At 62.6% G+C, this 57,092-nt stretch carries 51 protein-coding genes, 3 pseudogenes and 1 CRISPR repeat array (2 of these 55 cut by a window edge); of the genes and pseudogenes, 38 read left to right on the top strand and 16 right to left on the bottom strand.

Annotated elements, in window-relative coordinates:
* A protein-coding gene (locus AWB77_RS13520) for a LysR substrate-binding domain-containing protein (protein ID WP_061135130.1) crosses the window boundary here: on the top strand, positions 1-595 show its 3' portion. It extends 305 nt beyond the left edge of the window; the window shows 595 of its 900 coding nt (coding positions 306-900); its start codon lies off the left edge, out of view; it ends in the stop codon at positions 593-595.
* Positions 596-605: 10 nt separating this feature from the next.
* On the opposite strand, the gene AWB77_RS13515 is transcribed toward AWB77_RS13520, so the two are convergent.
* On the bottom strand, positions 606-1,076 hold the full coding sequence (locus AWB77_RS13515) for a hypothetical protein (RefSeq protein ID WP_374728694.1): 471 nt from the start codon (positions 1,074-1,076) through the stop codon (positions 606-608).
* Between the two features lie 229 nt (positions 1,077-1,305).
* On the opposite strand from AWB77_RS13515, the gene AWB77_RS13510 reads away from it, so the two are divergent.
* Complete coding sequence (locus tag AWB77_RS13510; RefSeq protein ID WP_061134950.1) at positions 1,306-1,944, top strand: YceI family protein; 639 nt, start codon at positions 1,306-1,308, stop codon at positions 1,942-1,944.
* Between the two features lie 7 nt (positions 1,945-1,951).
* On the opposite strand, the gene tdh is transcribed toward AWB77_RS13510, so the two are convergent.
* Together tdh and AWB77_RS13500 are read right to left on the bottom strand one after the other, a co-directional pair.
* Entirely contained in the window at positions 1,952-2,989 is a 1,038-nt protein-coding gene (gene tdh / locus AWB77_RS13505; protein ID WP_061134949.1) for an L-threonine 3-dehydrogenase, read from the bottom strand.
* Between the two features lie 90 nt (positions 2,990-3,079).
* Positions 3,080-4,282 (bottom strand): glycine C-acetyltransferase, encoded by a 1,203-nt coding sequence (locus tag AWB77_RS13500; RefSeq protein ID WP_061134948.1) that lies wholly within the window; start codon positions 4,280-4,282, stop codon positions 3,080-3,082.
* Positions 4,283-4,437: 155 nt separating this feature from the next.
* Here AWB77_RS13500 and AWB77_RS13495 point away from each other — a divergent pair, with 155 nt between their 5' ends.
* Positions 4,438-5,040: a helix-turn-helix domain-containing protein gene (locus AWB77_RS13495; protein WP_061134947.1), complete on the top strand. Its 603-nt coding sequence runs from the start codon at positions 4,438-4,440 to the stop codon at positions 5,038-5,040.
* A gap of 133 nt (positions 5,041-5,173) precedes the next feature.
* On the opposite strand, the gene AWB77_RS13490 is transcribed toward AWB77_RS13495, so the two are convergent.
* Positions 5,174-5,362, bottom strand: coding sequence for a CsbD family protein (locus AWB77_RS13490; protein WP_061126267.1), 189 nt, complete (start codon positions 5,360-5,362; stop codon positions 5,174-5,176).
* A gap of 267 nt (positions 5,363-5,629) precedes the next feature.
* On the opposite strand from AWB77_RS13490, the gene AWB77_RS34365 reads away from it, so the two are divergent.
* Positions 5,630-5,986: a DUF2471 family protein gene (locus tag AWB77_RS34365; protein ID WP_074168887.1), complete on the top strand. Its 357-nt coding sequence runs from the start codon at positions 5,630-5,632 to the stop codon at positions 5,984-5,986.
* Positions 5,987-6,024: 38 nt separating this feature from the next.
* On the opposite strand, the gene AWB77_RS13480 is transcribed toward AWB77_RS34365, so the two are convergent.
* Positions 6,025-7,449, bottom strand: a complete 1,425-nt coding sequence (locus AWB77_RS13480; protein WP_061134945.1) for a DUF2252 domain-containing protein — start codon at positions 7,447-7,449, stop codon at positions 6,025-6,027.
* A gap of 186 nt (positions 7,450-7,635) precedes the next feature.
* Here AWB77_RS13480 and AWB77_RS13475 point away from each other — a divergent pair, with 186 nt between their 5' ends.
* The gene (locus AWB77_RS13475) at positions 7,636-8,664 is read left to right on the top strand and encodes a tyrosine-type recombinase/integrase (RefSeq protein ID WP_061134944.1); all 1,029 of its coding nucleotides are present in this window, start codon (positions 7,636-7,638) and stop codon (positions 8,662-8,664) included.
* 11 nt (positions 8,665-8,675) lie between these two features.
* Here AWB77_RS13475 and AWB77_RS13470 read toward each other — a convergent pair whose 3' ends face one another.
* Positions 8,676-9,875 (bottom strand): DNA-binding protein, encoded by a 1,200-nt coding sequence (locus AWB77_RS13470; RefSeq protein ID WP_061134943.1) that lies wholly within the window; start codon positions 9,873-9,875, stop codon positions 8,676-8,678.
* Between the two features lie 1,703 nt (positions 9,876-11,578).
* Here AWB77_RS13470 and AWB77_RS13465 point away from each other — a divergent pair.
* Positions 11,579-12,934: a replication initiation protein gene (locus AWB77_RS13465; protein WP_061134942.1), complete on the top strand. Its 1,356-nt coding sequence runs from the start codon at positions 11,579-11,581 to the stop codon at positions 12,932-12,934.
* Positions 12,935-13,015: 81 nt separating this feature from the next.
* On the opposite strand, the pseudogene AWB77_RS13460 reads toward AWB77_RS13465, so the two are convergent.
* From AWB77_RS13460 to parA, 3 genes and pseudogenes are all read right to left on the bottom strand, one after another.
* Positions 13,016-13,894, bottom strand: a pseudogene (locus AWB77_RS13460) (ParB/RepB/Spo0J family partition protein); the annotation flags it as partial.
* A gap of 80 nt (positions 13,895-13,974) precedes the next feature.
* Positions 13,975-14,080, bottom strand: a pseudogene (locus tag AWB77_RS37440) (ParB/RepB/Spo0J family partition protein); the annotation flags it as partial.
* Positions 14,081-14,104: 24 nt separating this feature from the next.
* Positions 14,105-14,767, bottom strand: a complete 663-nt coding sequence (gene parA / locus AWB77_RS13455; protein WP_061134940.1) for a ParA family partition ATPase — start codon at positions 14,765-14,767, stop codon at positions 14,105-14,107.
* A gap of 261 nt (positions 14,768-15,028) precedes the next feature.
* Between parA and AWB77_RS13450 the strand changes: the two genes are divergently transcribed.
* On the top strand, positions 15,029-17,428 hold the full coding sequence (locus tag AWB77_RS13450) for a bifunctional acetate--CoA ligase family protein/GNAT family N-acetyltransferase (RefSeq protein WP_061134939.1): 2,400 nt from the start codon (positions 15,029-15,031) through the stop codon (positions 17,426-17,428).
* On the opposite strand, the gene AWB77_RS13445 is transcribed toward AWB77_RS13450, so the two are convergent.
* Positions 17,425-17,970, bottom strand: coding sequence for a hypothetical protein (locus tag AWB77_RS13445; RefSeq protein WP_061135129.1), 546 nt, complete (start codon positions 17,968-17,970; stop codon positions 17,425-17,427). The two genes, AWB77_RS13450 and AWB77_RS13445, sit on opposite strands and share 4 nt — an antisense overlap.
* A gap of 92 nt (positions 17,971-18,062) precedes the next feature.
* Entirely contained in the window at positions 18,063-18,839 is a 777-nt protein-coding gene (locus AWB77_RS13440) for an IclR family transcriptional regulator (protein WP_061134938.1), read from the bottom strand.
* Positions 18,840-19,058: 219 nt separating this feature from the next.
* Between AWB77_RS13440 and AWB77_RS13435 the strand changes: the two genes are divergently transcribed.
* The 9 genes from AWB77_RS13435 to AWB77_RS13395 are packed head-to-tail and all read left to right on the top strand — an operon-like array spanning position 19,059 to position 27,795.
* On the top strand, positions 19,059-20,060 hold the full coding sequence (locus AWB77_RS13435) for a sugar ABC transporter substrate-binding protein (protein WP_061134937.1): 1,002 nt from the start codon (positions 19,059-19,061) through the stop codon (positions 20,058-20,060).
* The gene (locus AWB77_RS13430) at positions 20,057-21,562 is read left to right on the top strand and encodes a sugar ABC transporter ATP-binding protein (protein ID WP_061134936.1); all 1,506 of its coding nucleotides are present in this window, start codon (positions 20,057-20,059) and stop codon (positions 21,560-21,562) included. The genes AWB77_RS13435 and AWB77_RS13430 overlap by 4 nt, the downstream gene beginning before the upstream one ends.
* Entirely contained in the window at positions 21,552-22,574 is a 1,023-nt protein-coding gene (locus tag AWB77_RS13425; RefSeq protein WP_061134935.1) for an ABC transporter permease, read from the top strand. The genes AWB77_RS13430 and AWB77_RS13425 overlap by 11 nt, the downstream gene beginning before the upstream one ends.
* A 10-nt stretch (positions 22,575-22,584) precedes the next feature.
* Entirely contained in the window at positions 22,585-22,902 is a 318-nt protein-coding gene (locus AWB77_RS13420) for a UxaA family hydrolase (RefSeq protein WP_061134934.1), read from the top strand.
* 8 nt (positions 22,903-22,910) lie between these two features.
* Complete coding sequence (locus tag AWB77_RS13415) at positions 22,911-24,179, top strand: UxaA family hydrolase (RefSeq protein ID WP_061134933.1); 1,269 nt, start codon at positions 22,911-22,913, stop codon at positions 24,177-24,179.
* Between the two features lie 34 nt (positions 24,180-24,213).
* Positions 24,214-25,263 (top strand): aldo/keto reductase, encoded by a 1,050-nt coding sequence (locus AWB77_RS13410; protein ID WP_061134932.1) that lies wholly within the window; start codon positions 24,214-24,216, stop codon positions 25,261-25,263.
* Complete coding sequence (locus AWB77_RS13405) at positions 25,260-26,108, top strand: amidohydrolase family protein (RefSeq protein ID WP_208601517.1); 849 nt, start codon at positions 25,260-25,262, stop codon at positions 26,106-26,108. The genes AWB77_RS13410 and AWB77_RS13405 overlap by 4 nt, the downstream gene beginning before the upstream one ends.
* Positions 26,109-26,160: 52 nt before the next feature.
* The gene (locus tag AWB77_RS13400) at positions 26,161-26,904 is read left to right on the top strand and encodes an SDR family oxidoreductase (RefSeq protein ID WP_061134931.1); all 744 of its coding nucleotides are present in this window, start codon (positions 26,161-26,163) and stop codon (positions 26,902-26,904) included.
* Positions 26,905-26,946: 42 nt separating this feature from the next.
* Positions 26,947-27,795, top strand: a complete 849-nt coding sequence (locus tag AWB77_RS13395) for an ureidoglycolate lyase (protein WP_061134930.1) — start codon at positions 26,947-26,949, stop codon at positions 27,793-27,795.
* Positions 27,796-27,852: 57 nt separating this feature from the next.
* Here AWB77_RS13395 and AWB77_RS13390 read toward each other — a convergent pair whose 3' ends face one another.
* The gene (locus AWB77_RS13390) at positions 27,853-28,293 is read right to left on the bottom strand and encodes a PaaI family thioesterase (RefSeq protein WP_061134929.1); all 441 of its coding nucleotides are present in this window, start codon (positions 28,291-28,293) and stop codon (positions 27,853-27,855) included.
* A gap of 271 nt (positions 28,294-28,564) precedes the next feature.
* Here AWB77_RS13390 and AWB77_RS13385 point away from each other — a divergent pair, with 271 nt between their 5' ends.
* A complete protein-coding gene (locus AWB77_RS13385) occupies positions 28,565-30,106 on the top strand; it encodes a methyl-accepting chemotaxis protein (RefSeq protein ID WP_061134928.1) in 1,542 nt (513 codons plus the stop codon).
* A gap of 6 nt (positions 30,107-30,112) precedes the next feature.
* Here AWB77_RS13385 and AWB77_RS13380 read toward each other — a convergent pair whose 3' ends face one another.
* Positions 30,113-31,228: an AGE family epimerase/isomerase gene (locus AWB77_RS13380; protein ID WP_082852655.1), complete on the bottom strand. Its 1,116-nt coding sequence runs from the start codon at positions 31,226-31,228 to the stop codon at positions 30,113-30,115.
* Between the two features lie 126 nt (positions 31,229-31,354).
* Here AWB77_RS13380 and AWB77_RS13375 point away from each other — a divergent pair, with 126 nt between their 5' ends.
* The 7 genes from AWB77_RS13375 to AWB77_RS13350 all read left to right on the top strand — a co-directional run bounded on the left by AWB77_RS13375 (position 31,355) and on the right by AWB77_RS13350 (position 38,112).
* A complete protein-coding gene (locus AWB77_RS13375) occupies positions 31,355-32,038 on the top strand; it encodes an MgtC/SapB family protein (RefSeq protein WP_061134927.1) in 684 nt (227 codons plus the stop codon).
* 122 nt (positions 32,039-32,160) lie between these two features.
* Positions 32,161-33,096 (top strand): hypothetical protein, encoded by a 936-nt coding sequence (locus AWB77_RS13370; RefSeq protein WP_244158540.1) that lies wholly within the window; start codon positions 32,161-32,163, stop codon positions 33,094-33,096.
* A 252-nt stretch (positions 33,097-33,348) separates the two neighbouring features.
* Positions 33,349-33,501, top strand: coding sequence for a hypothetical protein (locus AWB77_RS36315; protein ID WP_167354139.1), 153 nt, complete (start codon positions 33,349-33,351; stop codon positions 33,499-33,501).
* A gap of 448 nt (positions 33,502-33,949) precedes the next feature.
* Positions 33,950-35,113, top strand: a complete 1,164-nt coding sequence (locus AWB77_RS13365) for a quaternary amine ABC transporter ATP-binding protein (protein ID WP_061134926.1) — start codon at positions 33,950-33,952, stop codon at positions 35,111-35,113.
* Positions 35,106-36,008, top strand: coding sequence for a choline ABC transporter permease subunit (gene choW / locus AWB77_RS13360; protein ID WP_061134925.1), 903 nt, complete (start codon positions 35,106-35,108; stop codon positions 36,006-36,008). The genes AWB77_RS13365 and choW overlap by 8 nt, the downstream gene beginning before the upstream one ends.
* A 71-nt stretch (positions 36,009-36,079) precedes the next feature.
* Positions 36,080-37,072 carry a GlxA family transcriptional regulator gene (locus tag AWB77_RS13355; protein ID WP_061134924.1) on the top strand — a complete coding sequence of 331 codons (993 nt, stop codon included), beginning with the start codon at positions 36,080-36,082 and terminating at the stop codon, positions 37,070-37,072.
* 95 nt (positions 37,073-37,167) lie between these two features.
* On the top strand, positions 37,168-38,112 hold the full coding sequence (locus tag AWB77_RS13350) for a choline ABC transporter substrate-binding protein (protein ID WP_061134923.1): 945 nt from the start codon (positions 37,168-37,170) through the stop codon (positions 38,110-38,112).
* Positions 38,113-38,135: 23 nt separating this feature from the next.
* Here AWB77_RS13350 and AWB77_RS13345 read toward each other — a convergent pair whose 3' ends face one another.
* The 3 genes from AWB77_RS13345 to AWB77_RS13335 all read right to left on the bottom strand — a co-directional run bounded on the left by AWB77_RS13345 (position 38,136) and on the right by AWB77_RS13335 (position 40,490).
* Positions 38,136-38,900, bottom strand: a complete 765-nt coding sequence (locus AWB77_RS13345; RefSeq protein ID WP_061134922.1) for a class II aldolase/adducin family protein — start codon at positions 38,898-38,900, stop codon at positions 38,136-38,138.
* A gap of 49 nt (positions 38,901-38,949) precedes the next feature.
* The gene (locus tag AWB77_RS13340) at positions 38,950-40,038 is read right to left on the bottom strand and encodes a GlxA family transcriptional regulator (RefSeq protein WP_061134921.1); all 1,089 of its coding nucleotides are present in this window, start codon (positions 40,036-40,038) and stop codon (positions 38,950-38,952) included.
* 137 nt (positions 40,039-40,175) lie between these two features.
* Complete coding sequence (locus AWB77_RS13335) at positions 40,176-40,490, bottom strand: hypothetical protein (protein WP_061134920.1); 315 nt, start codon at positions 40,488-40,490, stop codon at positions 40,176-40,178.
* 348 nt (positions 40,491-40,838) lie between these two features.
* On the opposite strand from AWB77_RS13335, the gene AWB77_RS13330 reads away from it, so the two are divergent.
* From AWB77_RS13330 to cas6e, 14 genes and pseudogenes are all read left to right on the top strand, one after another.
* Complete coding sequence (locus AWB77_RS13330; RefSeq protein ID WP_061134919.1) at positions 40,839-42,233, top strand: L-serine ammonia-lyase; 1,395 nt, start codon at positions 40,839-40,841, stop codon at positions 42,231-42,233.
* 28 nt (positions 42,234-42,261) lie between these two features.
* Positions 42,262-43,506, top strand: a complete 1,245-nt coding sequence (locus tag AWB77_RS13325) for a sarcosine oxidase subunit beta family protein (RefSeq protein WP_061134918.1) — start codon at positions 42,262-42,264, stop codon at positions 43,504-43,506.
* Between the two features lie 21 nt (positions 43,507-43,527).
* Entirely contained in the window at positions 43,528-43,839 is a 312-nt protein-coding gene (locus tag AWB77_RS13320) for a sarcosine oxidase subunit delta (RefSeq protein WP_061134917.1), read from the top strand.
* The gene (locus AWB77_RS13315; RefSeq protein ID WP_061134916.1) at positions 43,836-46,838 is read left to right on the top strand and encodes a sarcosine oxidase subunit alpha family protein; all 3,003 of its coding nucleotides are present in this window, start codon (positions 43,836-43,838) and stop codon (positions 46,836-46,838) included. Before AWB77_RS13320 ends, AWB77_RS13315 begins: the two co-directional genes overlap by 4 nt.
* Complete coding sequence (locus tag AWB77_RS13310) at positions 46,828-47,481, top strand: sarcosine oxidase subunit gamma (protein ID WP_061134915.1); 654 nt, start codon at positions 46,828-46,830, stop codon at positions 47,479-47,481. The genes AWB77_RS13315 and AWB77_RS13310 overlap by 11 nt, the downstream gene beginning before the upstream one ends.
* A complete protein-coding gene (locus AWB77_RS13305) occupies positions 47,478-47,921 on the top strand; it encodes a dihydroneopterin aldolase (RefSeq protein WP_061134914.1) in 444 nt (147 codons plus the stop codon). Before AWB77_RS13310 ends, AWB77_RS13305 begins: the two co-directional genes overlap by 4 nt.
* Positions 47,918-48,181, top strand: a complete 264-nt coding sequence (locus AWB77_RS13300; protein WP_061134913.1) for a hypothetical protein — start codon at positions 47,918-47,920, stop codon at positions 48,179-48,181. Before AWB77_RS13305 ends, AWB77_RS13300 begins: the two co-directional genes overlap by 4 nt.
* A 73-nt stretch (positions 48,182-48,254) precedes the next feature.
* Positions 48,255-49,682: a CRISPR direct-repeat array (repeat unit 28 nt; unit sequence GGCCTATCTCCGCGCACGCGGAGGAACC).
* A gap of 277 nt (positions 49,683-49,959) precedes the next feature.
* Positions 49,960-50,583 (top strand): annotated as a pseudogene (locus tag AWB77_RS36835) (CRISPR-associated endonuclease Cas3''); the annotation flags it as partial.
* Positions 50,584-50,601: 18 nt separating this feature from the next.
* Positions 50,602-52,605, top strand: coding sequence for a CRISPR-associated helicase Cas3' (gene cas3 / locus AWB77_RS13295; RefSeq protein ID WP_244158547.1), 2,004 nt, complete (start codon positions 50,602-50,604; stop codon positions 52,603-52,605).
* 9 nt (positions 52,606-52,614) lie between these two features.
* Positions 52,615-54,219, top strand: a complete 1,605-nt coding sequence (gene casA, locus AWB77_RS13290; RefSeq protein ID WP_061134911.1) for a type I-E CRISPR-associated protein Cse1/CasA — start codon at positions 52,615-52,617, stop codon at positions 54,217-54,219.
* Entirely contained in the window at positions 54,206-54,814 is a 609-nt protein-coding gene (gene casB, locus AWB77_RS13285) for a type I-E CRISPR-associated protein Cse2/CasB (protein ID WP_061134910.1), read from the top strand. The genes casA and casB overlap by 14 nt, the downstream gene beginning before the upstream one ends.
* A gap of 48 nt (positions 54,815-54,862) precedes the next feature.
* Positions 54,863-56,044, top strand: a complete 1,182-nt coding sequence (gene cas7e, locus AWB77_RS13280; protein ID WP_061134909.1) for a type I-E CRISPR-associated protein Cas7/Cse4/CasC — start codon at positions 54,863-54,865, stop codon at positions 56,042-56,044.
* A gap of 1 nt (position 56,045) precedes the next feature.
* The gene (gene cas5e / locus AWB77_RS13275; RefSeq protein ID WP_061134908.1) at positions 56,046-56,768 is read left to right on the top strand and encodes a type I-E CRISPR-associated protein Cas5/CasD; all 723 of its coding nucleotides are present in this window, start codon (positions 56,046-56,048) and stop codon (positions 56,766-56,768) included.
* Positions 56,765-57,092 carry the start of a type I-E CRISPR-associated protein Cas6/Cse3/CasE gene (gene cas6e / locus AWB77_RS13270; protein ID WP_061134907.1) on the top strand. 437 nt of this gene lie beyond the right edge of the window, so the window shows 328 of its 765 coding nt (coding positions 1-328); it begins with the start codon at positions 56,765-56,767; its stop codon lies off the right edge, out of view. The genes cas5e and cas6e overlap by 4 nt, the downstream gene beginning before the upstream one ends.

Genomic DNA, 57,092 nt, shown 5'->3' with positions numbered 1-57,092 from the left:
GCTATCGATACTTCCGCATGCGTATCGCGCGTTTCGCAAGCAGATGCCCAACGCGCGCGTGAGTTTCATCGAAGGCTTTCCGGGCGTCGCGATGCCGCGCCTGCGGGATGGCTCGCTCGACTTCGTCGTGGCGGTCGTCGTGCCCGAGCATCTCGCGCCGGAGTTCGATCACATCGAGCTGTACGAGAGCCGCTCGGCCATCGTCGGACGCGCGGATCATCCGTTGCGGCATTGCACGTCGCTCGCGGAGTTGTCGGAGGCGGAGTGGCTGCTCAATCCATCGCCGGAAAGTTCGACGCAGGCGCTGCTCGATTCATATGCCGAACGCGGCTTGATGGTGCCCAAACGCGTGATCGAGTGCCCGAGCTTCATCATCGCGCATGGCTTGTTGCGCGGCTCGGATGCGCTGGCTTCGATGCCCGCCGCGCTGCTCGAACATCAATGGGTCGGCGAAGGGCTCGCGATCTTCCCTATCGACGATCCGTTGCCGGCGGTGTCGGTCAGAGTCGTGACGCGGCGGGATAGTCCGTTGACGCCCGCCGCGACGTTGTTGCTCGAATGCCTGCAGCATGCGGCGCGATCGCTTCAGCAATAATCAGGATGACTCAGAATTTCACTCTGAGCATGAAGCCGAGGGTGAAGGGAAGATCGCTCGAGGGTATCGGCGGAATCAGGATGATGTTCGCGCCGACGCGCTTGTACTCCAGCATGATGAGCGGCGCGGCGACCGGACCCACCGTATGGTTATGGCCGATGCCGTAACTGCCGTAGTCGTAGCCCGAGATGAGGCCGGCCATCACGGCAAGTCTGACGTAGTTCCAGTGAAGGAAGTCCGGTCCCCACACGCCGCCGCCATAGAACGATGGTTTCGACAGCGAATTGCGGAAGTAGCCGCCCGTCACCGCCCATTGCGGCGCGACCCAGCATTCCACGCCGATGCCGGGATTGAATTGCTCGAAGTCCTTGTCCGGATGGACGTGATGCGAAGCGACCATCGCGTCGACCCAGAGGCCGTCGCCGCACAAGCTTGCGTGCGCGGCAGGCGTCCACGCCGACGCGGCCAGCGCAACGGCCATGAACGATTGCACGCGGAAAGATCGAAAGCGGGACAGCCATGTGCGCATGTGTTCTCCGCCATCGCATGTTCGCGACGGCGCCTTTTTTCAAGATGGAGGTCGAGGCGAACTCTACCTGATCGCGTCATTCTCGTCTGTGCGGGCGAAAAGACCGTGACGGCCGTGCATGCTTCATCGATCTCGGCGAAACTTGTCGAGTTCTTCAATTTCGTATTCGAGGTCAAGCGCGATGAAGGCTTACAAGCGTTTCGTTCCTTTTCTAGCGGCGAGCGCATTGATCGCGTGCACGCCGCTGCAGGTCGTTACGCATCGCGTGTCGTCGAGTGAATCCAGCGTGCCGCCGGGACGTTATCAGCTCGATCCGCATCACTGGAACGTGAGCTTCGACGTCGATCATTTCCACTATTCGCGCTTCGTCATTCGATTCGACAAGACGGCGGCGCAACTCGACTGGAATGCGGACGGCATGTCCGCGAGCTCGGTGCGCGCGAGCATCGATGCGTCGAGCGTCAATACGAACGTACCGCTGCTCGATCGCATGCTGAAAGGGCCCGACATGTTCGATGTCGCGCGTTATCCGGACATCGTCTTCGTCAGCACGTCGTTTCAGCGAACGGGCGACGACAAGGGTGTCATGACAGGCGATCTGACGATTCGTGGCGCAACCAGGCCGGTCACGTTGAACGTGACGTTCAACGGACACGCGGTCAATCCGCTCACGAAGCAGGAAACGCTGGGCTTTTCAGCCGACGGACACTTTAGCCGCGCACAGTTCGGCTTGACGACGTGGTATCCGGCTGTCGGCGACGATGTGCACGTCGCCATTCAAGCCGAATTCTCGAAGGCGCCGGCAGACGGCGCTCAATGATGCACGCTCAGGCCGGCACCGAAGTCCAATCGAGCACGACCTTGCCGCTATTGCCGGAAAGCATCGTGTCGAACGCGCGCTGATAATCGTCGACAGGAAAGGTGTGCGTGAGGATCGGCGAAAGATCGAGGCCGCTTTGAAGCATCGCGACCATCTTGTACCAGGTCTCGAACATTTCGCGTCCGTAGATGCCTTTGATTTCGAGTCCCTTGAAGATCACCTGATTCCAGTCGATTGCAGTTTGCGCCGGAGGAATACCGAGCAGCGCCACTTTGCCGCCGTGGTTCATGGATTCGAGCATCGCCGTAAATGCGCTCGGTACACCGGACATTTCCAGACCCACGTCGAAGCCTTCGGTCATGCCGAGTTCGCTCATGACGTCGCGCAGGTTTTCGTTTGCAACGTTGACCGCCCGCGTCGCGCCCATCTTGCGCGCGAGTTCGAGGCGATAGTCGTTCACGTCGGTGATGACGACGTTGCGCGCGCCGACGTGCCGCGCGATCGCAGCGGCCATCACGCCGATCGGACCCGCGCCGGTGATCAGCACGTCTTCGCCGACGAGATTGAACGAGAGCGCCGTGTGTGTCGCGTTGCCGAACGGATCGAAGATCGCGGCGAGGTCGTCGGAAATATCGGCGGGAATCTTGAAGGCGTTGAACGCCGGGATCACGAGGAACTCTGCGAAAGCGCCTTCGCGGTTCACGCCGACACCGACCGTGTTGCGGCACAGGTGACGACGACCCGCGCGGCAATTGCGACAGAAGCCGCAGGTGATATGGCCTTCGCCCGACACGCGATCGCCGATGGCAAAGCCGCGCACTTCCTGTCCCATCTCCACGATCTCGCCGACATACTCGTGCCCGACATGCATCGGCACGGGAATCGTCTTCTGCGCCCATTCGTCCCATTTCCAGATGTGAATGTCGGTACCGCAGATCGCTGTTTTGCGGATACGGATGAGAACATCGTTGTGGCCGACTTCCGGGCGCTTCACGCGCGTCAACGTAAGGCCGGGAGCGCGTTCGAGTTTGGCGAGGGCTTTCATTGCATTTGATCCTGACGTTTGGTCTCGAGGATGCTTCTTCAATGGTCGCGGGCTCGTGGCCCGGTCCCCTGACTTTATGCGCATAAACCTTCAGCGGATCACGCCGAGTTTTCGGCCGACGCGCGCGAACGCATCGACTGCGCGATCGATCTGTTCCGGCGTATGCGCCGCGCTCATTTGCGTTCGGATGCGCGCGCGTCCCTTCGGAACGACGGGGTAGGAAAAGCCGACGACATAGACGCCTTCGTCGAGCAGCGCATCGGCCATCTTCGATGCGAGCTGCGCATCACCGAGCATGACGGGAATGATCGGATGCTGGCCGGGAACGAGATCGAAGCCGAGCGAGGACATTGCCCGGCGAAAGTGCGCGCCATTTTCACTGACGCGCTGGCGCAACGTCGCGCCTTCATCGCTTGCAAGCAATTCGAGCACTTTCAGCGATGCCGCCGCGATGCTCGGCGCCAACGTATTCGAAAACAAATAAGGCCGGCTGCGCTGGCGCAGTAATTCGATGATTTCCTTGTGCGCGGCGATGTATCCGCCCGAAGCGCCGCCGAGCGCCTTGCCGAGCGTTCCGGTGATGATGTCGACGCGATCCAGCACGCCGCAGTGCTCAGGCGTGCCGCGTCCGCCTTCGCCGATAAAACCGACGGCGTGCGAATCGTCGACCATTACCAGCGCGCCGTAGCGGTCGGCGAGATCGCAAATACCGGCGAGGTCCGCGATGATGCCGTCCATCGAAAATACGCCGTCGGTCGCAATGAGCTTGAAGCGTGCGCCGGCGGCGTCGGCTTCCTGAAGGCGTGCTTCCAGATCCGCAAGGTCGTTGTTCTTGTAGCGAAGACGTCGGGCTTTCGATAGCCGCACGCCATCGATGATGCTCGCGTGATTCAGCTCGTCGCTGATGATCGCGTCTTCTTCGGTCAGCAGGGTTTCGAAAAGGCCGCCGTTTGCATCGAAGCAGCTCGAATAGAGAATCGAATCGTCGGTGCCGAGAAATTGCGCGATCGCGCTTTCGAGTGCCTTGTGGACGGCTTGCGTACCGCAGATGAATCGAACGGACGCCATGCCGAAGCCATCGGCGTCGAGACCCGCTTTCGCGGCTTCGATGAGCCGACGATCGTCGGCGAGGCCGAGATAATTATTCGCGCAGAAATTGAGCACGCCGCTTCCGTTGGCGAGCCGTATGTCCGATGACTGCGGGCTCGCGATGACGCGCTCAGTTTTGTAAAACCCTGCGGCACGAATGTCGTCGAGCGTCGAGCGCAGATGGGAGAGGTATTGGTCTTTCATCTCATTCCTTGATCCTGGCCTGCCGATGCAATCCTCGCGCTAGTTGCCGCGCGCGTGGTCCATAGCCCTGTTATAGTGCATTGATCGCATCGGACACGTTCGATATTTCGAACGAATTTCCGATATGCCGAACACTCTACGGGATCAGCCGAACCATGGCAAGCACAGGTATAGACGGAAAAACAGGCGATCTCGCGGGCGCAGGTCCGACGCCGCCGCGCGTCGGAGAAATCATTCAGCGCTTGCGCAACGAAAGAAAGCTGACGCTGGATGATTTATCTCGGGCAGCGGGGGTGTCGAAGTCAATGTTGTCGGAAATCGAACGCGACAAGGCCAATCCGACGATCGCGGTCGCCTGGCGATTGACCAATGCGCTCGGCATCAGCCTAGATCAGCTGTTCACTCAGCAGCGGCCCGCCGAGGCGATCCGCGTGTCCGGCTTGCACGAGATACCAACATTGAGCGGCGACAACGGCGGTTATCAACTGCGCGTGTGGGGACCGATAGAGCTTGCAGGAAAGTTCGAATGGTACGAACTCACGTTGCGATCGGGGGCGGCGCTGACGTCGAACGCGCACGAGCCGGGGACGCACGAACACCTCACGGTTTTGAATGGGACGATCGAAGTGGATGCGTCTGGCGCAACCCGCAGGCTTAAGGCAGGCGAAACCGCGCGCTATGCCGCTGATGAAGGCCACGCGATTCGAAATGTGGGGCGGTCGGATGCCAAGGCATTGCTGGTGGTCATCCACGGCTGAGAGGCGTGCCGCTGGGCTGCTTTATGCGCATAAACCCGCGCACAGCGCCGACTAGCATCGGCAATAAAAACGGGACGTGCCTCAAGCACGTCCCGCTTAAATGACGGCGTCTTGGGGCGCCGGATTACTTGCCTTACGGGTTCTTTTTAACGCTGTCCTTCAGATCTTCCCGTGCATCGCCTACGCCTTTCTGCACCTTGCCGGCGGCTTGTTGCATATCGCCCTTGGCTTCCTGAGCCGTGTCGCCGGTCACCTTTCCGACGCCCTCGTTGATCTTGCCCTTGACTTGCTTGCCAACGCCTTCGACTTGATCCTTATTCATCTCAGTTCTCCCGTGGTTTGCAGCGCTGTTGGCCGCGCAATGCCGTCGAACTACGCAAAAAAAACCGCCTGCGCGTTCTGCTCAGAAGACATGTCCTAAGCATGGCTCTACGATGCGCTTCGTTCGTCGGCACGCATAGCGGCGCCTGTCTGAAACGCACGTAGGCGGAATCGCACATACACGCTCTTCGAGTAGCGCGACGCTACTTTCATGGCATCAAGTACTGTATATTTGTACAGTACAATAACACCGGTGGAAGGGGTGAACATGGAGTCGAACGGCGAAAACCTGAGCAGAAGACAATTTGCCCGTGCTGTGCATGATCTCGAGCGCATCACGCGTCAGATTGCAGGGCGATACATCGATAAAGGCGTGCCCCTGACCTGGCGACTATTGCACGCCATCGAGGCGGAAGCGGTTGCGGACCTCGGGTTCGCCGGCCGGCACGAAGCCGCGCTGCGCGAACTGTTCGCGCGTCCCGACGACTTTCATTTCCCCGAGACCGACGACGTAGTCGATGTCGCATCGTCCGACGCTCTTCCCGCCGTCTTCGCGTTCGCGGTGGACGCCTACGAACGCGCCGCGCGGCAAGGGCGACCGCAGGCCGTGGCCGCAGCCCACTGATTCCTGCACGTCCGGCAGGCAGCGAAAATGGAACTGATTCAGGGTGCGAAGTCCGCAGCCATGTCGACGTCCGACCGCGCTGCGAGCTCGCCTTTGCGGCAAGCGGCGCGAAACACATCGTAGTCCTTCTCTACCTGTTTCGCGTAAGCCCGTCCGTATCGCACCAGCACTTCCGCCAGGCGATCGCTGTTGCCGATGTAGCCCGAAATCTCCGGCGCGCGACCGCCCGACTTCGCGTGCGCACGGGCCAGCGCCCAGCCGCAAAGCGCGGCATATTCGCGGAAGGCGTCGTCGCTGAATGTTTCGAACGCGGCGGAAATCTTCATGTCGCGCAACTGACGGATGTACAGCGCGCGTCCGAGCGGTCCGGTCGCCCAGCCGAGAAACGGATCGGTGGCTGCCTGCATCAGACGTTGTCCGTGAACGACGCGCTGGCCGTCGTGTTTGCAATCGCCGGCTTCCCCAACGCGCTTCGCATATCTGGCGACAACCGACGTCGATGCTTCTTTCATCTGCAAGAAAAGTGGCTTGTCGTGATAATCCGTGAGCAGCAAGACGAGGCAGCGCGTGCCGACACTTCCGACGCCCACCACCTTGAACGCAACATCCTGCAACGAGAATTGCGAGAGCAGCCTCGCGCGCTCCGGCATCAGCGTCGCGACATAATTGCGCACGAGCGGCCCGACTATTTCATGGAAGCTGCCTCTCAGCGCCATCCACGGGTCGTTTTCATCGATCAGCGTGCTTTGGCTGCGAATGTGGAACACGGCGGGCGGCGCGTCGCGGATACGCCACGTGTCGCCGGTTCGTTCCGCGAGTTTGGGCAGCATCGTTTCGTGCGTGCGACGCGAAGCGCGTTCGATGCCGCGCTTTATGCGCCGTCGCGCATCTATAGTTTGAACGGTCTCGTACATGCGGTCGAACGTAATGCGCTCGTACCAGAGATCGAGCACGCTCATTTCCGCGTACTCGCGCAGATGCATCTGATAGCTGCGCGCGGCGCGAAACGCGAATTCGTCGGCGGCGAGATCGCCGTGGCCGAGATGCCGACCGGCGATCGTGAAGCTCGCAACAAGGCGCTTCAGATCCCATTCCCAGGGTCCGGGCGCGGTTTCATCGAAGTCGTTGAGATCGAAAATCAGCGCGCGCTCCGGCGTCGCGAAGCCGCCAAAGTTCGCCAGATGGCAGTCGCCGCAAACCTGAATGGCGATTCCGCTGTCCGGCGTGGCCGCCAGATCGTGCGCCTGCAGAATCGCACTGCCGCGATAAAACGCGAATGGCGATACCAGCATGCGGCCGTATCGTAAAGGAACGAGCGCCTCGACACGGCCTTTGCTGCTCATCCGCAACAGTTCGATGGGATCCCGGTCGACATCGCCGGTCGCGTCGTGCGCGCCTCGTGGCGTGCGTTCGCGCGCGGCGCGTCCCATCGCGCGGCGTTCCTGCATGGATTGCTGGGCCATCGCTCGATCCTTTTTGCGCTCGTGTTTTTGAGTGGATGGAAGCTGTGTAGACGACAGTAGTCGACGGCACGCACACCCAGCAAGTCGGTTATCGACACTTCAACGAACACTCGCCCTTGACGTCGCGCGCGCCAAGCCCGACCCTGTGCGCAGTGCAACACAGCGCGCGATGCGCCTTCGAACACCATGCCGAACACTTCCGATCTCTTCGACCAACAGCGCGCCGACTGGCAAGCGGATCCCCATGCTGCATTCGACGCATGGCTTGCCCAGCAGTCGTTCCGGGCGTCATCGGCGGATGTGTATCGCGCGCAGTGGGGAAACTTTCTCGAGTGGCTGGCCGCAAAACGCGCGACGCTGCATACGGTGCAACGTCCTGTCATCGAGCAATTCGTCGCGCAACTGGACATTCGCCGTCCGCAGCGGATGCGTTATCTGCGGTTGATTGAGCGCGTACTGGATCATGTTCGGGAAATCGAATCGGCGGCGACGAATCCGGCACGGTTCATCGCCCAGGATGGTGATGCCGCCTGGCGCAAGGCTCGCGACAACGAGCCGACCGGGTTTCTCACGCACGACGAGCGTGCGCTGCTCGTCGCGCATCTGTTTTCGCCGATCGGAACGTTGCCAGGCGCGCAGCGCTGGCGCGAGCGCCGCGATCGAGCGCTGGTCGCGGCGTTTCTCGGAGCAGGCGTGAAGACGGGCGAGGCCGCGCAACTCACCGTCGATTGCTATGCAGCGGGCGCGCCCTACATCACCGTCGACGCGTCCAATCCGCTATTGACCCGGCAAGCGCGGCTTGCGCCGTTTGCAGTCGAAGTGCTCGACGACTGGATCCGCGAACGTAAAGCTGCGGGCCTTGCGGGCGAGTTGCTATTTCCGGCGGCACCGTCCGGACGATCCATGCACAAGGCGACGATGCTGCGAGCGATCGATGCCGTCGTGGCGGAGTCGGGCATCGCGGCATCGCGCGTGGCGCGGGCAAGTCCGCAGACCTTGCGCAACACCTACGCCGCGGAGCTTTTCGAAAACGGGACGGATCCCGACCGCGTCGGACAATGGCTAGGATTTCAGCAGACGATCTCGGGACACCGGCTGCATCGCGCATGGCAGGAATGGATGGGTGAGCAAATACGGGAGCGCGATATTGCTCAGGCGCGCGCCGATCAAACTTCTGACACGATGTCGCGCGGTCCCGAAAACTCTCACCTTTGACGATCTCGCGCTCAGGACATGCTGACGCGTGCTGATCGGACGAATCCATCGACTGCGGCGAGCTTTGATAACGCCGCGCCCGAAGTCCGCTCGCAGTTTGGACAGGAAAGCTCGTATTCGTCTTCGTGGCGCTGCAATTCCGGCTCGCCGGCCTCGCAGGCCGGACAGGCCGCCGGGGCAATGATGTAGCCGTCTACCTGAGTTCCCAGCTTCGCGATCTCGTCGGTAGTCAAACGCCCCTGTGCCGCAAGACGCCCGATCAGTTCGCCGATTTCGGCGCTCGCGCCTGACTGGACGCGCTGTGCGTCGCGTTCGAGAACGAGCGCATCGATTTCGTCGGACTGCACGCGGACTTGGGATTCCAGGCGGTCGGCGCGGCTTCTCGCAGCGCTAAGTTGTTGAATGAAATCGAATTCCTTTTGGCTCGCTTCGCGTGCACTTGCCTGATAGTTGGCAGCCATGCCGCGAAGGGAGTCGAGTTCGACGAGCATCGGATGAACGCGTCGTTCGGCTTCTTTGACTGCATCCTTGATCTGCTGTGCGTAGTGTTCCGTGTTGTGGCGCAGTTCGCCCTGCAGTTCGTCGACGCGATCGCGCAGGCGAGCCGCCGCGTCCTGCTCCTGCTGCAGACATTTAGACAGGGCCTCGTTTTCCTTCTCCCAGCGAGCAATGACTTCGCGCAATCCGGTCTGAGCGTCCGAACCCCGGTCTCTAAGCGCCTGCAACTCGGCTTCCAGGGCGGCGATTCGGACGACGCCGGCTTCAGCGCGGGCTTCAGCGCGCTGGTGAGCTTGCTCGCTCGTTTCGCGGCGGATATCGGCATCGCGGACCTTGACTTGCGCGTCCTGGATGGCGGCGTCGAGACGCGCCTTGTCTTCTTCTAGCGAGGCACGCGCGACTTTTTGCGCTTCGTCGTAAAGCGCGGCCAGCAAGTCGCCAGCACGTTCCTGCAACGATTCCGGAATCGCTCCTGCGTCGATGCGTACGTGCATCGCGGTGCGCAAGCCGTTCCAAAAGGCTTCGATGTCCTTGGGGATATCGCTGGCGCTGCCGGTCTGCGTCAAATCGCGAACGGTCGTAACCGACGGTCGGACGCCGAGGTCGAAGAAGAGTCGTTTGCAAGCGTGCTGGGAAAGATCTTGACGGCGCGCGCCTCTCGCTCGAAGCGCTTCGATTTCCTGGCGCAGAGTTTCGCGGGTGGAGTGGTCCATGACGGCGAGATGTCCATTTTGACATTGCGATCATAACGTTTTACGTGTCGTACGTTATGAATTTCTTGGCCGTGTCGGCTGGGCGCCGATTTAATGCGAGTTATTCGGTCTTTTGATGATTTTGTCTCAACAAGCCAAGCGCCTTCTGTGGAACATCCTAAGAAAACGCGTGCAAGCATATGATCTGCATGTAATTTTAGCGAAGATTCACAGCCGATTCGTGTTTCACGATGAAGTTCTATATTGACAATTGTTCAAGGACACATCAGCGCTTGAGTGTAATAGAAGTAAACACCTTTGAACCCTTGTTAACAGCGTTAACGCCAAGGCGAAGCCTTATCCAGTAAGGCTTTGCGAGCTGCAAGGTGAGACGCTACAGGATACATGGTGAAGCTCTACGGGATATATCGGTGGTCGGGTTCGGGAGTGATGGTGAGCAACCGCGGGAGAGATCGTGAGCGGATTCAGGGGGGCGTGAGATCTGCAAGGTGAGCTCACGCGGGAGCGCAACACGCTGGGGCCGTGGACTGGCGTATTCAGCTTCGTGAGGTAATGAATCCATAAGGTGAGGCTTTTCGGGGGGATTGCGGTCCCACCCTTCCAAACGGGATTTCGGTCATTTTTACGGATTGGTGAGGGTTTACGGGGTGGTTTTAGAATTTCCGGTGAGCTTTTTCGGGAAAACTTGACTCTGTATGGTCGAAACAGTGAATCGAGCACGTAAAGGTGAGCTTTTTCGGGAGCGATGTACCCACTCTGATTGTGTTTCCGTGGACCATGCGGCGATTTGGGATGGTCACGTTTCCGATAATCCTTCTGAAGGTGAGCTTTTGCGGGACCTTCTTGCCGGAGTTCGTGTGGGTCATCGCCCGGTACCCTGGACCTAAGGTGAGCTTGTCCGGGATTCGGATCCATCCAGAGACAACAGTCTCGAGACGCCACGCTTGCGAGCCAAATGAGAAAAAAGATTTGAAAACAATGGGATACCATCGCGCAGGGCGATCGGCCCGTCTGTGACGGTGAGAAGATTCGGGAGGCATCAGCGCCTGCGCAGCGAGTTTAGTGCGGTTACGGTGAGCGTTTTCGGGAGAGCGTTCGGCAAAGCGCCATATATCCAAGCGAGATGAATGCCCGACTACACAAGGTTCTTCCTTTCCAGAAGTCGGTTTCGGCGCTTCAATGGGACTCGCAGAGCGGTGATCAAAGGAATTTGAGGTGAGATTTTACAGGACCGGTTCGCTGAGACACGCTTGAGAACGGGCTCGGGCGGGCAGTGAACAAGCGAGTCACTGCGCGATTGGTGAGACTTTCCGGGACTCACGGCGCTGGCATCGCGCTGGGTGAGTGCGACTGCCCGAGCGATGTGCACCATTCGAGTAGCGAACGTGCAATGCCTGTCCGGCAGGATGCTGTGTCAGAGGCGCTACATTCCGATAGGAACGTCAAAAAAATTTTGAGGTGAGCGTTTTCGGGAGCTCTGCAAACTGCTGGCGACCGGGCCGGACTTCGCTTGAAGTCGTTTACCCGCGCGGATACTGCCCAAATGCGATGGTCATCATCGGTGAGCGGTGAGCGTTTACAGGAGCGCACCGCAGTGAGTTGCGTCACACGTTGCTGCATCACCCTGTACGGTGATTTTGTCCCTATAGACGCGTTTCACCCCAATCGGTATCCTTGCCCGCATCATCGATCTTGACCATGTCATGGCCACCAAGCGCGCGAAGAAAACCGACGTCGTCAGCCCCAGTTCCGCCGAACTGCGCAAGGCGGTCGAGGCCATTGCGATCCAGCCGAAAAGCGGCAAGATCACGCTACTCACCCGCAAGCTGTTCAACGTGCTTCTTGCAGTCGCTCAGCAAGCTGATGAGTCGGGCGACACGTACCGCGCGCTGCTATCCGATATCGTCGCAAATTCGGCGTTCGACTCGAACGATACCGCGCTAGTCAAGGAACATCTGCGCCGAATGGTGTCGGTGCAGGTAGAGTGGAGCACCGGCACGTCGAGTCAGAAACCCGGCCGAAAGTGGGGTATCTCGACGCTAATCGCCGATGCCGAAATTCTTGAAGATCCGACGACGCGCCGCGTGTGGGTCGAATTTTCGTTCGCTCCAAAAATCAAAAAGAAGTTGCTCGATCCGGTGCAATACGCGCGGCTGAGTCTGCAATTTCAGAGCCAATTACGCAGCAGCGCCGGCCTTGCGCTGTATGAGATCTGCGTTCGCTACCTGACGAATCCCAGCCATCTGACGATGCGCGAAACGTGGGAATGGTGGCGTCCCATACTCTCGGGCACGCCGGATACCGAAGCCGGCGATGAAGCCAAGCGCGAATACAAGTACTTCAAACGCGATTATCTTCGTCCGGCGATTGCCGAAGTGAACGCCGTGACCAACATCTTCGTCGAGCTGGTGGAACATCGCGAAGGGCGACGCGTCGCCGAGATTCAATTCCGCGTGACCGAACAGAAGCAGCCGATGCTCGCGCTCGACGAGCATCCGAACGTGTTCGACAGCACGCTGGTGGATCGGATGGTGAAGATCGGCATTCCGCTCAAAGACGCACAGACGCTGTATGCCGACAGTGAGGAAAACCGCATCCGCGCCGCGTTGCAGATGACTGAGCAGCGGATGCGCAGTACAACGCTGCCGCCGGTTCGCAGCGCGGCAGCCCTCTTCAAGGACGCGCTGAAGAAAGGCTACGCTCCGCCGGTGGAGGCTTTGCCTCCCGCGAACAGTGGCGCGGTTTCGCGTACGCCAGCGGCCGCATCCGCCGCTGACGACCTCAAGGCCCGCTTGCTGAGCGAGTTCTCGGCCTACCGCCGCAAGGAAGCGCGCGTGCTGTACGACGAGCAAGGTGAGGAAGAACGGGAGTTGGCGCGCCAGTCATTCGAGGACGACGTGCTGCCGGGCCTTGGCACGCACATGCGTGACGACTGGCGCAAGCGCGGGCTGGATTCGAAGCTCGCCGAGACATCCTTTTTCGACTGGCTGGCTCGAAAGACGTGGGGCGATCCCACGGATGGAGACTTGCTGGCATTTACGCTGAGCCAGTCGCGCTAAACCGCAGCCGCAAAGCCCGGCGATTTTCAAAAAAACGCATAGTTCAAGGACCGCCGAAGCGTTCCGGCGGCCCTTGATACATCACTGCTTGTTTTCTGCGGCCTGCAGCATCTTTTCGATTTGATGCAGGAGTTCATCGCGCTTCTCGCGCGACAGCCCGCGCAAACTCAATTCGATGCGATCTTCCCCATACGACTTCAGATCGCCGACTGAAACGCCGTCCAGCTTGATTTCCAGACGTTGTGCATAGCGCTGCCGGCTCGGCGTCTTCGCTGGTTCGTTGGCGTTGGCGCGGCCCTTGACGATGTCGGCGACCTGGCGCGTGCTCAGATCGTCGGCAGTGATCTTGTTGATGAGCCGCAACGTGGCGTCGCTGCCGCGCGCAGTGTGATAGCGCGCGATCTGATACGCCATGTTCGAGCCGAATCGATCGGGGCGCGCGACCATCTCGTGCATGACGTTCTCGGGCAGCTTCGCGATCGACAACGCCACCGCGATCGTCGATTCGTCGAGGCCGAGATGATCCGCCAGTTCGCGCTGGCTCTGGAAATGCTGCTCGTCGAGGAAGCGTCGCCAGACGACGGCGTTGTCGAACACGGTCTGCGAGTCGCGCTGGACGTTCAGGTCATAACCGAGTTTGTAGCTCTCGATGCCGATCGGCAGATCGACGACCACTGCCTTGACCGTCTCCTTGTTCGCTTCCTTTAAAGCCCGTACACGCCGCCCGCCATCGCTGACGAAGAATGTTCCCGGATTCTCATAATCGGGAATGACATGAATCGCTTGCTGTTGGCCCTGCTTCGCAAGGTTGACGGCCAGTTCGGCAATCGACGTCTTCAGATAGAAATGGCGCGGGTTGAAGGGGCTCGGTTTGATCGCCTTCAACGACAGTTCGATCACTTGTCCCGTCGTATAACGATTCGCACGTCTCCAGGCCCGATATTCGTCGGACTCGGGTGCGCCATTGATGTCGCCCGGCTCTTCAGCAACAAAAGCGCTCGACCGGCCGTTCGCCGCAGTCTGTCCCGCGTGCTGAATATCTACGATGCCGTCGATGGCGTTAAGACGATCGAGCGCTGTGCGCTTCTCGCTGCTGGTCGAATCGGGGCGAGCCTTGAAGCCCTTGGCAAGTTGGGACGGTTTCATTCAGGGTCCTTTATGCGCATAAAGTCAGGGGAGCATGGCCATGATCTCGTCTGCTACCGCGCGAATCTCCGCCGCGGCGAGACGCGATCCGCGATCGCTCATTTGGAGCACAGTCAGCCCGAGCGCCATCGCCTGTTTGTAGCACTCGCGCGTGGGAATTTGCGTTTTCAGTAAGGGGAAGCCAAGTTCTTCGAGTGCGACTTTCAGTTCGCGCGTGAGCATGCGCTTCTCCTCGGTCTTATTGAGAAGAAACACGGCTCGCAGGTCTTCGTTCATCACTTGAGCTTGCTGGACGAGCTTGACTAAGCCGACACTCGACCAATAGTCCGCCGGCGATGACGACGTAGGAATCACCGCGACGCTCGCTGCCAAAAGCACGACGCCGGAGACCTTCTCAGTGATCGACGGCGGGCAATCCACGACGATGACGTCGTAGTCGTTGACGAACTTCTTGATCTCCCGATGGATCTGTCCGCCCGCTTCGGAGAGATTGACGACGGGAAACGGTATCCCGCTCGCTTCATCCGATGCGGCGCTGGACCAATGAATCAGGGTGTTCTGTCCATCGGCATCGACCACGAGCACGCGCTTTTTCTTCTCGTGAAAGGCCGCGCCCAGATGCATCGCGATCGTACTTTTACCGACGCCGCCCTTCTGCTGCGTGATCGCTATGATTTCCGCCGCCACGTTTTGCTCCGAATTTAGAAGTCTGTCGAATTTTACATTGGCGAACTTATTTATCCAGTGTTCATGCACAATAAATGATGTGCGTTAGCCGATCGGTCTAGGTTTACGCATAAAGTGGTTGGCGGTTGCCGCAACATGAGGAGTGCCGCTTTATGCGCATAAAGTTCCGCGCGCCCATCCAAGCGTCGACGCGTCATCACTCCAAAAACAAAATCGCCTATGCTAGGCGCTGTCTAAACCGACGCGCGTGCCGGAGCCGCCATGACCGTTCGCAATCTCGATGTCCTGTTTGCGCCGAAGTCAATCGCAGTCGTCGGCGCGTCGTCGCGTGCAGGCAGCATCGGTGAAATGGTTTGGTCGCGAATCCAGTGCGCCGGTTTCGCTGGATCGCTATGGCCGGTCAATCCGAAGCACGAATCACTAGGTGGCGAACCGGTGTACCGCGACGTCGATGCCCTACCCGAAGCGCCAAACGTCGCCGTGTTGTGTACTCGACCGCAAACGTGGCCGGGTCTGGTCGACCGCCTCGGTCGACGCGGCACGAAAGCCGTCGTCATCGTCGGCGAAGCGAATCAGCGTGGAGACGCCTCCATTTCCGAGCCGGACGATTGGACCACTCGTACTCTCGCCGCCGCTCGTCCTTACCTCGTTCGCATCATCGGACCGGCCAGTCTCGGCGTTGTCACACCTGCGATCGGCGCCTGTCTTGGTGCACCCGCTTGCAGCGTCAAAACGGGCGGCGTCGCGTGGGTATCCGGATCGAACGCGTTGACCAATGGCGTGTTGGGGTGGGCTCGGGCGCGCGGTCTCGGTTTCTCGCGCATCGTCGCGCTCGGCGATGAAGCCGATGTCGATTCCGGTGACATCCTCGACTTCCTTGCGAGCGATCCGTCGACGCGCGCGATTCTGCTGGCCATCGAAACCGTCCGATCGGCGCGCAAGTTCATGTCCGCCGCACGCGCCGCCGCGCGAAACAAGCCCGTACTCGTGCTCCGCACCGGTCGCGACGATCCCTTCGATCGTCTCTATGGCGCAGCCTTTCGCCGCGCCGGCCTGGTTCGCGTCGATTCACTCGACGACCTGCTCGACGAGATCGAAACGCTCGGCATCGGCCGCGTCGCGGCGAGCGATGTTGCGACCGTCATCACCAGCGATCGCGGTGTCGCCGCACTCGCGCAAGATGCGTTCGGCGCGGCCGGCGATGACCTCGCGCAATGGCCGACCGCCGCGCGCGACGCAGTCGCCGCCGCGCTGCCTCGCGCCCGCGCGGGCAATCCGCTTCTTCTCGGCGACGACGCCACGCCCGTCGACTTCGGCGCCGCGCTCGAAGCACTTGCCTCGCATCGCGAGACCGGCACCGTGTTCGTCGTTCACGCGCCGACGCATAGCGCGCCCGTCGCCGAAGTTGCGCGCACGCTGATCGCGGAACGGCGCCATGCGTATCGCGGCTTGCTTGCTTGCTTTTTCGGTTGCGTCGATTCCGCGACGCGCGACGAACTGCATGCCAACGGCATTCCGGTGCACACGACGCCTCATCGGCTCGCGCGCGGCTTCGCACGCCTCGTCGATTTCCGGCAAGGCCGCGAATTGCTGATGCAGACGCCCGACGGACTTCCCGCCGATATTCCGGAGGACATCGACGCCGCGCAATCCGAGATTCGCGGCGCGCTCGCGAACGGCATCGCCGAATTGAACGGCGAACGTGCCGCGCGCATATTCGCTCGCTTCGGCATTTCGGTGAAACCCGGACTGCCCGACTCGCTCACGAGCGATGCCGTCGAGATCCAAACGCGGCTGCTCAACCATCGCGTGTTCGGGCCGGTTTTCGAGTTCAAAGCGGAAGGCGCGCTCGGCCTGGCAGACGCACTTCACGAGTTCGCATTGCCGCCGCTCAATCCGGTGCTATCGCGCGATCTCGTCATGCGCTCGCCGCGTTCGCGCGAGTTGCCCGCCGAGACGCTGCTGAACGCGCTCACCGCGTTATCGCAACTGGTTTGCTATATCGAGGAAATTGTCGCGTTGCGGCTGACGTTGCGCGTGACGCGCGATACGGTCGCCGTTCATGAACCGCAGCTCACGCTGGGCGCGCATCGCAAGCCGCTTGCGATCGTGCCGTATCCGCGTTGCCTTGAAGAGACGCTCGACTGGCGCGGGATGCGCGTCACCGTGCGGCCGATTCGTCCCGAGGACGAAGAAGCGCACGCTGCCTTCGTCGCCGCGAACACCGCCGAAGATTTGCGTCTGCGATTCTTCGGCGCGGTGCGTAGCTTCGACCATTCGCAACTGGCCCGCATGACGCAGATCGACTACGACCGCGAGATGGCGCTGATCGTCACGCGGGCAAACGGCGAGGGCACGGGCGAGACGCTCGGTGTCGCGCGCGCGATCGCCGACCCGGATAACGAAACAGCCGAGTTCGCCGTCGCCGCACGCTCGGACATGAAGGGCAGGGGATTGGGCTCGCTGCTGCTGTCGCGCATCATCGATTATGCGAGGCAGCGCGGCACGCGCTGGATGGTCGGCGAGGCGTTGCGCGAGAACGCCGGCATGATCGCGCTCGCGCGTAACACCGGCTTCGAGTTGACGAAGACCGACGACCCTGGCGTCGTCGGTTTCAGAATGCGGCTGTGCGATGCGCCGTCACAGCCGCACGCGGATTAAGCCGCGAGTCGGGCAAGCGCGTCGTCGATCTGGGCGCGCGACAGCGAAAGCTCTTCGAGCATTGCTTCGGCGTACGTACTTCCCGTTTCCTTTTCGAGGCGCGCGATCGTCAGCGCGCAGCGCGAGCTGTCCTTCAGCGTCGCGATGAACGGCTTCACCGAGTGCCCCGACGTGAACGCATCGAACAGCGGCACGCGGATGTCGTCGGGCAGCGCGCGCGAGGTCCACTGATACGGCTTGCCGTTGTATGTCAGTTGCGGCGGCAATGTGCGTTCCTTTTTCGCGGCGGGAATCAGGCCGAAGGTGCGCGCCGCGTCGCCGATCTGTTCGGCTGAAAAAAGCTCGTCGGGCGTAATGTCGAATTGCGCGATATACGTTTCGATCGCCTGCATCGCGGCCGCGCGATCGTCACGCTTCTTCTGCGCACGCGCGACGATCTCGCGCAACTCATCGGCTTCGCCGGACGTGATCGTGAAGTTCGCCTGCTTTTGCTGCAGTTCGGTGAAGCGGAGGAATTCGGTATCGGAAAGGAGTTTCGCCATCGGAATGCGTCGGATTGGAGACGGCGGCGCGTCTTCGCGACGCGCCGTCATTTTGAGAGGGCCGCCATTCTAACGCGCGCAGCGTGCGCCGTTCAGTCGTGCATCATCGAAAGCGATGCGGCGGCGTCTTTGAGCAGCGACATGACGTCGTCGATCGACGGCGCGACGTATTCGTCGATCCGCCGCATGTACGGACAGGTGAGCGCCGCGATCGCCTGGCCCGACGGCCCGAGCAGCGGATAAGTGACGTCCGTCACGCCGAAGGTCTGCTGGCTGTCCTTCTTCGAATAGCCGAGTTCGCGAACCTGCCGATAATCCGCGTCGAGCACCGCGCGATCGAGCGCGACTTCGCCCTTGACCTTCGTGTGTTCGGTGAGCATGTGTTCGCGCTGCTCGTCGGTCTGAAAGGCGAGCATCACGCGCCCCGAACCCGTATCGATCAAGCCGACGCGCGAGCCCAGCCGCACCGAAATTCCCCATGTGCCCGGGCCATCCACTTGCGCGATGACGAGCAGATTGCCGCGATCGTAGACGACCAGATGCACCGATTGTTCGGCCGCATCGGCGAAACGCTGCATCGTCGGAAGCGCCTCCGCGATGAGCCGGTTCATCGGCGGATGACGATGCGCGAGCGCATACAGCTTGAGGCTCAGCGAATACCGATCGCCTTCCGGCGAGCGCACCACGTACTGCCGCGCGACGAGCCGCTCCAGCATCCGATACATCTCGCTCGCATTTCTGCCGAGCATTTTCGTGATCTCCGCCCGCGTGAGTCCCGATTTCTGTTCGGACAGCAATTCGAGAATGTCCAGCCCTTTGTCGAGCGCAGGTGCGCGATAGCGGTCGGCGTCGTTGTCATCCACATCCATGTGCAGTCTGGGTCGGTTCATGAGTTGGCGCCGAGTTTAAGCCTTCTGACAGTCGGCGAATACGGCTAGGGAAATCACCAACGGCTACACCGCGCAACGTTCTTGACTTCGATTGGTGCGTATATGAATAATACATTCACTGATGAATCAATATATCGGCAGTCTTCCGAAGCCCAGCGTCGCAGTCACAAAGAACAGAACACATCAGGAGACAAACGCATGACGTTCATGAAGACACTCGTCCTCGCCATCGCTGCAACAGGCACCATTGGCCTCGCCCACGCCGCGGAGAGCGGCAAAGTCGGACTCGGCTTGCCGTTGCTCACTTCGCCGTTCTGGCAGTCGTACAACAACTACCTGCCGAAGTACGCGAGAGAGATGGGCCTCGACATCCTCGCGCCGGTCAATTCGAACGGCGATCCCGCGCAGCAGATCACCGACATGAACAATCTGCTGAACCTGGGCGCGAAGGGCATCGTCGTCGGGCCGCTCGATTCCGCCGCGATCAGCCGCGCGCTCGATGCGTCGTCGGCGAAGAGCGTACCGGTCGTCGCCGTCGATGTCGCGCCGACGCAGGGCAAGGTCGCGATGGTCGTGCGCGCCGACAACCGCGCGTACGGCACGAAGTCGTGCGAGTACATCGGAGAGCACGTCAAGTCAGGCAAGGTCGTGCAGATCATGGGCGATCTCGCCTCGGTGAACGGCCGCGACCGCTCCGAAGCGTTTCGCGCGTGCCTCAAGAAATATCCATCGCTGAGCCTTCTCGAAATTCCGGCCGCATGGAAAGGCGACGCCGCGGCGACCGCGCTCGACAGCCTGGTGACCGCAAATCCCGACGTGAAGGCGATCTACATGCAGGCGGGCGGCGTCTATCTGTCGCCGACGCTGCAAACGCTGCGCCGCAAGCAACTGCTCGTGAAGGCGGGCGATCCGAAGCACATCGTGATCGTGAGCAACGACGGCATTCCGCAGGAATACGATGCGATCCGCCGCGGCGATATCGACGCGACCATTTCCCAGCCCGCCGATCTGTACGCGAAATACGGCCTCTTCTATATCAAGGCCGCGCTTGCCGGACAGACGTTCAAGCCCGGCCCGACCGATCACGGCAGCACGATCGTCCAGCGCGCGCCCGGCATCCTCGAAGATCAGTTGCCCGCGCCGCTCGTGACGAAAGCCAACGTCGACGACAAGTCTCTCTGGGGCAATTCCCTCAAATGAGCGCGCCCGTGGTGGAAGCGCTCGGGCTGACCAAGCGTTACGGTTCGACGGCGGCCTTGTCGGACGTCACGATGCGCGTGCTGCCCGGCGAGTCGCATGCGCTCGTCGGGCGCAACGGCGCCGGCAAGTCGACACTCGTCTCGATGATCACCGGCCTGCGCCGCCCCGACGCCGGCGAGATCCGCTTCGGCGGCGAGAGCGCGCCGCCGCTCGCTGACCGCGATGCATGGCGCGAGCGCGTCGCGTGCGTCTATCAGCACTCGACGATCATCCGCGAGTTGTCAGTCGCCGAGAACCTGTTCATCAACCGGCAGCATCGGCGCGGCGGCGTGATCGACTGGCGCACGATGCGTCGCGACGCCCGCGCGCTGCTCGATCACTGGAAGATCGACGTGCGCGAGGACGCGCGCGCCGGCGATCTGACCGTCGAGGCGCGGCAACTTGTCGAGATCGCGCGGGCGCTGTCGTACGGTGCGCGTTTCATCATCCTCGACGAGCCGACTGCACAGTTGGACGGCGAGGAGATCAAGCGTCTCTTCAGGCGTATCGAAGAGTTACAGACAGAAGGTGTCACTTTCCTGTTCATTTCCCATCACTTGCAGGAGGTGTACGAAATCTGTCAGGCAGTGACCGTATTGCGCGATGCGCGGCATATCGTCAGCGCGCCGGTGTCGGCGTTGCCGCGCGACAAGCTGATCGAAGCGATGACGGGCGAACAGGGCGGTCTCGCCGTCACCGATGCGGCGACGCGCCCGCCTTTGCCCGCCGATGCATCGATCGCGCTGTCCGTGTCGAACCTCAGCGGCGACGACTACGCCGGCGTCAGCTTCAAACTGCGGCGCGGCGAAGTCATCGGCCTGACGGGCGCAACGACGAGCGGCCGCACGAGCGTCGCGGAAGCGATTGCCGGATTGAAAGCGCAATCGAGCGGCACGATCGAGATCGATGGCCGCGCGCTGCCGCCCGGCGACGTGCCCGCCGCGCTCGCGAACGGCGTCGGCTGCGTGCCGAAGGACCGGCATCGCGAGGGATTGGTGCTGTCGCAATCCGTTGCGGAAAACGCGTCGATGACCATCGCGCGAACACTTGGCCGCTTCGGAATCGCAACGCCCGCGGAGAAAAACGCGTTCGGGCGACGCATGATCGCGGCGCTCGGCATCAAGACACTTGGACCCGAACACGAAGTGTCGGGTCTGTCGGGCGGCAATCAGCAAAAGGTCGTGATGGCGCGCGCGCTCGCGACCGATCCAGACGTGCTCGTGCTCATCGATCCGACGGCGGGCGTCGACGTGAAATCGAAGGAAGCGCTGCTCGGCGTCGTCGAACGCGTGCGGGAGGAAGGCAAGGCGGTGCTCGTCGTGTCCGGCGAGCTCGACGATCTGCGCACCTGCGACCGCGTCCTCGTCATGCTCCGTGGCGCAATTGCCGCCGAATTTCCTGCCGGATGGCAGGACCATGAACTCATCGCATCCGTCGAAGGAGTCAGTCTCCATGAAGCATGACGTTTCCAGTCCCGCGATGGCCGGCGTGCCGATGCAACCCCAGCGCCCGCGCATCGAATTCGCGCGTTTTCGGGATCTCGCGTTGTTGCCCGCGCTCGCGCTGCTGCTCGCAATCGGCGCGTTCGTCAGTCCGAGCTTTCTGACGCAGGCGAATCTGATCAGCATTCTCGGCGCATCGGCGGCGCTCGCGCTCGTCGTGCTCGCCGAATCGCTGATCGTGCTGACGGGCAAGTTCGATTTGTCGCTCGAATCGACGGTCGGCATCGCGCCCGCGGTCGGCGCGATGCTCGTGATGCCCGCGGCGTCGGCGGGTTTCGGGCTCGAATGGCCGGCTGCGGCGGGGCTTGCCGCGATCGTCGTCGTGGGCGCGGCGATCGGTTTCATCAATGGTTTTCTGGTCGTGCGGCTGCGGCTGAACGCGTTCATCGTCACGCTGGCGATGCTGATCGTGCTGCGCGGGATGCTCGTCGGCGCGACCAAGGGCGGCACGCTCTTCGACATGCCGCCGTCGTTCTTCACGCTTGCGACGACGCTCGTGCTCGGCCTGCCCGTTTCCGTCTGGCTCGCGGCGGCGGCGTTCGCGGTCGCGGCGTTCATGTTGCGCTATCACCGTCTCGGCCGCGCGCTCTATGCGATCGGCGGCAATCCGGAAGCGGCGCGCGCGGCGGGCATTCGCGTCGAGCGCATCACGTGGGGCGTGTTCGTGCTCGGCAGCGTGCTCGCGTCGATCGGCGGCTTGATCGTCACCGGCTATGTCGGCGCGATCAACGCGAATCAGGGCAACGGCATGATTTTCACGGTGTTCGCCGCGGCGGTAATCGGCGGCATCTCGCTCGATGGCGGCAAGGGCACGATGCTCGGCGCACTGTCAGGCGTTTTGCTGTTGGGCGTCGTGCAAAACCTGCTGACACTTGCGCAAGTTCCGTCGTTCTGGATTCAGGCGATCTACGGCGCAATCATCCTCGGCTCGCTGATGGTGGCGCGGCTCGCGGGTGGCGAAGCACAAAACTAGGACGATAGAGATGCAACACGAAACCGACCCGCGCCTCATTCTGCTGAGCCCGGAAGACAACTGCCTGATCGCCGCCGCGCGTTTGCCGGCGGGCGACACGCTGATGATCGAAGGCGCGTCCGTCACGCTCGCGACGACCATCGAACTGGCGCACAAGATCGCGCGGCGTGCGTTGTCGAAGGATGAAAAAGTGCTGCGATACGGCGCGATCATCGGCCACGTGATTGCCGATGTCGCGCGCGGCGAACATCTGCATACGCACAATCTGGAAAGCGACTACATACCCACTTACACGCACGACGCCGGACACGCCTACGTGCAGCACTGAACACTTCCATGAACACTTCTGCACTGCAGGGCTATCCTCGCGCGGACGGCCGCAAGGGCATCCGCAATATCGTCGCGGTGGCGTATCTCGTCGAATGCGCGCATCACGTCGCGCGCGAGATCGTGACACGCTTCCGGCCATCGTTCGATGATTTCGATGCCTTCGATCCGCAACTCGAACCGCCCGTGCATCTGATCGGTTTTCCGGGCTGCTATCCGAACAGCTACGCCGAAAAGATGCTGGAGCGCATCTGCACGCATCCGAACGTCGGCGCGGTGCTGTTCGTGTCGCTCGGCTGCGAGAGCATGAACAAGCACTATCTCGCCGATGTCGTGCGCGCGAGCGGCCGTCCCGCCGCCGTGCTGACGATTCAGGAAAAAGGCGGCACGCGCAGCACGATCCAGAACGGTCTCGACTGGGTGCGCGAGGCGCGCGCGACGCTCGCCGCGCAACAAAAGGTGCCGATGGCGCTCGACGAACTCGTCGTCGGCACGATTTGCGGCGGCTCGGACGGCACGAGCGGCATCACGGCGAATCCGGCGGTGGGCCGCGCGTTCGATGCGTTCATCGATGAAGGGGCGGCCTGCATCTTCGAGGAAACGGGCGAGCTCGTTGGCTGCGAATTCCATATGCAACGGCGCGCGGCGCGGCCGGAACTCGGCGACGCGATCGTCGAATGCGTACAGAAGGCCGCGCGTTATTACACGACGATGGGCCACGGCTCGTTCTCCGTCGGCAACGCGGACGGCGGGCTGACGACGCAGGAAGAAAAGTCGCTCGGCGCGTATTCGAAGAGCGGTGCGTCGCCGATCGTCGGCATCATCAAACCGGGCGACGTGCCGCCGACCGGCGGTCTCTATCTGCTTGATGTCGTGCCGGACGGCGAGCCGCGCTTCGGCTTTCCCAATATCAGCGACAACGCGGAAATCGGCGAACTGATCGCGTGCGGCTGTCACGTGATTCTCTTCACGACCGGGCGCGGCTCGGTGGTCGGATCGGCGATATCGCCCGTCATCAAGGTCTGCGCGAATCCTTCGACGTATCGCAATCTCGCCGGCGACATGGACGTCGACGCGGGCCGTATCCTCGAAGGCCGCGCGACGCTCGACGAAGTGGGCCGCGAGATCGTCGATGTGACCGTGGCGGTGGCGGCGGGCGCGGCGTCGAAATCGGAGGCGCTCGGGCATCAGGAATTCATTTTGACTTACAAGACATTCGAGCCGACCGGCCCCGCGTGTTTGCCGGCCGCCGCGCGACGCGTTACTGTGGCGGCTTGAGTTTCTCCATCTCTGAATCAATCGAGGTTTGCAGATGAACGCAGAAGCGCAAGCAGCCGTTTCACGCCGACGCAAAATCGGCCGCACGTCGCTGGAAGTGACCGCGCTGTCGCTCGGCACGGCGCCGCTCGGCGGCCTGTACCACGAACTGACGGAAGACGAGGCGCGCGCGACCGTCGATGCCGCGTGGCAATCCGGCATCCGTTTCTTCGATACCGCGCCGCACTATGGCCACACGAAAGCGGAGCATCGGCTGGGCGAAGCGTTGCGGCGCTATCCGCGCGGCGAGTTCGTGCTGTCGACGAAAGTCGGCCGGCGCTTCGTGCCGCGCACGACGCCCGACGACGGCAGCGAAGGCTGGGCCGCGCCGCTGCCGTTCCAGGCAATCTACGACTACACCTACGACGGCATCCTGCGTTCGTTCGAAGACAGCCAGATGCGGCTCGGCATGATCGATATCGATATCGTGCTGATTCACGACATCGGCCGCGTCACGCACGGCGAAAAGAACGCGCATTACTGGAAGCAACTGACCGGCGAAGGCGGCTTCCGCGCGCTCGAAGAACTGAAGCGGTCGCGCGGCGTGAAGGCGGTCGGCCTCGGCGTGAACGAAGGTGCCGCGGTAATGGAAGCGATGGCCGAATTCGACATCGATTGCGCGCTGCTCGCCGGCCGCTACACGTTGCTCGAACAAAACACGCTCGACGATTTGCTGCCCGAATGCGAGAAGCGCGGCGTGAGCATACTGCTCGGCGGCGCGTTCAACTCGGGCATTCTCGCGCGCGGCCTCGATGCCAACGCGCACGGCGATCTCAAGTTCAATTACGGCGATGCGCCGAAGGAGATTGTCGAGCGCGTCGGCAAATTGGAGCGCGTGTGTCGCGCGCATGGCGTGGCGCTGTCGACGGCGGCCATCCAGTTTCCTTATGCGCATAAAGTCGTGGCCACGGTGCTGATGGGCGCGCGCACGCCGGACGAAGTGCGCGAGAACGCGGCTTCGTTCGCCACTCCCGTTCCGTCCGTGCTATGGGACGCGTTGCGCGCGGAAGGTTTGCTGCACGCGAACGCGCCGGTGCCGCGATGACATCGAACGTGAACATCGACGCGCATCAGCATTATTGGGACCCCGCGCGCGGCGACTACGGATGGCTCACGCCGGACATGCCGCCGCTGTATCGGGCGTTCGGTCCCGGCGATCTCGCGCCGCTCCGCACAGCAGCCGGCGTGCAGAGAACGGTCGTCGTGCAGGCCGCGCCGACGGTCGAGGAAACGCGCTATCTGCTCGATCTCGCGCGCGGCGACGATTCGATCGCGGGCGTCGTCGGCTGGGTGCCGCTCGATTCGCTGGATGCCGCATCGATCCTCGACGAACTCGCGCGCGAGCCTAAGTTCAAGGCTGTGCGCCCGATGCTGCAGGACCTGCCCGACGATACATGGATCGCCCACGCGCCGCGCGAGGACGCGATCGAACGCCTGATCGACCTCGATCTCGCCTTCGACGCGTTGATCTTCGCGCGGCATGTGCCGTCGCTGATCGAATTCGTCGAGCGTTATCCGAATTTGCGCGTCGTCGTCGATCATGGCGCGAAACCGCCGATCCGCGATGGCATCGATGCGGGCTGGCAGCCGTGGGCCGATGGCATCGCGCAACTGGCGAAGCTGCCGCAAAAGCTGCATTGCAAACTGTCGGGACTGGCCACGGAAGCCCGGAAAAACTGGACCGAAGAAACCTTGAAACCCTACGTCGCGCATCTTCTCGAACATTTCGGCGCGGCGCGCCTCATGTGGGGGAGCGACTGGCCCGTGCTCAACATGAACGGCGATTACGCGGCGTGGCACGGCGCGGCCCGCAACCTCACGTCACATCTCGAAAACGCGGAGCAGGACGCGATTTTCGGCGCAAACGCCCGCGCGTTCTATCGCCTCTGAAACGGCTGATATACCGGGCATGTCTCAAAAACACTTCCGACTGGAGCAGTAGATGGTACAAAGACTGGCAGGCAAGACCGCGCTGATCACGGCGGCGGGACAAGGCATCGGGCTCGCGACGGCCGAACTCTTCGCGGCAGAGGGCGCGCGCGTGATCGCCACGGACATCCGCACCGAATCGCTCGAAGGCAAGCCGTTCGAAGTGCGCAAGCTCGACGTGCGCGACGCGCAGGCGATCAATGCGCTGGCCGGCGAGATCGGCGCGATCGACGTGCTCTTCAACTGCGCGGGCTATGTGCACGCCGGCTCGATTCTGGAGGCGAGCGAGGACGACTGGGACTTCGCCTTCGATCTGAACGCGAAGGCGATGTATCGTACGATTCGCGCTTTCCTCCCGAAGATGCTGGAAAAGGGCGGCGGCTCGATCATCAACATGTCGTCGGCGGCGTCGAGCGTGAAGGGCGTGCCGAACCGCTTCGTGTACGGCGCGTCGAAGGCGGCCGTCATCGGGCTGACGAAGTCCGTCGCCGCCGATTTCGTCACGCGCGGCGTGCGCTGCAATGCGATCTGTCCGGGCACGGTGGAATCGCCGTCGCTGAAAGACCGCATCGCGGAGCAGGCGAAGGCGCAGGGCGCGAGCGTCGATCAGGTGCAGGCCGCGTTCGTCGCGCGTCAACCGATGGGGCGCGTCGGCCGCGCCGAAGAGATCGCCGCGCTCGCGCTCTATCTCGGCTCGGACGAATCGTCGTTCACGACGGGACAGATTCATATCATCGACGGCGGCTGGTCGAACTGACCGACCGCTCACGTTTTTTCGGAACCAGGAGGATCACATCAGATGAAGCTGCTTCGTTACGGCCCCAAGGGTCAGGAAAAACCGGGTCTGCTGGACGCCGAGGGCCGGATTCGCGACCTGTCGAAAGTCGTCGATGACATCGCGGGCGCGACGCTGACCGAAGCGGGCCTGGCCAAGCTGCGCGCGGCCGATCCGTCGTCGCTGCCGGTCGTCGACGGCAATCCGCGCATCGGGCCGTGCGTGGGGCGCATCGGCAAGTTCGTGTGCATCGGCCTCAACTACGCGGATCACGCCGCGGAATCGAATCTCCCCGTGCCGGCCGAGCCGGTCATCTTCAACAAGTGGACGAGCGCGATCTGCGGCCCGAACGACGACGTCGAAATTCCGCGCAACTCGGTGAAAACCGACTGGGAAGTGGAACTGGGCGTGGTCATCGGCAAGGAAGCGAAGTACGTCGATGAAGCCAACGCGCTCGACTATGTCGCGGGCTATTGCGTCATCAACGACGTTTCCGAGCGCGAATGGCAGCTCGAACACGGCACGCAATGGGACAAGGGCAAGGGCTTCGACACGTTCGGCCCGATCGGTCCGTGGCTCGTCACGAAGGACGAAGTCGCCGATCCGCAGAAGCTCGACCTGTGGCTCGAAGTCGACGGCAAGCGCTATCAGAACGGCAACACGAAGACGATGGTCTTCACGGTCGCGCAACTCGTCGCGTATCTGTCGAAGGTGATGAGCCTGCAGCCGGGCGATGTCATCTCGACGGGCACGCCGCCGGGCGTCGGCATGGGCGTGAAGCCGAACCCGGTGTTTCTGAAGGCCGGCCAGACGATGAAGCTCGGCATTCAGGGTCTTGGCGAGCAGACGCAGAAGACCGTCTCGGCGCAGTGAAGCAAAAAAAAACCTCGCCGCACGGCGAGGTTTTTTCAAAGGACGGTTGAGAAAGATTTATGCGTGGTAGACCGGCTCGGCAGCGACGCCTTCGCCGATACGCGTGATCGTGCCCTGCGCGACCGCGACGAGCCGCTCGGCGCCGCCATCGGTGACGAAGACGTCGCACTGGCAGGTTGCCTGCGTCATGCCCGCATGTACGACGCGCGCACGCGCCATCAGCGTGCCCGACACGGCCGGGCGCAGATAATTGATCTTGTACTCCCCGGTGACGACCTTCGGCCCGAGCCTGAGCGCGCCCGCGAAAGTCAGCGCGTTATCGACGAGATAACTCACCACCCCGCCGTGCACGAAGCCGTGTTGTTGCCTCAGTTCATCCCTGATCGGCAGGCAGAGCGTGAGACTTGCTGCATCGACCTGCATCAGTTTCGTTCCGAGCAAGGCGCTGAACGGTTGCGCATTCAGCGCACCGCGCGCGATATCGACTATTTCGGCCATTCGGACACTCCTTGGGTGGGTTCGGTGCCGTCCTGCAAAGACAATAGGAAGCGATCGCGCGCACTGCAAGGACGGGACGCAAAAATTGTGCAACGTTGCATTTCGGGCGGCATGCGCGCGCTTCGACGACGTTTTCGTCAGGCCACGTGCTCCTTGCATTCGCATAGACACACCGTTGCAGCAAACGATTCAAGCTTTGTGATCCGAATGCCGTAAACCCGCACTGTCCCCGCAAACGCGGGCCTCAATTCGGATAGCGTGGGTGCAAGTGATGTTCGGAAAGATCAAGGTTTCATCGGGTTTGCTCGCAGTTCTCGTGGTGTTCTGTCTTTTTCAGCTGGTGACCGAAGGACTCGGTTTCTGGTCCCTCTCGCGCACGCATGACGATGTCGGCAGTCTGTCCGATATCGCGTTGAAGCAGGTCAACGCAGTCAACAAGACCACTCAGCATCTGATGGATGCGCGTATCAACCTGTCGCGCGCGGGCACGCGCATGGTGCGCGGCGGCACGGAGCCGACGGAAATCGTCCAGCACGCGCGCGAGCAGATCGCGGCCGCCGACAAGTCGTTCACGGCGTTCCTCAACGCGCCCAAGACCGGCGAGGAAAACACGGCGCGCATGACGGCATTGCAGACGAAGTACGCCGAATATGCGAAGGCGCTGAGCGAGCTCGTGCAGTATCTCGACGCGGGCAATCTCCAGGCGTTCCTCGACCAGCCGACGCAAGGCTTCCAGGACCGCTATCTCGCGGAACAGCAGAAGTTCGTCGATTTCGGCGATGAAGCGGGCCGCGGCTATCTCTCGTCGATCGACACGCGATACGCGTGGTTCCGCGCGGTGGGCATCGTGATTCTGGTGACGCTCGTCGCGGGCATCGCGCTCGTGCACGTCGCGCTGCGCCGCGCCGTGATCCAGCCGCTGGAGGAAGCGGGGCGCCATTTCGAGCGCATCGCGAACGGGCATCTCGACGCTCGCATCGAAGATCGCGGCACGAATGAAATCGGCCGCCTGTTCGCGGGTCTCGCGACGATGCAGGCGAGCGTCGCGAGCACGGTGAAAACGGTGCGCGCAACGTCGGATTCGATCAACCTCGGCGCCGATGAAATCGCGAGCGGCAACGCCGATCTGTCCGCGCGCACGGAGAATCAGGCGGCATCGCTCGAAGAGACGGCATCGAGCATGGAAGAACTGACCGCGACCGTGCGCCAGAACGCCGAGCACGCACGCGAGGCGAACACGCTGGCGGGCGTCGCGCTCGACGCGACGTCGCGCGGATCGGGCGTCGTTGACGATGTCGTCGAGAAGATGCGCGGCATTGCGTCGAGTTCGGACAAGATCGCGGAGATCATCTCGGTCATCGACGGCATTGCGTTCCAGACCAACATTCTCGCGCTTAACGCGGCCGTCGAGGCGGCGCGCGCGGGCGAGCAGGGCCGCGGATTCGCGGTCGTCGCGGGCGAAGTGCGCGGGCTTGCGCAGCGCTCGGCGCAATCGGCGAAGGAAATCAAGGAGCTGATCGGCGAATCGGTCGCGCAGGTGAGCGACGGCTCGGTGCTCGTCGAGCGCGCGGGCGCCGCGATGCGCGAAGTGTCGGCCTCCATTTCACGCGTGACGCAGATGATGGCAGAGATCAGCGCGTCGTCGCTCGAGCAGAGCGTGGGTATCGAGCAGGTGAATCAGGCCGTCACGCAAATGGACGAGATGACGCAGCAGAACGCGGCGCTCGTCGAGCAGGCAGCGGCGGCCGCGTCCTCGCTGCACGAACAGACGCGGCAACTGAAGGCGGCTGTTTCCGTATTTCAGCTCGCCTGAGTTCGCTTAGAGAGGCAGCGCCGCGTACGACGTCGCGAGGTGATACGGCGTCGTCGACGGCATCTCGGCGCGGGTGATGTCGCCCGCCGCCGAGCGGCATTCCACCCAGCCGGTTTCATGCAGGAAACGCGTGCGAAAACGCTCGATCTGCGCCCCGACGGCATCGCCGCGTGTCGCCAGCGCGCGCAGATATTCGGTCTGCGCCCAGATGCGCTGAGTGCCGTCGATCACATTCCCCGCTTCGTCGATGGCGGCAGCCACGCCGCCCGTTTCCGCGTCCACGCCGTGTTGCTGCGCGAAGTCGAACGCGCGCGCGAGGCCGTCGTTGAGTCCAGCCGCCTCGAACGCGGCATGACCGCTTCCCAGCGCCAGAAAATACCACTCGAACTGATGGCCCGGCTCCAGCCGGTTGCCCGCCGTGCCCATCGGCAATTCGGCGATCGATCCGCTCGGCGCATGCACGAACGCATCCGCGACGGACTTCGCCAGTTGCGCGAGACGCTTGTCGTAGGCGGCGTCACCGGTGGCCTCGCGCGCGGCGAGCCACGCTTCGGCGAGATGCATCAGCGGATTTTGCAGCGGCGTTTCGATCGTCGCGCCGAAATCCTCGGCGAGCGCGGCGTTCAGCAGATCGCCGCCGCTCGAGAAGCGCGCTTCGACGAGCCGCGACGTTTCATCGAGCAGCGCGAAGGCATCGGCCGAGCCGCTTTTCTTCGCGTAATGCGCGCACGCGAAAACGATGAACGCATGCGTGTAGAGATCCTTCTGGCGTTCGAGCGGCGCGCCGCTTGCATCGACGCTATAGAACCAACCGCCGTTTCGCTTGTCCTGAAAATAGTGCCGTAGCGAATCGAAGAGCACCGCGGCGTGCGCGAGATCGCCCGCTTCCGAGAACACGAAAAGCTGGCGCGCGCAGGCCATCGCGCGATAACGCTTCGGCGGCAGCGGCGCGTGATCGCCCGGCGCGACGGCCTCGTGCGCCAGCCCGAGCGCCGCATTGAACCCCGGCCCGCGCCAGATGGGCAGCACGATGTTCGCGTAATGCGCGCGCAGTTGCGCGGCGGATTCCGGGTTCGCCGCTTGCATCGCCGGCGACGCGTGTGATTGTTCCTTATCCTGCATACGGAGACTCATTTTTTTACGAAGGGACGCGCCCGCCGTGAGCGGCATACGCAGCGGGAAAGGATAGCAAAAGCGGCCCGTCGCGCGGCGCTCGCGCGGGCATCTCACCGGGAGGAAGGCAACGACATGCTGGCAAACATCGAAATCGTGTCGCGGCTCGTCATGGCCGCGGCGCTCGGCAGCGTGATCGGCTTCGAGCGCGAGCGGCTGTCGTGGGCGGCGGGGCTGCGCACGCACATGCTGGTGTGCGTCGGCTCGGCGCTCATCATGATCGTGTCGGCGTACGGTTTCGCCGATGCGCTGAAAAACGAACACGTCGTGCTCGATCCGTCGCGGGTCGCGGCGCAGGTCGTGTCGGGCATCGGCTTTCTCGGCGCGGGCTCGATCCTGCTGCGCGGCGAGATCGTGCGCGGACTGACGACGGCCGCGAGCCTGTGGTCGGTCGCGGCGATCGGGCTGGCGGTCGGCGGCGGGCTCTATACGGCATCGATCGCGGCGACGGCGATCATCCTCGTCATTCTGGCGGGCATCAAGCCGCTCGAACGCCGCTTTATCGCCGTGAAGCAGCGGCGTCAGCTGACGATGCTCGTCGAGCGCGGCGGCCTCAGTTTTCATGCGCTGCACGAGGCGCTCGGACCCGGCAGCGTGCGCGTAAAGCAATTCGTCGTGCAGCAAAGCGACGATTCGCCCGATCTGGACGAGGTTCGGGTGGAACTGTCGCGCGCGTCGGTGATGGAATATCGCGCGATCTGCGAACGCTTGCGGCAGCTCGACGTCGTGCGCGAGTTCCGCGAGGACGATGCCGCCTGAAATCGCCGTCGTTATGCTGGTTTGCGCGCGCCGCCATGCGACAATGCGGCCTCTCGAAAATAATCGCCGAAGCGCCGGTGTGCCTCGTGCGCCGGCCCTGTAAGCCGCCGCATTTCGAACCTATGCCAGATTCCGCAGTAAAGAGAGAACCCGCCGCAACTTCCCGCCGACGGCGCACCACGCAAGCGCATGATCCGCAGCCGGCGCCAGCCAGTGCCGACACCGAAAAGAAGCTCGCCCGCGCCGCACGCTCGGCGCAGCGTCTCGCGCAGTTGAGCGAGGGCGCGCGCAGCGGCGAAACGCTCGACCTGTTCGCGGAAGACGCCGAACGCGCGCAGTTGCAGGCGATGAACACCGACATCCGCCAAGGCACTTTCGAAGGTTTCGAGTTGCCGGACGTGTTTCTCGCGGCGGTGCAATCGAATGGCGAATCCGCCGTCGCGAAGCGCGCGACGCGTGAGAGCGCGGCATCGGCGGCGCCGGAGCAGGGCGTATTTCAGGATGAACTGCCGCACGTCGACGTGCCCCAGCCCGGCGAAAACGATCCGGCGGCCAAAACCTGCGCGCTCGCCGCAGTGGTGACGCGATCGGCGGGCATTAGTGCTTGCGCCACGCCCGGGAGCGCGGTGCAGCCGACATCGGCATCCGCGTCTGCATCGACCTTCGCGATGAACCGCAGCGAAGCCGCGCCCGAACTCGATCGCGTCCGCGCGACCGCCTTCGCCGACACCGTCGACGCGCTCTACGCGGTCATCTCGGAGCAGCGCACGTCGGCGGCGGCCCACGCGCGCCGCATGAAGACGATGCTGACGATCATCGTCTGCGTGATGCTGCTCACGGTGGCGACCGGCATCGCGCAAACGGCCGTGCTGCTGCGCATGAGCCGCGACAGCAAGCTGCAGCAGGATCGCACCGAGCAACTGATGCTCAATCAGCAGGCTACGCTTGCGTCGCTGTTCGACCCCGATTCCGCACCCGACGACAGCGTGGTCATGCAACCCGTCGTCTCCGCGTCGAAAAACGACGCGCATCATCGCGTCAGCGCTTCCGCGCGCTAAATCCGCTGTCACATTCCTGCGACACCCCGCGCTGCGGCGGCGTGTCGCATTTCCGCTCGTCTACAAGCGATAAGGCCGTCGCATCGGCGTTTGCGGCCCGTCCCCGTTTTAGATCGCGACGAACATCGGTAAGAATGTAGAAAAACTACCAAAATTCTTGGCAAGAAATGTTGCATTGCACTGGAAATAGATAAGGGGTAACCCTATAATTCTTGCTAAGGGAAAACCCTCTATCACTCACAGGAGTCAGTCATGAGCTACCTCTTCGCCCTGCTGCAAAAATTCGCTTCGATGTTCGAACCGGCTCACCTGCCGATGGACAAAGACTACTCGTATCAAGCACGTTTCCGTGAATCCGAGCGCCAGCGCAAGGCACGCGGCACGGCTTTCGGCATCCGTCTGTAATGCGTAGCTGACGGCGGCGCGGGAAACACAAGACCAGCAACACGCGACGGTACACACCGCACGACCCGCCCCGCCAGTTTCACCCGATTCTGTAGTTTTTCTAGCAATTTCTCACTGCTTCGGCTGCGTGCCGAACGCTTCTTTCTCCCGCGGATCTCGCGCGCAATTTCCTTTCGGTTCGCTGACGCGTTCATCGCAAGCATCCTGCATCGCAAAACGGCCTCGCGACTTGTATCTGCGCGACATGCGGAAAATCGCAAGATCGTTCACTTCCCTGCCCGCAAAGCCTTACTCAGCAAGGCTCCGGCGCGGGCTCGGCAATTTCATGCTTATTCCAGTGTCGTATTTCCACATGTGTTTGTCGCAAATAGTCGGCTGATGTGACTTTTTTCTGGCAACTATGTATGCACAGCGCGGACGCACGTCCGCCCACGCCAGGAGATATTCGATGAATTCCCCCAAGGTGGTAGTCGAAGGACTGTGCAAGGTTTTCGGCACCAGTCCCAAGCAAGCGCTCGACATGCTGGCCGGTGGCGCGACGAAGGAAGAAGTCTTCAAGCGTACCGGACAGATCGTCGGCGTCCACAACGTCTCCTTCGACGTCAAGGAAGGCGAGATTTTCGTGCTCATGGGCCTGTCAGGCTCGGGGAAATCCACGCTGATCCGGCTCATCAACCGTCTGGTCGAGCCGACCGCGGGCAAGGTGCTGATCGACGGCCGCGACGTGGCCGCTGTGCCGCGCTCCGAACTCACGTCATTGCGGCGCAAGGACATGAGCATGGTGTTCCAGTCGTTCGCGCTCATGCCGCAGCGCACTGTTCTTTCCAACGCCGCATTCGGCCTCGAGGTCGCGGGCGTCGGCAAGAAGGAGCGCGAAAAGCGTGCGATGACCGTGCTCGAGCAAGTCGGCCTCGCGCCGTTCGCACAGAAGCTGCCCGCGCAGCTATCGGGCGGCATGCAGCAGCGCGTGGGCCTTGCGCGCGCGCTCGCCGTGAATCCTTCGCTGATGATCATGGACGAGGCGTTCTCTGCGCTCGATCCGTTGAAGCGCAAGGAAATGCAGAACGTGCTGCTCGATCTGCAACGCGAGCAGCGCCGCACGATCCTGTTCGTGTCGCACGATCTCGAAGAAGCGATGCGTATCGGCACGCGCATCGCGATCATGGAAGGCGGCCGCGTAGTGCAGATCGGCACGCCGCAGGAAATCATCACCAATCCGGCCGACGACTACGTGGAAGCCTTCTTCGAAGGCATCGACACGAGCCGCTATCTGACGGCCGGCGACCTGATGCAGACCGATGCCGTGCCGGTCATCAAGCATTCGATGCAGATCGATGCATCGAGCGTCGCGCAGACGCTGAATGGCAGCGCCGACTATGCGTTCGTGCTCGACGGCGAGCGCCGCATCCGCGGCTTTGTCGGGCGCGAGAACGCCAATGTTCAGCATATCGAATGTATCGAACGCCACGTGGCGCTGGACGAGGTCGTGAACCGCGTCGTCGCCAGTCCCGCGCCGCTGCCCGTCGTCGATGCGGACGGCTCGTATTGCGGTTCGATCAACAAGACCAATGTCCTGAAGGTCCTTACGCACCATCGAGGTTCCCATGTCTGAAATCATTCCGCTTGGCAGTTGGGTGGACCACGGCGTCCACTATCTCCTCGATCACGACGCGAAGACCTTCGACAACATCGGCAAGGTGATCGAAACGTTCGCGGCGGCCGTCGAGCACGGCCTGCAGGCCATTCCGATGTGGCTGCTGATGGCGATCTTCGTCGGCGTCGGCTTGTGGCGGGTGGGCTGGCGCTTCGCGGTGTTCGTGCTCGCGTCGCTGCTGCTCATCTACGCGACGAACTTCTGGGATCAGATGGTCATCACGCTCGGCCTCACGCTGTCGTCGACGGTCATCAGTCTGCTGCTCGGCATTCCGCTCGGCATCTGGACGTCGAAGAGCAAGTACGTCGAAATGGCCGTGCGCCCGGTGCTCGACCTGATGCAGACGATGCCCGCCTTTGTCTACCTGATTCCGGCCGCAATGCTGTTCGGCCTCGGCCGCGTGCCCGGCATTCTGGCAACCGTCATCTTCGCGATGCCGCCGGCCGTGCGTCTCACCGCGCTCGGCATCAAGCAGGTGAATCGCGAGATCGTCGAAGCGGGCCAGGCGTTCGGCTGCACGCCGTTCCAGTTGCTCTACAAGGTGCAGATTCCGAACGCGCTGCCCTCGATCATGACCGGCGTGAACCAGACGATCATGATGGCGCTGTCGATGGTCATCATCGCGTCGATGGTCGGCGCGGGCGGTCTCGGCAACGATGTGCTCGCATCGATCCAGCGTCTGGATATAGGTCTCGGCTTCGAGAGCGGCTTGTCGGTGGTGTTGCTCGCGATCATTCTCGACCGCATCACGGAAAGCTTCGGACGTTCGCCGGGCATGGCGCGCGCGCCGCTCTTCGCGGGCCTGAAAAACGTGATGAAGGTGCGCCGCGAGCCTGCGACGCAGCAAAGCTGACGAAGCGAACGAAGCCAACGAAACGAACGAAAACGAACGAAAACGAACGACACTGACAGGGCACACGAGCGATGAAGCGCGACGCGATCGTCCCGGCGGTTACAGGTTCACCGTTGTCCAGTCTCGCGCACTTCGGCTTTCTCACGCTGCCGAACTTTTCGATGATCGCGTTCACGAGCGCGGTCGAGGTGCTGCGCATGGCCAATTATGTCGGCCGCGCGCAGCACTATCGATGGTCGATCATCACGCCGGACGGCGAGCCTGCGCGCGCGAGCAACGGCATTACCTTGAAGCCGACAGTCACGCTCGACGAAGCCGGCATGCCGGATGTGCTGATCGTGTGCGCGGGCTGGCACGTCGCCGAGTATGTCGACGACACGGTGATCGAACTGCTGCAGCGCGCGCATGAAGCGGGCATTCCGCTCGGCGGCATCTGCACCGGGCCGTATGCGCTGCTTGCCGCGAAGCTGCTCGATGGTTATCGATGCACGCTGCACTGGGAAGACATGTCGCCCGTCAACAAGCGCTTTCCGCACGTGCGCTTCGCCGACGAGCTCTTCGTGATCGATCGCGACCGCATGACGTGCACGGGCGGCACCGCGCCGCTCGACCTGATGCTCAACCTCGTCGGCATGCGGCTCGGGCAGGCGCACGCGGCGCAGGTGTCGGAGCAGTTCATCGTCGAGCGCATACGCGGATCGACGGACTATCAGCACATTCCGGTCGATGCGCGCGTCGGTTTCTCGCGCGCCGAACTCGTCGAAGTGGTGCGTCTGATGGAAGCGAACATCGAAGAGCCTTTGTCGCTCGAAGAACTCGCGCGTCTCGTGCATCTGTCGCAGCGGCATTTGCAGCGCATGTTCAAGATGTTCCTCAATGTCTCGCCGACGCATTATTACCTCACACTGCGATTGCGCCGCGCGCGCGAACTGCTGCGCAACACCGATGCGTCCATCGCGCGCGTGACGAGCGTATGCGGCTTTCATTCGCCGTGTCACTTCAGCAAGGCGTATCGCGCGCAGTTCGGACATGCGCCCAGCGTGGAACGCCGCTTGTCGGCCTGACGCATTTCGCCATGAATTCATCCGGTCCGTGCGGGCTTTCGCGAGCCTCGCGCGCGGATCGCTTCATACCTTCGAAAAAGACCTGGGAGAATCAAATGAAACGAGTGTGGATCGCGACGGCTTTACTATCTGGTTTGTCGGGCGCCTATGCAGTGAACGCCGCCGAACCTGCCGCGTGCAGGAACGTGCGTTTCGCGGATGTCGGCTGGACGGACATCGCCGCGACCACCGGACTGGCATCGACCGTTCTGCAGGGACTCGGCTATAACCCGACGAAGACGATCGCGTCCGTGCCGATCACATTCGCCGGCGTAAAGAGCAAGCAGATCGACGTGTTTCTCGGCTACTGGTCGCCGACGATGGACCCGATGATCGATTCGTTCAGGAAAGCGAATCAAGTGAAGGTGCTGGCCACGCCGAACCTGACGGGCGCGAAGTACACGCTCGCCGTTCCGGACTATGCGTATCAGGCAGGCATCAAGACTTTCGACGACATCGCGAAGAACTACGACAAGCTCGACGGCAAGATATACGGTATCGAGCCGGGCAACGACGGCAACGCGCTCATCAAGAAGATGATCGACAACAACGTGCACGGCCTCGGCAAGTTCAAGCTGGTGGAATCGAGCGAGGCGGGCATGCTCGTCGAAGTGAATCGCGCGATCCGCGAGAAGAAGCCCATCGTGTTTCTGGGCTGGGAGCCGCATCCGATGAACGTGCAGATGAAGATCGATTATCTCGCCGGCGGCGACGATGTATTCGGGCCGAACTATGGCGAAGCGAAAGTGCTGACCGTCACGCCGACCGATTACGACACGCGCTGTCCGAATGTCGCGAAACTCGTATCGAATCTGCAGTTCACGACGGACATCGAGAACCACGTCATGCTGCCGATCATGAACAAGACCGACGCGAACAAGGCCGCGCGCGAATGGCTGAAGGCGAATCCCGCCGTGCTCGACAAATGGCTCGCGGGCGTTAAGACGTTCGATGGAAAAGACGGGCTGCCGGCGGTGAAGGCTTACGTCGCCGGCAACTGAACACGAAGCGTGAATAAGGCGCGTCAGGTCCGATAATCGATCTTCGCGCCTTCGATCATCCGCAGCGCCGCTTGCCATTGCAGCGCCATGATTCCATCGGCCTCGTCGCGCCGATACTGTTCCGCCGTCAACTCGCACACCTTCTGCGACGGCAGATTCAGCTCCGCATTTCCCGCGAGCGCGCGAATCTGGATCTCGCACGCGCGCTCCAGAAAATACATCTCCTGAAACGCCTCGGGAATCGACTTTCCGCACGTCAGCAAGCCGTGATTCTTCAGGATCAGCGCGTTATGCGACCCGAGATCGTTGACGAGCCGATCGCGTTCGGCGAGGTCGAGTGCGATGCCTTCGTAATCGTGATACGCGAGATGCCCGTAATACTTCAGCGCGTGCTGGCTGATCGGCAACAAGCCCTGCTTTTGCGCCGATACCGCCGCGCCCGCCGCCGTATGCGTATGCACGACGCAGAACACATCGGGCCGCGCCATATGAACCGCGGAATGAATCGTGAAGCCCGCCGGATTCACGCGATACCGCTCGGGGTTGTCGCGCGCGTTCGAATCGACCGGCCGTCCTTCGTGATCGATCTTCACGAGATCGGACGCACGCATTTCGTCGAAGAGCACGCCGTACCGATTGATGAGAAAGTGATGCTCCGGTCCCGGCACGCGCGCGCTGATGTGCGTGAAGATCATGTCGGTCCAGCGGAAGTGCCCGATCACGCGATAAAGCGCCGCCAGATCGCAGCGCACTTTCCATTCTTCCTGCGAGTATCCGTGAGTCTCCATGCCGTTCCTCCTTGGTTTGATGAGCCGCGGAAAACGAGTACAGATGCTGCTAGATTGCCTGCGCGCGGCCCGGGAAAGTCTCGTCGTAGTCCATTGCCTGATGCGCGTCCTGCGCGTCCGGTGCGCCGCCCTGCTCGCGATACATCATCGGCGGCAGGCCGAACTGCTTGCGGAATTCGCGGCCCAGATGCGATGCGTCCGAGAAGCCGCAACTCGATGCGATATCCGCGACGGTCTTGTCCGAACTCGTCAGCAGCCACGCGGCCGTGCGCAGCCGCACTTGCTTCGCGTACGCCTGCGGCGCCTTGCCGGTTTCCGCCTTGAAGAGGCGCTCCAGTTGCCGCGTCGACAGATCGAGCTTGTGCGCGAGTTCATCGAGCGTGAGCGAACGGCCGACGTGCTGCTCCATCAACAGGATCGCACGTTTGACCTTCGGATGCGTCGCGGGCGCGAGTCCCGGCGGATGCGGCTGCGGCGCGTTGCCCTTTTGCATGTCGTCGACGAGCAGGATGCGTAGCGCCTTCTGCACCGTCGCCGTTTCGAAGTGACGCAAAAGAATGGCGGCGGCGACATCGATCGATGCGCGCCCGCCCGAGCACGTGATGCGTCTTCTGTCGATGACAAACAGCCGGTCCGCGACGAGCGATTGTTCGTCGGCGTGCGGAAATCGCTCGACGAAATCCCAGTAGTGGAACCAGCTCACGCAGACGCGATGCCCTTCGAGCACGCCCGCGCGCATCAGCGAGAACACGCCGGTGCACATGCCGACGAGCGTCGCGTTCGATGCGGCCGCGCGGCGGATGAACTGCAGCGTCGCATCGCTCGTGGCGGGACCGGAATGCAGCAGGCCGCCGACCACGACGACGTAATCGAACGGCTCGGCCTGATCGTAGGTTTCCCACGGCGTGATCTGGATGCCGCAACTCGCGCGCACCGGCGCGAGCGTCTCGCCGATCACGCTCCACGAGCAGCGCACCGGGCGGCTGAAATCGCCTTCGTCGGCGGAAAGGCGCAATAAATCGACGAAACCGGAGAACGCGGTCAGCGTGAAATTCGGCAGCAGGATGATGCCGAAGCGGATGCGCGATTTCGATTGACCGTCGACGGACGACGGCGGAAGAGGCTCTGCGGCATTCATGCGGGAAACATGCGGCTGGACGTTATCCAGCGAGCATATCACTCGGCCGCGCGCATCGGGCGTGCGTCAGAAATGGAAAGCGGCCGGCGTCGTGAGACACCGGCCGCTCGAATGGCGATTGAGCAAGACTGCGCGCGTCAGCCGCCGAGCACCGCGAAACCCCAGGCGAAGGCGCCGCCGATGAGCGCGCCGGTCGCGCGGCCGAGCACGCTTGCAATTGTGTAGTCGCCCCAGCGCTGCTCGATTTCGGCCTTCAACACCCCGAGGTAGCGCAGCACGGGATCGATCGAACAGAGCAGCATGAGCGCGCCCCAGACGGGCGCCTGGCGCGTGAGCACGCGATCGATGGCGAGAAGATCCACTGCCTGAAGCGTGCCGACGACGGCCACGCCGATGAGGAAAGCGAGAATCCAGGATTTGAAGAACTGGTCGGGGAGAGCGTGAGTTTCCATCGATGCAGACCGAAAGTAGCGGGATAAAAATCGGTGTTCCGAACGTGCGGCATGGACCACCCGAGAGCCTAGGGAATATACCGATGCCCGTCCGTCCGACGCCTCGGACCAGTCTCAAAAATCCGTGAATGTGCAACGAAGATGCGCAAAAACGCGCCGGCGGCGAAATGCTCTGTTACGCGCGTCGCCGCGTCGGAAATGCGCGCGTTTCGCGTGTCGTCGGCTGGCTCAGAACGGCGCTGACGCCGCGGTCCCATTTCGATGGCGTTTTTGTTCTATCGCGACTTTTCAGGCTTTGGTGCAATGAACGCCATACCGAGATACCTCGCCAACCCAAGGGACACGCCAATGAACGTCAGCGTCTTCGATCTGTTCAAGATCGGCATAGGACCGTCGAGCTCGCATACCGTGGGGCCGATGATCGCCGCATGCCGGTTCGCGTCGCACATCGAGGATGCCAATCTGCTCGCCTTCGTCACCCGCGTGCGCGCGGAGCTGTTCGGCTCGCTCGGTGCGACCGGCAAGGGCCACGGCACCGACAAGGCCGTGCTGCTCGGTCTCGAAGGCAAACTGCCCGATCTGATCGATCCGGACGTCATCGCGCCGCGCCTCGCGGAGATTCGCGCGACGAAGCGCCTGAAGCTGCTCGGCAAGCACGATGTCGTGTTCGAGGAGCGCGAGCATATCGGCTTCTACCGCAAGCTGATGCCGGGCGCGCCGGGATCGAGCATCGTGCATCCGAACGGCATGCGCTTTCAGGCGTTCGACGAGAACGGCCAGTTGCTCGTCGAGAAGGAGTATTACTCGGTTGGCGGCGGCTTCGTCGTGAATCGCGAAGGCGATCGCGTCAACGGACTGCGCGCGGGCAACACGGTGCCGCATCCGTTTCGCACCGGCGACGATCTCATGCGCATCTGTCAGGAGACAGGTCTGTCTATCGCCGACGTGACGATGCGGAACGAATGCGCGAATCGCAGCGAGGCGGAAGTGCGCGAAGGCCTGCTCGCGGTGTGGCGCGTGATGGCCGCGTGCGTCGAGCGCGGCTGCAAGGAGCGCGGCGAATTGCCCGGCCCGATGCATGTGAAGCGGCGCGCCGCCGATCTGTCGACATCGCTGCGTTCGCGTTCCGAAGAGTCGTTGCGCGATCCCTTGTCGATGCTCGACTGGGTCAATCTCTACGCGATGGCCGTCAACGAGGAAAACGCGGCGGGCGGCCGCGTCGTCACCGCGCCGACCAACGGCGCGGCCGGCGTGATTCCCGCCGTGCTGCACTACTACGTGAAGTTCATGCACGGCTCGAACGACGACGGCATCGTCCGCTTTCTTCTGACGGCCGCGGCCATCGGCATCATCTACAAGGAAACGGCGTCGATCTCGGGCGCGGAAGTGGGCTGCCAGGGCGAGGTGGGCGTTGCATGTTCGATGGCCGCCGCCGCGCTTGCAGCGGTGATGGGCGGCACGCCGGCGCAAGTCGAGAACGCGGCGGAAATCGGCATGGAACACAACCTCGGCATGACGTGCGACCCCGTCGGCGGCCTCGTGCAGATTCCGTGCATCGAGCGCAACGCGATGGGCGCGATCAAGGCCATCAACGCCGCGCGCATGGCGATGAAGGGCGACGGCAAGCATTACGTGTCGCTCGATTCGGTCATCAAGACGATGCGCGAAACCGGCGCCGACATGAAGACGAAATACAAGGAGACGTCGCGCGGTGGCCTCGCCGTGAACGTCATCGAATGCTGAATCACTGCTACGTCAGAAGGGAAACTCCATGAGCCGCTATTCCATCTTCAGCCTGCTGCGCAACGGCATGTCTTATCACGAGAACTGGGAGCGCCAGTGGCGAAGTCCCGAGCCGAAGCGCGAGTACGACGTGGTGATCGTCGGCGGCGGCGGACATGGTCTCGCGACCGCGTATTACCTTGCGAAGGAGCACGGCATCACGAACGTCGCGATTCTGGAGAAAGGATGGATCGGCGGCGGCAATACCGCGCGCAACACGACCATCGTGCGTTCGAACTATCTATGGGATGAATCGGCCGCGCTCTACGAGAAAGCGATGAAGCTGTGGGAAGGGCTTTCGCAAGACCTCAACTACAACGTGATGTTCTCGCAGCGTGGCGTGATGAACCTCGCGCATACGCTGCAGGACGTACGCGACACCGAGCGTCGCGTGAATGCGAACCGTCTCAATGGCGTCGACGCCGAGTTCCTCACGCCGCAGCAGATCAAGGAGATCGAGCCGACGATCAACCTCAATAGCCGCTATCCGGTGCTGGGCGCGTCGATTCAGCGTCGCGGGGGCGTCGCGCGCCACGATGCAGTGGCGTGGGGCTTCGCGCGCGGCGCGGATCGCGCGGGCGTCGACATCATCCAGAACTGCCAGGTCGTGGGCATTCGCCGCGAGGGCAGCCAGGTGACGGGCGTCGATACGACGAAGGGTTTCATCAAGGCGAAGAAGGTCGCGGTCGTGGCGGCAGGCAACACGACGACGCTCGCCGATATGGCCGGCGTGCGCCTGCCGCTCGAAAGCCATCCGTTGCAGGCGCTCGTATCGGAGCCGATCAAGCCGGTCGTGAACACGGTCGTGATGTCGAACGCGGTGCACGCGTACATCAGCCAGTCCGACAAGGGCGATCTCGTGATCGGCGCGGGCGTCGATCAATACACGGGCTTCGGCCAGCGCGGCAGCTTCCACATCATCGAAGGCACGCTGGAGGCGATCGTCGAGATGTTCCCGGTGTTCTCGCGCGTGCGGATGAATCGCCAGTGGGGCGGCATCGTCGATGTCTCGCCGGATGCGTGCCCGATCATCTCCAAGACCGACGTGAAGGGCCTCTACTTCAACTGCGGCTGGGGCACGGGCGGCTTCAAGGCCACGCCGGGTTCGGGCTGGGCATACGCGCATACCATCGCGAAGGACGAGCCGCATCCGCTGAATGCGCCTTTCTCGCTGGATCGTTTCTATACCGGTCATCTGATCGACGAACACGGCGCTGCCGCCGTGGCCCACTAACCGCATCGAGGAAAAAGAAACATGTTGCTGATCGAATGCCCCTGGTGCGGGCCGCGCGCCGAAACCGAATTCTCCTGCGGCGGCGAAGCGGATATCGCACGTCCGCTCGACACCGACAAGCTCACCGACCGCGAATGGGGCGACTACCTTTTCATGCGCAGAAATCCGCGCGGCGTGCATCGCGAGCAATGGATTCATGCGCAAGGCTGCCGCCGCTGGTTCAAGGTGCAGCGCGACACGGTCTCTTATGAAATTCAAGGCTACGAGACGTTCGACCGTCCGCTGGCTGTGATGAACGCGGATGCTGCAAACAACGGAGGCACGTCGAAATGAGCCAGAAAGACCGCATGAACGCGGGCGGACGCATCAACCGCGCAATCCCCGTGACCTTCACGTTCAACGGCAAGACGTATCAGGGCTTCGAAGGCGATACGCTCGCGTCCGCGCTGCTCGCGAACGGCGAACGCTTCGTCGCGCGTAGCTGGAAGTATCACCGTCCGCGCGGCATCATCACGGCGGGCGTCGAAGAGCCGAATGCAGTCGTGCAGCTCGAAACCGGCGCGTACACCGTGCCGAATGCGCGCGCGACGGAAGTGGAGCTGTATCAGGGACTCGTCGCGCAGAGCGTGAACGCGAAGCCGAACATCGAGAACGATCGCATGGCGGTCAATCAGAAGATCGCGCGCTTCATTCCCGCGGGCTTCTACTACAAGACATTCATGTGGCCGCGCAAGTTCTGGCCGAAGTACGAAGAAGTGATTCGCGATGCAGCGGGTCTCGGCGAAGCACCGAAGCAACTCGATGCCGATCGCTATGACAAGTGCTTCGCGCATTGCGACGTGCTCGTGGTCGGCGGCGGACCGTCGGGTCTCGCGGCGGCGCATGCGGCGGCTTTGTCGGGCGCGCGCGTGATTCTCGTCGACGATCAGCGCGAACTCGGCGGATCGCTGCTGTCGTGCCGCGCGGAAATCGACGGCAAGCCCGCGCTGCAATGGGTGCAGAAGATCGAAGGCGAACTGCGCAAGATGCCCGACGTGAAGATCCTTTCGCGCAGCACGGCGTTCGGTTATCAGGATCACAACCTCGTCACGATCACGCAGCGGCTGACCGAACATCTGCCGGTGTCGCGCCGCAGCGGCACGCGCGAACTCATGTGGAAAGTGCGCGCGAAACGCGTCGTGCTCGCGACCGGCGCGCACGAACGTCCGATCGTCTTCGGCAACAACGATCTGCCGGGCATCATGCTGGCGTCGGCGGTGTCGACATACATGCATCGCTATGCGGTGCTGCCGGGCCGCAACGCGGTCGTCTTCACGAACAACGACGACGCGTATCAATGCGCGCTCGATCTGAAGGCGGCCGGCGCCGACGTGACGGTCGTCGATCCGCGTCCGGCCGAATCGAAGGGCACGTTGCCCGCGGCCGCGCGACGCTACGGCGTGCGCGTCATCAACAACGCGGTCATCACGGCTGCGCGCGGCAAGCTGCGGGTCGCATCGGTGGAAGTCGCTTCGTACGCGCAGGGCAAGGTCGGGCAGAAGCAGGCGGACCTGCCGTGCGATCTCGTCGCGATGTCGGGCGGCTGGAGCCCGGTGCTGCACCTCTTCGCGCAATCGGGCGGCAAGGCGCACTGGCACGAAGAGAAAGCGTGCTTCGTGCCGGGCAAGGCGATGCAGGCGGAGAGCAGCGTCGGCGCATGCGCGGGCGAGTTCACGCTGGCGCGCGGGATTCGTTCCGGCGTCGAAGCGGGCGCGGACGCGGCGCGTGCGGCGGGTCATATCGTCGCGAAGCCGCAGGCGGTGAAGATCGCCGAGATCGTCGAAGCGCCGATGCTGCCGCTGTGGATCGTCGGCGACAAGGAGATGTCGACGCGCGGTCCCAAGCAGTTCGTCGACTTCCAGAACGATGTATCGGCGGCGGACATCTATCTCGCGGCGCGCGAAGGTTTCGAATCCGTCGAGCATGTGAAGCGTTATACGGCGATGGGCTTCGGCACCGATCAGGGCAAGCTCGGCAATATCAACGGCATGGCGATTCTCGCGCAGGCGCTCGGCAAGACGATTCCCGAGACCGGCACGACGACGTTCCGCCCGAACTACACGCCGGTCACGTTCGGCACCTTCGCGGGCCGTGAGCTAGGCGAGTTTCTCGATCCGGTGCGCAAGACCGCGATCCACGAATGGCACGTCGAAAACGGCGCGATGTTCGAGGACGTCGGCAACTGGAAGCGTCCGTGGTACTACCCGAAGGCGGGCGAGGACATGCACGCGGCGGTCGCGCGCGAGTCGCTCGCGGTGCGTCAGAGCGTCGGCATTCTCGATGCATCGACGCTCGGCAAGATCGACATTCAAGGCCCGGATTCCGCGAAGCTCCTGAACTGGATGTACACGAATCCGTGGAGCAAGCTCGAAGTCGGCAAGTGCCGGTATGGCCTGATGCTCGACGAGAACGGCATGATCTTCGACGACGGCGTGACCGTGCGCCTCGGCGAACAGCACTACATGATGACGACGACGACCGGCGGCGCGGCGCGCGTACTCACGTGGCTCGAACGCTGGCTGCAAACAGAATGGCCCGACATGCGCGTGCGTCTCGCGTCCGTCACGGATCACTGGGCGACGTTCGCGGTCGTCGGCCCGAACAGCCGCAAGGTGCTGCAGAAGGTGTGTCAGGACATCGACTTCGCGAACGCGGCGTTTCCGTTCATGAGCTATCGCGACGGCACGGTGGCGGGCGCATCGGCGCGCGTGATGCGCATCAGCTTTTCGGGCGAGCTCGCGTATGAAGTGAACGTGCCGGCGAATGTCGGACGCGCGGTGTGGGAAGCGTTGATGGTGGCGGGCGCGGAGTTCGACATCACACCGTACGGCACGGAAACGATGCACGTGCTGCGCGCGGAGAAGGGCTACATCATCGTCGGCCAGGATACGGACGGTTCGATGACGCCGTACGACCTCGGCATGGGCGGGCTCGTCGCGAAGTCGAAGGACTTCATCGGCAAACGCTCGCTTACGCGTTCGGATACTGCAAAACAAGGGCGAAAGCAGTTCGTCGGCCTTCTTACCGACGATCCTTCGTTCGTGCTGCCCGAAGGCGCGCAGATCGTTGCCGGTCCGTTTCAGGGCGATACGGCGCCGATGCTCGGACACGTCACATCAAGCTATTACAGCCCTATTCTGAAGCGCTCGATTGCGCTGGCCGTCGTGAAGGGCGGTCTCGAGAAGATCGGCGAATCGGTCATGATTCCGCTCGCCAATGGCAAGCGCGTCAACGCGAAAATCACCAGTTCGGTGTTCTACGACAGCGAAGGAGCACGTCAGCATGTTGAATGAGATCAAAGGTTCCTCGACGGTCGTCGATCGCGCAATCAGCGGACAGGGTGTGTGGCAGGAGTCTCCGCTCGTCGGCGCCGATGCGTTGATGAAGGCGCATCAAAGTGGTTCGCCCAAGGCGTTTCGTCTGAGCGAGCGGCCGTTCCTCGAACTCGTGAACGTGCGCGGCGATACACGCGATCCGGCCTTTGCGCGCGCGGTGCAGAGCGTGATCGGCTGCGCGCCGCCGGAGAAGGCGAACACCATCGCGCGCGGCAACGGATACACGATGCTGTGGCTCGGCCCTGACGAATGGCTCGTGCATTCGGATACGGCACACGATGCATCGCGTCCCGCGCCGCTCGAAGCGAAACTGCGCGATGCGTTCGTCGGCCAGTTCTCGGCGGCGGTGGATATTGGCAGCGGTTATACGGTGCTCGAAATCGATGGCCCGAAGACGCGCGAGGTGCTTTCGCGCGGCTGTCCGCTCGATCTGCATCCGAAGGTCTTCGGCGTCGGCCAGTGCGCGCAGAGCCACTATTTCAAGGCAACGATTACGCTCGTGCCGCTGGGCGGCGATCGTTTCGAGATCATCGTGCGCCGCAGCTTCGCGGACTACTTCGTGAAGATCATGCTCGACGCCGCCGCGCCGCTTCTCTCATGAAGCCGTTCGAACCGCTCGCGGCGAGTGGCGAGGGCTGGCGCGTGATCGTCGACGAGTTGATCGTGAAGACGCGTGTCGGCCTGTATGAGCATGAGCACGAGGCGCCGCAGCCGGTGTGCATCGACGCGAGCCTGCGTTATCGCAGCACGCCGCATGAATCGCTCGATGGCTTGATCGATTACGAGGCGTGGTGCAATCGCGTGAGCGTGTTTCTCGAAACGAAGGGACATACGCGTTTGCTGGAGACGCTGGCGGTGGAGATCGCGGCGTTATCGTTCGATGAATGGCCGGCGTTGGACGCGCTTACGTTGACATTGCACAAGCCCAAAATTCGTGAAGGTACGAAGCGGCTCGGGCTTGAACTCGACTGGCGTCGCGCGGATTTCGATGCATGGCGTTTGCGGGTCGATGCGCGAGACGCGGTTGTGGTCGCGAGATGAACGCATCGCGCGATGCGGCAGCGCAGCTTTCCGAGCGTGCATGCAAGAAGCACGATGCCGACGCGGCGCTTAAGTTGCTGGATCGGAGTATCGCGTTGAAGCACCGGCGTATTGCGCTGATTCGGTATCTGCATGCGCAGCATCTGGATGCGCCGCTGGAGGCGCGGCATCATGAGTATGTGAAGGCGGTGGCGGCGCGGTTGAGTGTGGAGGCGGTGACGCGGGTGGTGGAGGCGGCGAGGGAGAGGTTTGGGGGGTGAGAGTTGCGCTGGGGCCGTATCGCCGCGATGGTGGAGGCTTTGGTACCTAGTACCCGATGCGTCGAGCGGTCCTCGGCTGACTCCGCGCAGGCGGAGGAACCACCACGCCGCAACACTCGCGCGGGGCTTCGGCGTGTTTATCTCCGCGCACGCGGAGGAATCACGCGCCAGCACCGGCCGTTCTACGGCAGTCCAGGCCTATCTCCGCGTACGCGGGGGAACCTGATTCGACAGATAAGCGACGATCCGAGTCGCGGGCCTATCTCCGCGCACGCGGAGGAACCATGCGCTTCGTCGACTTCGAACCCTTCACGCAAGGCCTATCTCCGCGCACGCGGAGGAACCTGATACCAAGTATTGTCAGGCTGTGCGCCATAGGGCCTATCTCCGCGCACGCGGAGGAACCCGAGCGGCTCGAGCGGCTGATTTATCCGAAGCGGGCCTATCTCCGCGCACGCGGAGGAACCACCGAGAGTCATCGATGGAAGAAGTACCTGTACGGCCTATCTCCGCGCACGCGGAGGATCCCAGACACGACTCAGGTCGTTCGAGGGTGACTGGGGCCTATCTCCGCGCACGCGGAGGAACCCGTGTGAGGATTGACTTTGATTCATTGAACCACGGCCTATCTCCGCGCACGCGGAGGAACCGCTGGCGCGAGGATCATGTGCGCGAGAACGCGGGGCCTATCTCCGCGCACGCGGAGGAACCAACACGTCGAGTTCCCAATCGCCGATGGGGGGCCTATCTCCGCGCACGCGGAGGAACCGCGGGCGTGATCGGTCCGCCCGGATCGCGCGGGGGCCTATCTCCGCGCACGCGGAGGAACCGTCGGCATCGACGGTGGAGGCCTTGACGACTTGGGCCTATCTCCGCGCACGCGGAGGAACCGTTTGTCTCCGCGATCGCCGCCATCATCGTCGGGGCCTATCTCCGCGCACGCGGAGGAACCGCCGTAGAACAGGCTTCGGCGCTGCTGAAGCAAGGCCTATCTCCGCGCACGCGGAGGAACCTGAAAAGCTCCAAGCCCGAGACTCGGCCGGGCGGGCCTATCTCCGCGCACGCGGAGGAACCTATATCAGACGCTTGACCAGAAGGAGTGCCGCGGGCCTATCTCCGCGCACGCGGAGGAACCCGCGTAAATCACACGTTGCTGCGAACGGAAAGGGGCCTATCTCCGCGCAAGCGGAGGAACCGCATCGGTCTGCCGCACTTCGACGAAGACACGAGGCCTATCTCCGCGCACGCGGAGGAACCTAACGGGGCGTCGTCAATCGGTTTAAGGAACAGGGCCTATCTCCGCGCACGCGGAGGAACCTCAAGCCGCGGTTGGTGATGACCGTCGCCTGCGGGCCTATCTCCGCGCACGCGGAGGAACCATCGCGAGCAGGCGCTCGAAGTCCGCGCGGTCGGGCCTATCTCCGCGCACGCGGAGGAACCGGAAAGGTCATGAAGGTCATGGCCGCCGTGCAGGGCCTATCTCCGCGCACGCGGAGGAACCTCTACCCGTTATACCAATGATTTTAAAGAACAAACGACCGATTAGATATCCAGAATAAGCCGCTTCGCGGAGAGTATCCCTAGCGGCTCGCTGGCTGTCAAACATGGCACTCTGTTGACCGTCATTCGACAAGCGATCCATGCCGTCCCCGCACGCAAGAACTCAGCAAAATCGTATAGAGCAGCGTCATCTCATAGCGTAAAAAGTAGGAATCCAAATAAAGTGTCAGGCGTGCAAAACCCCTGCTTGAAGTCAATCACCCGCGACTCATCGCCGTATGAGCAACGAAGCAAACAGAACCGATACATTCATCGCATGGGGCAAGCGGCTGCGTGATGGCGACGAGCACTCGCCCTTCCACCCGCTGTGTGACCACATGCTGGACGTAGCCGCCTGTTTCATGGCGATCGCGCAGTGCGGACGCATCGGCGACGCCCTGGCTTCCACTGCTGGCCGCGCATTGAGCAAGCAGGATGTCGAGCGGCTTGCCGCGCTTGCCTTTCTGCATGACTTCGGCAAAGCCAACAGCGGGTTTCAGGCGAAGCGCTGGAAAGTCTCCGCGCCGCCCGGATGGCCGCAAAAAGCTGGACACGGTGCCGAAGCGCTTTACGCATTTAGCTGCGGAGAATCGCTGCTTTCGGGACTGCCCGTCGGGGCGATGTCGAACTGGGGTGGTGGCGTCAACGAATTGCTGCTTGCGAGCTTGGGCCACCACGGCCGACCGGTGCCGGAGCCAAGAAGCGTCGACCCGATAATCTGGCGTCCCGTCCGTGACGCCGCGAATCGCGAAGTCTATAACCCTGCAGTCACGCTGAAGCAAATCGGCGATGCCTTGCGCCAGCATTTCCCACTCGCGTTCGTTTCGGGCGGGGAACCACTGCCGTCCGCGCCGGCGTTCGTTCACCTGTTTGCAGGCCTCGTGCAACTTGCCGACTGGCTCGGCTCGGACGTGTGCTTCTTCGAGTACAGCAAGCCGGGTTCCGCGCGAACGCTGGAAGACGCGCTCGTCCGGGCGTCGAAAGCTGTGAGTGCCATCGGACTGGATACGTCGGGACTGCGCACGCAATTGATTCGCGATGGATTCTCTTTCAAGTCGGCATTTGGAATAGACATGCCGCATCCGGCTCAAAGCGCACTTGGCGAGGACGGACTCGGCCCGCTTCTCATCCTCGAATCGGAAACGGGCAGCGGCAAGACGGAAGCGGCGTTGTGGCGCTTCGCAAAACTCTTCGAGGCGGGCAAGGTGGATTCGCTGTACTTCGCGCTGCCTACGCGCGTGGCGGCGACGCAGGTTTATGAGCGTGTCCGCGAGTTCGTCGCGCGTCTCTGGCCAACGAAAGCGCCGGTCGTCGTGCGCGCCTTGCCCGGCTATGAAAGCGCGGACGGTAACGAGAAAACCGCATTGCCCAACTTTCGGGTCCTGTGGTCCGATCACCCTGATGATGCGAAAGCCCACCAGAGATGGGCCGCCGAGTCGTCGAAGCGGTTCCTCGCGGCAACGATCGCCGTCGGCACCATCGATCAGGCCTTGCTCGCCGCCTTGAAAGTGCGACATGCACATTTGCGTCATGCAGCGCTTTGCCGGTCGCTGCTGATCGTCGACGAGGTCCACGCGTCCGACACCTATATGTCGCAAGTGCTTGAGCAGCTCTTGACGGCGCATCTCGCTACGGGCGGCCATGCACTGCTCCTTTCGGCGACGCTTGGGTCGAGCCAGCGCGCGCGGTTTCAGAACATTGCAAGCGGCGGCGAAGTCATCGCGGCTCCAGGCATCGAAGCGGCAGTGCAATCGCCTTACCCTGCGCTCACGGGCGCAAGCGTTCGAAAATTGCCCGACTCGGGCCGATCCAAGACGGTTCACTGGCAAACCCTCAACGCCATCGATGATCCCGTAGCCATCGCCCGCCTCGCTTTCGACGCGGCGAAACAGGGCGCGCGCGTGCTGATTGTCCGCAATACCGTCCCGGCTGCGATCGCCACCCAGAAGGAGGTCGAAGCATTGGTGAACGGTTCCGGCGATCGCGCATGGCTATTCGATCTCGACGGCGTCCCAACGTTGCATCACAGCCGCTTCAGCCGTCAGGACCGCCCGCGTCTTGATGCGCGCGTCGAGACGCGGATCGGCAAGAATCGCAAAGGTACGCACGCTTGCATCGTCGTCGGCACACTGACGCTCGAGCAAAGTCTCGACATCGACGCGGACTTGCTCATCACGGATATCTGTCCGATGGATGTGCTGCTGCAGCGCATCGGGCGTCTGCATCGGCACAAGCGCGAAGGGCAAGATCGCAGGCCGGACGGTTTCGAGGAGGCACGCGCATGGGTGCTGATACCCGCGGACGGTTCCTTCGAACGCTGTCTCGACGCGCCGCGCAACGGTCTTGGGCGATTCAGCAAGGGCGGTGGTGTCTATCCCGACTTGCGCATGATCGAAGCGACGCGACGTCTGATCGGTGAACAGCCGAGCCGCGAGATTCCGCTCGAAAATCGAAGGCTGGTTGAACGCGCGACACATCCCGATTGCCTGCGCGCAATACAACGTGAACTCGGCGCACGGTGGGAAAAGCTGGCGCAACAACTCGAGGGCGGCAACAGCGCAGAGCGGACCATCGCGCGGATGCAATCGCTCCCGTATGACACGCAATTCAGCGAGCTCGATTTCCCTGACAACGAAGAGCGCATTGCCACGCGACTCGGCGCGGCGGATCGTCTCGTCGAATTCGACCCGCCCGAACCCGGGCCTTTCGGCAGCGATGTGCATCAGATCGCGATCCGATTCCACATGCTGCCGGGCGGGCTCGACGCGGACGCGAAGCCGTCTTCCATCGTGCGTTGTGATGGCGGGTTCGAATTCGCGTTGGGCGCGGCGAGGTATTCATATAGCCGATTCGGGATCGAAAGAATCGGCACACGCGCGAGCTAGGGCGCTTTCATGAACGTTCAATTCAGCTTGCTTGAAGATGCGCTGATCCGCTTCCGGAACAGCCAGCGACAAGAGCGGCGCGTGACGCTGCCGGAACTGCTCGTCGCGTTTAATCATGACGGGGTTTGCGATTTCCCGGCGCTTCGTCCGCATCAGCGGCATCCATGGCACGCGTTTCTCGTGCAGCTCGCTGCCATCGCGCTTCATGCCGCCGGGCGCAAGTCGCCGTTCGAGACTGCCGATGATTGGCGCGCGGCACTTCTGGCGTTATCGCCCGATGATCGCGAAGGCGCCGCGTTCTCGCTCGTCGCACCGGACGATCGGCCCGCGTTCTTGCAAGCACCGTGCGAACGTGAGGCGTCGCGTGCCTGGAAGAAGATCATCGCGACGCCCGATGCGCTCGACATGCTGGTGACGTCGCGCAATCACGATCTCAAGGCTGAGCGCATGGTCCATGCGCAGGCTGAGGACTGGATTTACGCACTCGTCAGCTTGCAGACGCAAGAAGGTTTTCTTGGCGCGGGCAACTATGGCATTTCGCGCATGAACGGCGGTTTCGCCAGCCGTCCGGGATTTGGTGTCGTGCCGGCCGGCCGCTGGGGCAAGCGCTGGGCGCGCGACGTGCAGCTTCTGCTCCGAGACCGAAAGGGGATATCCAAAAGAAACGGACTGAAGGAAACGGGCGGCGTTGCACTCGTTTGGCTTCAGCCGTGGGATGGCAACAGCAGCCTCTCGTTCAATGAACTCGATCCTTTCTATATCGAAGTATGCCGGCGCGTGCGATTGCAAGTTAGGGGAGAGACGCTCAGCGCAATCGCTACCGGAAGCAAGGTCGTACGTATCGCCGCGAAGGAACGTTGCGGCATGACGGGTGACGCGTGGACCCCGATCAACCTTGCGGAGGGCAAGGCGCTATCCATCACGTCGCGAGGCTTCGATTACAAGCTCACCAATGAACTCGCGTTTCGATCGGGCGCGTATGAGGCGTCGATCGCGCGCGAGATATTGGAGGAAGACGGAAAAGAAGGCCTGTTCATTCTCGCTCAAGGCATCGCGCGCGGGAAAGGAAAGACCGAGGGGTATCACGAAAGGCGCATTCCCATTCGGAAGACGATGCGCGGTTTGATGCTGCGGCAACAGACCGACAAGATCGCGGAAGCAGCGGACAGACGCATCGAGGCAATCGGCTATGTGCGCAAGACGCTTTGGAGCGCGGTATGCGCGCTCCTGGGCAACGGCGATCAGAACGTAAGCGACGACACCAAGAGCAAGGCCAGCGGATTCGCGCGGGTTTTCGAGCAGGGCGAAGACCGGCGCTTCTTCGACGACCTCGCCGACGAGATCGAAGCCGACGACGGCGACGCCGAGCACGACCAATGGCTGCGTGCGCTTGTCGACCGGGCGGCGGCGGTACTGGAGCAAGCGTTCGTCATGGGACCGCGCAGTGCCGAGCGTGTGTATCGCGCGCGCGGTGCGGCGCTTTCGCGTTTCCACGGCGGCGTGCGCGCCGAGAAGGCGCATCACCGGATTGCACGCGTGCTGAAAGAGCGCGATGAAGCGCGCAAGGCCGCGAGACACGAATCGTTCGAAGAGGCTGTGGATGGCTCAAGTTGAAAGCATCGCGCGTGACACATCGCGCGTCTCCGATTTCCAGGCACAAACGCTCGCGCGTTTCATCGATGCCGCAAAGCTAGGCGAGGGCGCGCTGAAGGCCGATTATGTGGCGCTCAAACGCCTCGATCCCGACGCCGAGGCGCTGACCGTGCAACAGATCGCGGCCCTCACGCGGGCGTTGCATCGCGCGAAGGTGGATTGCGAGCAATTGAGCGTCGAGCGCTGGAAACGATGGGCCGTGATCGTGAACGGCATCGCGCTGACGGGGCATTCCGCGCCGAAGAAGAACGCGGAGAAGGAGAACGCGCCGAAGGAGCAAGCGCGATTCGGGCACCAGCTACGGCGCGCGGACGTGTCCGATGCGCGCGTGACGCGGCTCTTCAACGCGCGCGGCGACGCGTTCTTCCCGCTCCTGCAGCGCGTTCTGCGCCTTATGGAAAGTAGAAAGGTCGCGCCGAACTGGGCGGAGCTAGGCACGTTCGTCCTCAACGAGGGCGCGGAACATCCGATGGGCAAGCGGCGGGCAGAACGGCTGCGTATCCGGTTCGTTCAGGACCATGCGAGCGCCGCACCCGAGGGCTCGAAAAAGCCGTGACGGCCAACGCAGATCGCGCCCACTCAATCAGCAACAGAAGGACCGAACATGACGCAACCGCGCTTCATCCAGATTCACACGCTGCAAAGCTATTCCGCCGCGCTCCTCAACCGCGACGATGCGGGCCTCGCCAAACGTCTGCCGATGGGCGACGCCATTCGTACGCGGATCTCATCGCAGTGTCTCAAGAGACATTGGCGCACGGCGGACGATCATCATTCGCTGGCGAAACTCGGCGTGCCGATGGCCGTTCGCTCACGCCACACGCTCACGCTGATTCGCGACGAATTGATCAAACGGAAGATCCCCGACAATCTCGCGCAGGCCGCAGCCGAAGCTCTGCGCGATGGGGGGCTGCTCGACAAGGGTGGAAAGAAACTCAAAGGCAAGGAAGCGCTGGAGACTGGTCAGGCCGTTTTGCTCGGCAAGGCGGAAATCGACTATCTCGTGCAACGTTGCGAGACGCTGGCGCGTGAAGAGCAGGACGAGAAGGCGCTGACCGCCGCTATCACCCGCCTTCTCAAGGACGAGAAGTCGAACATCGAAGCGCTCAGGCACGGCAGCGGCCTCGAAGCGGCGCTTTTCGGCCGCATGGTCACCTCGGACGTACTCGCCTCGCGCGATGCCGCCGTGTACGTCGCGCATGCATTCACTGTCCATGAGGCGCAGGTCGAGAACGATTACTTCACCGTCGTCGACGATCTTTTGCGCGAAACCGGCGAGCGCGGCTCCGCGGGCATCTTCGACACGGAACTCGCGTCGGGTCTCTACTATGGTTACGTCGTCGTGGACGTGCCGCAACTGGTGGCGAATCTCGAAGGCATCGGCATGGCGGAGTGTTTCGACGCGCATCCCGAGCGGCGCGAACTGGCGGGACAGGTCGTGAACAGCCTGCTGCATCTGATCGCGACCGTCAGTCCCGGCGCCAAACGCGGTTCGACGGCGCCGTTCGGGCACGCGAGCCTGATGCTCGTCGAAACGGGCGACTGGCAGCCGCGCAGTCTCGCGGGTGCGTTCGAAACGGCGCTGAAATTGAAGGGCGTGAATATGCGCGCGCAAGCCATCGGGCAACTCGCGCGGGAAATCGAAAAGCACGACGCCGCGTATGGCGCGCCGCTCGACCGGCGCTACCTCGCGCTCGACGACGAAACGCCGATGCCGAAGGCACAACGCCTTTCGCTCGATCAACTTGGCAAGTGGGTCCAGAATCGCATCGTCGAAGGAGCGTGAGATGCCGCGACATTTGCTGATGCGCTTGCGCGCACCACTCGTGGCATTCGGCGGCGAAACGATCGACAACTATGGCGTGATCCGTGATTTTCCGGCGCTGTCGATGGTGACGGGTCTGATCGCTAATGCACTCGGCTACGATCGCGGGGACTTCGTATCGCACGACCGTTTGCAGGCGCGTCTCGTACTAGGCACTCGGCTCGATGCCAGCGGCGCGCGGCTCGTCGATTTTCAGACGGCGCAACTAGGAGACCGTGACGAGGCATGGACGACGCGCGGCGCGCCCGAGACGCGTCGGGGCGGCGAGGACTCGTACAAGAGCCCGCACTTGCGGCATCGCGAATATCACGCGGGTCTGGACGCGCTCGTCGCCATTCGCCTCGAAGGTGCCGATGAGAAGCCGACGCTCGAAGATATCGCAAGCGCGCTCGATCGGCCGAAGCGTCCGCTTTTCATCGGGCGCAAGCCTTGTCTGCCAACCACGCGCCTGTTCGTCGACATGATCGATGCCGACGACGTGCTCGACGCGTTGCAACGCGCACCCGCACGCGATGCGACCGACGCGGCCAATTTCCGCTTCCAGTTGCCCGAAGGCGAAGGCGCGCTGCGTCACGCGCAATGGCAAGACATATGCGACGAGCGCAACTGGAAGTCGGGCGTGCACGGCGGATGGCGGCGCGTGCTCGAAGGCGGCGGGTCGCGCTCACCGGGACGCTCGCTATGACCACGTTCAACCTGATGCACTGCCAGCCCGATCCGCGCAAGTTCGTGCTGTGGGCATCGCGTCAAGGCGGGTTGCCGGCAGGCGGCGATCTCGGCTACGCGTTGCATGCGGCGCTTCATCGCGTGTTCGGTGCGCGCGTGCCGAAGCCTTTCTATTACCGCGATGGACGCGCCGGTCTTTTAGCCTACACGCAGAGTTCGGCCGAGGAGCTGCGCGAAGCGGCTTCGCTATGCGCGGCGCCCAATCTGGCCGATGCGTTAGGTCTAAACGCCGGGCCGCGAAGTCCCGGTCTCGGCGTGCGCGCGTTTCCACTGCGATGGGACG

Source organism: Caballeronia fortuita (assembly GCF_001544835.2).
GTDB classification, from domain to species: Bacteria; Pseudomonadota; Gammaproteobacteria; order Burkholderiales; family Burkholderiaceae; genus Caballeronia; species Caballeronia fortuita.
The sequence above is the reverse complement of the archived record's forward strand: the minus strand, read 5'-3'. Positions and strand labels throughout refer to the sequence as shown.

Bases quoted from the DNA above. Each gene is read 5' to 3' on its own strand.
- AWB77_RS13405 (WP_208601517.1), top strand. From the start codon at position 25,260: ATGACATCGAACGTGAACATCGACGCGCATCAGCATTATTGGGACCCC.
- AWB77_RS13350 (WP_061134923.1), top strand. From the start codon at position 37,168: ATGAAACGAGTGTGGATCGCGACGGCTTTACTATCTGGTTTGTCGGGC.
- AWB77_RS13500 (WP_061134948.1), bottom strand. From the start codon at position 4,282: ATGAAAGACCAATACCTCTCCCATCTGCGCTCGACGCTCGACGACATT.
- AWB77_RS13410 (WP_061134932.1), top strand. From the start codon at position 24,214: ATGAACGCAGAAGCGCAAGCAGCCGTTTCACGCCGACGCAAAATCGGC.
- AWB77_RS13515 (WP_374728694.1), bottom strand. From the start codon at position 1,076: ATGGCCGTTGCGCTGGCCGCGTCGGCGTGGACGCCTGCCGCGCACGCA.
- AWB77_RS13355 (WP_061134924.1), top strand. From the start codon at position 36,080: ATGAAGCGCGACGCGATCGTCCCGGCGGTTACAGGTTCACCGTTGTCC.
- AWB77_RS13330 (WP_061134919.1), top strand. From the start codon at position 40,839: ATGAACGTCAGCGTCTTCGATCTGTTCAAGATCGGCATAGGACCGTCG.
- casB (WP_061134910.1), top strand. From the start codon at position 54,206: ATGGCTCAAGTTGAAAGCATCGCGCGTGACACATCGCGCGTCTCCGAT.
- AWB77_RS13385 (WP_061134928.1), top strand. From the start codon at position 28,565: ATGTTCGGAAAGATCAAGGTTTCATCGGGTTTGCTCGCAGTTCTCGTG.
- choW (WP_061134925.1), top strand. From the start codon at position 35,106: ATGTCTGAAATCATTCCGCTTGGCAGTTGGGTGGACCACGGCGTCCAC.
- AWB77_RS34365 (WP_074168887.1), top strand. From the start codon at position 5,630: ATGGAGTCGAACGGCGAAAACCTGAGCAGAAGACAATTTGCCCGTGCT.
- AWB77_RS13365 (WP_061134926.1), top strand. From the start codon at position 33,950: ATGAATTCCCCCAAGGTGGTAGTCGAAGGACTGTGCAAGGTTTTCGGC.
- AWB77_RS13430 (WP_061134936.1), top strand. From the start codon at position 20,057: ATGAGCGCGCCCGTGGTGGAAGCGCTCGGGCTGACCAAGCGTTACGGT.
- AWB77_RS13480 (WP_061134945.1), bottom strand. From the start codon at position 7,449: ATGGCCCAGCAATCCATGCAGGAACGCCGCGCGATGGGACGCGCCGCG.
- AWB77_RS13395 (WP_061134930.1), top strand. From the start codon at position 26,947: ATGAAGCTGCTTCGTTACGGCCCCAAGGGTCAGGAAAAACCGGGTCTG.
- AWB77_RS13425 (WP_061134935.1), top strand. From the start codon at position 21,552: ATGAAGCATGACGTTTCCAGTCCCGCGATGGCCGGCGTGCCGATGCAA.
- AWB77_RS13420 (WP_061134934.1), top strand. From the start codon at position 22,585: ATGCAACACGAAACCGACCCGCGCCTCATTCTGCTGAGCCCGGAAGAC.
- AWB77_RS13300 (WP_061134913.1), top strand. From the start codon at position 47,918: ATGAACGCATCGCGCGATGCGGCAGCGCAGCTTTCCGAGCGTGCATGC.
- tdh (WP_061134949.1), bottom strand. From the start codon at position 2,989: ATGAAAGCCCTCGCCAAACTCGAACGCGCTCCCGGCCTTACGTTGACG.
- AWB77_RS13490 (WP_061126267.1), bottom strand. From the start codon at position 5,362: ATGAATAAGGATCAAGTCGAAGGCGTTGGCAAGCAAGTCAAGGGCAAG.
- AWB77_RS13465 (WP_061134942.1), top strand. From the start codon at position 11,579: ATGGCCACCAAGCGCGCGAAGAAAACCGACGTCGTCAGCCCCAGTTCC.
- AWB77_RS13435 (WP_061134937.1), top strand. From the start codon at position 19,059: ATGACGTTCATGAAGACACTCGTCCTCGCCATCGCTGCAACAGGCACC.
- AWB77_RS13510 (WP_061134950.1), top strand. From the start codon at position 1,306: ATGAAGGCTTACAAGCGTTTCGTTCCTTTTCTAGCGGCGAGCGCATTG.
- AWB77_RS13335 (WP_061134920.1), bottom strand. From the start codon at position 40,490: ATGGAAACTCACGCTCTCCCCGACCAGTTCTTCAAATCCTGGATTCTC.
- AWB77_RS13470 (WP_061134943.1), bottom strand. From the start codon at position 9,875: ATGGACCACTCCACCCGCGAAACTCTGCGCCAGGAAATCGAAGCGCTT.
- cas7e (WP_061134909.1), top strand. From the start codon at position 54,863: ATGACGCAACCGCGCTTCATCCAGATTCACACGCTGCAAAGCTATTCC.
- AWB77_RS13310 (WP_061134915.1), top strand. From the start codon at position 46,828: ATGTTGAATGAGATCAAAGGTTCCTCGACGGTCGTCGATCGCGCAATC.
- cas5e (WP_061134908.1), top strand. From the start codon at position 56,046: ATGCCGCGACATTTGCTGATGCGCTTGCGCGCACCACTCGTGGCATTC.
- AWB77_RS36315 (WP_167354139.1), top strand. From the start codon at position 33,349: ATGAGCTACCTCTTCGCCCTGCTGCAAAAATTCGCTTCGATGTTCGAA.
- AWB77_RS13380 (WP_082852655.1), bottom strand. From the start codon at position 31,228: ATGCAGGATAAGGAACAATCACACGCGTCGCCGGCGATGCAAGCGGCG.
- AWB77_RS13390 (WP_061134929.1), bottom strand. From the start codon at position 28,293: ATGGCCGAAATAGTCGATATCGCGCGCGGTGCGCTGAATGCGCAACCG.
- AWB77_RS13315 (WP_061134916.1), top strand. From the start codon at position 43,836: ATGAGCCAGAAAGACCGCATGAACGCGGGCGGACGCATCAACCGCGCA.
- AWB77_RS13415 (WP_061134933.1), top strand. From the start codon at position 22,911: ATGAACACTTCTGCACTGCAGGGCTATCCTCGCGCGGACGGCCGCAAG.
- AWB77_RS13320 (WP_061134917.1), top strand. From the start codon at position 43,528: ATGTTGCTGATCGAATGCCCCTGGTGCGGGCCGCGCGCCGAAACCGAA.
- AWB77_RS13325 (WP_061134918.1), top strand. From the start codon at position 42,262: ATGAGCCGCTATTCCATCTTCAGCCTGCTGCGCAACGGCATGTCTTAT.
- AWB77_RS13340 (WP_061134921.1), bottom strand. From the start codon at position 40,038: ATGAATGCCGCAGAGCCTCTTCCGCCGTCGTCCGTCGACGGTCAATCG.
- AWB77_RS13375 (WP_061134927.1), top strand. From the start codon at position 31,355: ATGCTGGCAAACATCGAAATCGTGTCGCGGCTCGTCATGGCCGCGGCG.
- AWB77_RS13345 (WP_061134922.1), bottom strand. From the start codon at position 38,900: ATGGAGACTCACGGATACTCGCAGGAAGAATGGAAAGTGCGCTGCGAT.
- AWB77_RS13370 (WP_244158540.1), top strand. From the start codon at position 32,161: ATGCCAGATTCCGCAGTAAAGAGAGAACCCGCCGCAACTTCCCGCCGA.
- AWB77_RS13495 (WP_061134947.1), top strand. From the start codon at position 4,438: ATGGCAAGCACAGGTATAGACGGAAAAACAGGCGATCTCGCGGGCGCA.
- AWB77_RS13445 (WP_061135129.1), bottom strand. From the start codon at position 17,970: ATGGCGAAACTCCTTTCCGATACCGAATTCCTCCGCTTCACCGAACTG.
- AWB77_RS13440 (WP_061134938.1), bottom strand. From the start codon at position 18,839: ATGGATGTGGATGACAACGACGCCGACCGCTATCGCGCACCTGCGCTC.
- AWB77_RS13305 (WP_061134914.1), top strand. From the start codon at position 47,478: ATGAAGCCGTTCGAACCGCTCGCGGCGAGTGGCGAGGGCTGGCGCGTG.
- AWB77_RS13450 (WP_061134939.1), top strand. From the start codon at position 15,029: ATGACCGTTCGCAATCTCGATGTCCTGTTTGCGCCGAAGTCAATCGCA.
- casA (WP_061134911.1), top strand. From the start codon at position 52,615: ATGAACGTTCAATTCAGCTTGCTTGAAGATGCGCTGATCCGCTTCCGG.
- AWB77_RS13400 (WP_061134931.1), top strand. From the start codon at position 26,161: ATGGTACAAAGACTGGCAGGCAAGACCGCGCTGATCACGGCGGCGGGA.
- AWB77_RS13475 (WP_061134944.1), top strand. From the start codon at position 7,636: ATGCCGAACACTTCCGATCTCTTCGACCAACAGCGCGCCGACTGGCAA.